Annotated in this window: 45 protein-coding genes, 1 tRNA gene, 1 other RNA gene and 1 riboswitch (1 of these 48 running past the window's edge); of the genes, 28 read left to right on the top strand and 19 right to left on the bottom strand. The window is 68.4% G+C overall.

The window, feature by feature from the left end; all coding sequences use genetic code 11:
- Both BMX96_RS17355 and BMX96_RS17350 read left to right on the top strand, forming a co-directional pair.
- A partial coding sequence (locus tag BMX96_RS17355; protein WP_456238458.1) for an EF-Tu C-terminal domain-related protein occupies positions 1 to 274 on the top strand: 274 nt, incomplete at its 5' end.
- A gap of 242 nt (positions 275 to 516) precedes the next feature.
- A complete protein-coding gene (locus tag BMX96_RS17350) occupies positions 517 to 1,485 on the top strand; it encodes a CorA family divalent cation transporter (protein ID WP_091846626.1) in 969 nt (322 codons plus the stop codon).
- A 19-nt stretch (positions 1,486 to 1,504) separates the two neighbouring features.
- On the opposite strand, the gene BMX96_RS17345 is transcribed toward BMX96_RS17350, so the two are convergent.
- Positions 1,505 to 1,771, bottom strand: a complete 267-nt coding sequence (locus BMX96_RS17345) for a hypothetical protein (protein WP_091846625.1) — start codon at positions 1,769 to 1,771, stop codon at positions 1,505 to 1,507.
- Between the two features lie 157 nt (positions 1,772 to 1,928).
- Positions 1,929 to 2,426: a ferritin-like domain-containing protein gene (locus BMX96_RS17340; RefSeq protein WP_091846624.1), complete on the bottom strand. Its 498-nt coding sequence runs from the start codon at positions 2,424 to 2,426 to the stop codon at positions 1,929 to 1,931.
- Positions 2,427 to 2,547: 121 nt separating this feature from the next.
- On the opposite strand from BMX96_RS17340, the gene BMX96_RS17335 reads away from it, so the two are divergent.
- Positions 2,548 to 2,623: transfer RNA gene (locus BMX96_RS17335), tRNA-Trp, on the top strand.
- A 23-nt stretch (positions 2,624 to 2,646) separates the two neighbouring features.
- Here BMX96_RS17335 and BMX96_RS17330 read toward each other — a convergent pair.
- Complete coding sequence (locus BMX96_RS17330; RefSeq protein ID WP_091846623.1) at positions 2,647 to 2,991, bottom strand: DUF3140 domain-containing protein; 345 nt, start codon at positions 2,989 to 2,991, stop codon at positions 2,647 to 2,649.
- A 122-nt stretch (positions 2,992 to 3,113) separates the two neighbouring features.
- Between BMX96_RS17330 and BMX96_RS17325 the strand changes: the two genes are divergently transcribed.
- Genes BMX96_RS17325 through BMX96_RS17315 form a run of 3 tightly spaced genes read left to right on the top strand, consistent with a single transcriptional unit; the run spans position 3,114 to position 5,737 of the window.
- Complete coding sequence (locus BMX96_RS17325; protein WP_091846622.1) at positions 3,114 to 4,667, top strand: AMP-binding protein; 1,554 nt, start codon at positions 3,114 to 3,116, stop codon at positions 4,665 to 4,667.
- 36 nt (positions 4,668 to 4,703) lie between these two features.
- Positions 4,704 to 4,904, top strand: a complete 201-nt coding sequence (locus BMX96_RS17320) for a DUF3253 domain-containing protein (RefSeq protein WP_236737120.1) — start codon at positions 4,704 to 4,706, stop codon at positions 4,902 to 4,904.
- Entirely contained in the window at positions 4,901 to 5,737 is an 837-nt protein-coding gene (locus BMX96_RS17315) for a DMT family transporter (RefSeq protein ID WP_091846620.1), read from the top strand. The genes BMX96_RS17320 and BMX96_RS17315 overlap by 4 nt, the downstream gene beginning before the upstream one ends.
- Before the next feature lie 7 nt (positions 5,738 to 5,744).
- Here BMX96_RS17315 and BMX96_RS17310 read toward each other — a convergent pair whose 3' ends face one another.
- Genes BMX96_RS17310 through nudC form a run of 3 tightly spaced genes read right to left on the bottom strand, consistent with a single transcriptional unit; the run spans position 5,745 to position 7,925 of the window.
- The gene (locus BMX96_RS17310; protein WP_073129812.1) at positions 5,745 to 6,440 is read right to left on the bottom strand and encodes a CDP-alcohol phosphatidyltransferase family protein; all 696 of its coding nucleotides are present in this window, start codon (positions 6,438 to 6,440) and stop codon (positions 5,745 to 5,747) included.
- 35 nt (positions 6,441 to 6,475) lie between these two features.
- Positions 6,476 to 6,937, bottom strand: coding sequence for an SRPBCC family protein (locus BMX96_RS17305; RefSeq protein ID WP_091846619.1), 462 nt, complete (start codon positions 6,935 to 6,937; stop codon positions 6,476 to 6,478).
- Positions 6,938 to 6,968: 31 nt separating this feature from the next.
- Positions 6,969 to 7,925 (bottom strand): NAD(+) diphosphatase, encoded by a 957-nt coding sequence (nudC, locus tag BMX96_RS17300; protein ID WP_091846618.1) that lies wholly within the window; start codon positions 7,923 to 7,925, stop codon positions 6,969 to 6,971.
- A gap of 75 nt (positions 7,926 to 8,000) precedes the next feature.
- Here nudC and BMX96_RS17295 point away from each other — a divergent pair, with 75 nt between their 5' ends.
- From BMX96_RS17295 to BMX96_RS17250, 10 genes are all read left to right on the top strand, one after another.
- Positions 8,001 to 9,920, top strand: coding sequence for a bifunctional metallophosphatase/5'-nucleotidase (locus tag BMX96_RS17295; RefSeq protein ID WP_214606868.1), 1,920 nt, complete (start codon positions 8,001 to 8,003; stop codon positions 9,918 to 9,920).
- Between the two features lie 32 nt (positions 9,921 to 9,952).
- Positions 9,953 to 10,049, top strand: an RNA gene (gene ffs, locus BMX96_RS17290) — signal recognition particle sRNA small type.
- A 160-nt stretch (positions 10,050 to 10,209) separates the two neighbouring features.
- A complete protein-coding gene (locus BMX96_RS17285) occupies positions 10,210 to 10,593 on the top strand; it encodes a YidH family protein (RefSeq protein WP_091846631.1) in 384 nt (127 codons plus the stop codon).
- 49 nt (positions 10,594 to 10,642) lie between these two features.
- Complete coding sequence (locus BMX96_RS17280; protein ID WP_091846616.1) at positions 10,643 to 12,397, top strand: DNA polymerase III subunit gamma/tau; 1,755 nt, start codon at positions 10,643 to 10,645, stop codon at positions 12,395 to 12,397.
- Between the two features lie 99 nt (positions 12,398 to 12,496).
- Positions 12,497 to 12,841, top strand: a complete 345-nt coding sequence (locus BMX96_RS17275; protein ID WP_073129825.1) for a YbaB/EbfC family nucleoid-associated protein — start codon at positions 12,497 to 12,499, stop codon at positions 12,839 to 12,841.
- Between the two features lie 4 nt (positions 12,842 to 12,845).
- A complete protein-coding gene (gene recR / locus BMX96_RS17270) occupies positions 12,846 to 13,445 on the top strand; it encodes a recombination mediator RecR (protein ID WP_091846615.1) in 600 nt (199 codons plus the stop codon).
- A 198-nt stretch (positions 13,446 to 13,643) separates the two neighbouring features.
- Complete coding sequence (locus tag BMX96_RS17265) at positions 13,644 to 14,147, top strand: type III secretion system chaperone family protein (protein WP_091846614.1); 504 nt, start codon at positions 13,644 to 13,646, stop codon at positions 14,145 to 14,147.
- A gap of 174 nt (positions 14,148 to 14,321) precedes the next feature.
- Positions 14,322 to 15,125 (top strand): pyrroline-5-carboxylate reductase, encoded by an 804-nt coding sequence (gene proC, locus BMX96_RS17260; RefSeq protein ID WP_091846613.1) that lies wholly within the window; start codon positions 14,322 to 14,324, stop codon positions 15,123 to 15,125.
- Positions 15,122 to 15,457: a tRNA-binding protein gene (locus BMX96_RS17255; RefSeq protein WP_091846612.1), complete on the top strand. Its 336-nt coding sequence runs from the start codon at positions 15,122 to 15,124 to the stop codon at positions 15,455 to 15,457. Before proC ends, BMX96_RS17255 begins: the two co-directional genes overlap by 4 nt.
- Positions 15,454 to 16,398, top strand: coding sequence for a 2-hydroxyacid dehydrogenase (locus BMX96_RS17250; protein ID WP_236737117.1), 945 nt, complete (start codon positions 15,454 to 15,456; stop codon positions 16,396 to 16,398). The genes BMX96_RS17255 and BMX96_RS17250 overlap by 4 nt, the downstream gene beginning before the upstream one ends.
- On the opposite strand, the gene BMX96_RS17245 is transcribed toward BMX96_RS17250, so the two are convergent.
- The 4 genes from BMX96_RS17245 to BMX96_RS17230 form a co-directional block, all read right to left on the bottom strand.
- The gene (locus tag BMX96_RS17245; RefSeq protein WP_091846611.1) at positions 16,395 to 16,985 is read right to left on the bottom strand and encodes a thymidine kinase; all 591 of its coding nucleotides are present in this window, start codon (positions 16,983 to 16,985) and stop codon (positions 16,395 to 16,397) included. The genes BMX96_RS17250 and BMX96_RS17245 overlap by 4 nt on opposite strands.
- An 86-nt stretch (positions 16,986 to 17,071) precedes the next feature.
- Entirely contained in the window at positions 17,072 to 20,365 is a 3,294-nt protein-coding gene (gene carB, locus BMX96_RS17240) for a carbamoyl-phosphate synthase large subunit (protein ID WP_091846610.1), read from the bottom strand.
- Between the two features lie 88 nt (positions 20,366 to 20,453).
- Positions 20,454 to 21,722: a glycosyltransferase family 87 protein gene (locus BMX96_RS17235; RefSeq protein WP_091846609.1), complete on the bottom strand. Its 1,269-nt coding sequence runs from the start codon at positions 21,720 to 21,722 to the stop codon at positions 20,454 to 20,456.
- A 91-nt stretch (positions 21,723 to 21,813) separates the two neighbouring features.
- Complete coding sequence (locus tag BMX96_RS17230; RefSeq protein WP_091846608.1) at positions 21,814 to 23,010, bottom strand: SAM-dependent methyltransferase; 1,197 nt, start codon at positions 23,008 to 23,010, stop codon at positions 21,814 to 21,816.
- Positions 23,011 to 23,178: 168 nt separating this feature from the next.
- On the opposite strand from BMX96_RS17230, the gene aspS reads away from it, so the two are divergent.
- Together aspS and BMX96_RS17220 are read left to right on the top strand one after the other, a co-directional pair.
- A complete protein-coding gene (aspS, locus tag BMX96_RS17225; RefSeq protein WP_091846607.1) occupies positions 23,179 to 24,954 on the top strand; it encodes an aspartate--tRNA ligase in 1,776 nt (591 codons plus the stop codon).
- A complete protein-coding gene (locus tag BMX96_RS17220) occupies positions 24,954 to 25,649 on the top strand; it encodes a GNAT family N-acetyltransferase (protein WP_091846606.1) in 696 nt (231 codons plus the stop codon). The genes aspS and BMX96_RS17220 overlap by 1 nt, the downstream gene beginning before the upstream one ends.
- A gap of 56 nt (positions 25,650 to 25,705) precedes the next feature.
- On the opposite strand, the gene BMX96_RS20100 is transcribed toward BMX96_RS17220, so the two are convergent.
- Positions 25,706 to 25,837: a hypothetical protein gene (locus BMX96_RS20100; RefSeq protein ID WP_269085828.1), complete on the bottom strand. Its 132-nt coding sequence runs from the start codon at positions 25,835 to 25,837 to the stop codon at positions 25,706 to 25,708.
- A gap of 143 nt (positions 25,838 to 25,980) precedes the next feature.
- Positions 25,981 to 26,703 carry a response regulator gene (locus BMX96_RS17215; protein ID WP_091846605.1) on the bottom strand — a complete coding sequence of 241 codons (723 nt, stop codon included), beginning with the start codon at positions 26,701 to 26,703 and terminating at the stop codon, positions 25,981 to 25,983.
- Positions 26,704 to 26,853: 150 nt separating this feature from the next.
- On the opposite strand from BMX96_RS17215, the gene mce reads away from it, so the two are divergent.
- Complete coding sequence (mce, locus tag BMX96_RS17210) at positions 26,854 to 27,258, top strand: methylmalonyl-CoA epimerase (protein WP_091846604.1); 405 nt, start codon at positions 26,854 to 26,856, stop codon at positions 27,256 to 27,258.
- Complete coding sequence (locus BMX96_RS17205) at positions 27,255 to 27,551, top strand: DUF1467 family protein (RefSeq protein WP_073129859.1); 297 nt, start codon at positions 27,255 to 27,257, stop codon at positions 27,549 to 27,551. The genes mce and BMX96_RS17205 overlap by 4 nt, the downstream gene beginning before the upstream one ends.
- Here BMX96_RS17205 and BMX96_RS17200 read toward each other — a convergent pair.
- From BMX96_RS17200 to purD, 3 genes are all read right to left on the bottom strand, one after another.
- A complete protein-coding gene (locus tag BMX96_RS17200; RefSeq protein ID WP_091846603.1) occupies positions 27,505 to 28,209 on the bottom strand; it encodes an EI24 domain-containing protein in 705 nt (234 codons plus the stop codon). The genes BMX96_RS17205 and BMX96_RS17200 overlap by 47 nt on opposite strands.
- Positions 28,206 to 28,784: a nitroreductase family protein gene (locus tag BMX96_RS17195; protein WP_091846602.1), complete on the bottom strand. Its 579-nt coding sequence runs from the start codon at positions 28,782 to 28,784 to the stop codon at positions 28,206 to 28,208. Before BMX96_RS17195 ends, BMX96_RS17200 begins: the two co-directional genes overlap by 4 nt.
- Before the next feature lie 92 nt (positions 28,785 to 28,876).
- Positions 28,877 to 30,145, bottom strand: a complete 1,269-nt coding sequence (purD, locus tag BMX96_RS17190) for a phosphoribosylamine--glycine ligase (RefSeq protein ID WP_091846601.1) — start codon at positions 30,143 to 30,145, stop codon at positions 28,877 to 28,879.
- A gap of 168 nt (positions 30,146 to 30,313) precedes the next feature.
- On the opposite strand from purD, the gene BMX96_RS17185 reads away from it, so the two are divergent.
- From BMX96_RS17185 to xseA, 3 genes are all read left to right on the top strand, one after another.
- A complete protein-coding gene (locus BMX96_RS17185) occupies positions 30,314 to 30,511 on the top strand; it encodes a hypothetical protein (protein ID WP_091846600.1) in 198 nt (65 codons plus the stop codon).
- Between the two features lie 74 nt (positions 30,512 to 30,585).
- Positions 30,586 to 30,789 (top strand): hypothetical protein, encoded by a 204-nt coding sequence (locus BMX96_RS17180; protein ID WP_091846599.1) that lies wholly within the window; start codon positions 30,586 to 30,588, stop codon positions 30,787 to 30,789.
- Between the two features lie 31 nt (positions 30,790 to 30,820).
- A complete protein-coding gene (xseA, locus tag BMX96_RS17175; RefSeq protein WP_091846598.1) occupies positions 30,821 to 32,368 on the top strand; it encodes an exodeoxyribonuclease VII large subunit in 1,548 nt (515 codons plus the stop codon).
- A gap of 7 nt (positions 32,369 to 32,375) precedes the next feature.
- Here the strand turns inward: xseA and BMX96_RS17170 are convergent, their stop codons facing one another.
- Entirely contained in the window at positions 32,376 to 32,774 is a 399-nt protein-coding gene (locus BMX96_RS17170) for a hypothetical protein (protein ID WP_073129876.1), read from the bottom strand.
- Entirely contained in the window at positions 32,771 to 33,853 is a 1,083-nt protein-coding gene (locus BMX96_RS17165; RefSeq protein WP_091846597.1) for an alkane 1-monooxygenase, read from the bottom strand. The genes BMX96_RS17170 and BMX96_RS17165 overlap by 4 nt, the downstream gene beginning before the upstream one ends.
- 183 nt (positions 33,854 to 34,036) lie before the next feature.
- Here BMX96_RS17165 and BMX96_RS17160 point away from each other — a divergent pair, with 183 nt between their 5' ends.
- Together BMX96_RS17160 and ftsY are read left to right on the top strand one after the other, a co-directional pair.
- Positions 34,037 to 35,719, top strand: coding sequence for an NAD(P)H-dependent oxidoreductase subunit E (locus tag BMX96_RS17160; RefSeq protein ID WP_091846596.1), 1,683 nt, complete (start codon positions 34,037 to 34,039; stop codon positions 35,717 to 35,719).
- Between the two features lie 87 nt (positions 35,720 to 35,806).
- Complete coding sequence (gene ftsY / locus BMX96_RS17155) at positions 35,807 to 37,255, top strand: signal recognition particle-docking protein FtsY (protein WP_091846595.1); 1,449 nt, start codon at positions 35,807 to 35,809, stop codon at positions 37,253 to 37,255.
- A gap of 10 nt (positions 37,256 to 37,265) precedes the next feature.
- On the opposite strand, the gene BMX96_RS17150 is transcribed toward ftsY, so the two are convergent.
- Positions 37,266 to 37,760 (bottom strand): MgtC/SapB family protein, encoded by a 495-nt coding sequence (locus BMX96_RS17150; protein WP_073129886.1) that lies wholly within the window; start codon positions 37,758 to 37,760, stop codon positions 37,266 to 37,268.
- Positions 37,761 to 37,829: 69 nt separating this feature from the next.
- On the opposite strand from BMX96_RS17150, the gene BMX96_RS17145 reads away from it, so the two are divergent.
- Both BMX96_RS17145 and BMX96_RS17140 read left to right on the top strand, forming a co-directional pair.
- Complete coding sequence (locus tag BMX96_RS17145; RefSeq protein WP_091846594.1) at positions 37,830 to 38,732, top strand: EamA family transporter; 903 nt, start codon at positions 37,830 to 37,832, stop codon at positions 38,730 to 38,732.
- Positions 38,733 to 38,739: 7 nt separating this feature from the next.
- Positions 38,740 to 39,336 carry an inner membrane-spanning protein YciB gene (locus tag BMX96_RS17140; protein ID WP_073129891.1) on the top strand — a complete coding sequence of 199 codons (597 nt, stop codon included), beginning with the start codon at positions 38,740 to 38,742 and terminating at the stop codon, positions 39,334 to 39,336.
- On the opposite strand, the gene BMX96_RS17135 is transcribed toward BMX96_RS17140, so the two are convergent.
- Positions 39,333 to 40,022, bottom strand: coding sequence for a glutathione S-transferase family protein (locus BMX96_RS17135; protein ID WP_091846593.1), 690 nt, complete (start codon positions 40,020 to 40,022; stop codon positions 39,333 to 39,335). The two genes, BMX96_RS17140 and BMX96_RS17135, sit on opposite strands and share 4 nt — an antisense overlap.
- A gap of 49 nt (positions 40,023 to 40,071) precedes the next feature.
- Positions 40,072 to 40,150, top strand: a riboswitch (SAM riboswitch).
- Positions 40,151 to 40,187: 37 nt separating this feature from the next.
- Between BMX96_RS17135 and metZ the strand changes: the two genes are divergently transcribed.
- Positions 40,188 to 40,526: the 5' portion of an O-succinylhomoserine sulfhydrylase gene (gene metZ, locus BMX96_RS17130; protein WP_091846629.1), read on the top strand. The gene runs 843 nt beyond the window's last position; 339 of the gene's 1,182 nt are visible here — the first part of the coding sequence; it begins with the start codon at positions 40,188 to 40,190; its stop codon lies off the right edge, out of view.

Below are 40,526 nucleotides of genomic sequence, written 5' to 3'. Positions count from 1 at the left end.
GTTCGAGGCCGAGGCCTACATCCTGACCAAGGAAGAGGGCGGCCGCCACACGCCGTTCTTCGCGAACTACCGCCCGCAGTTCTACTTCCGCACGACGGACGTGACCGGCACGGTGCAGCTGAACGAAGGCACCGAGATGGTCATGCCGGGCGACAACGTGCAGTTCGGCGTCGAGCTGATCGCGCCGATCGCCATGGAAGAGAAACTGCGCTTCGCCATCCGCGAAGGCGGCCGCACCGTCGGCGCCGGCGTGGTGTCGAAGATCATCGAGTAATCGGAACGCATCCCGGCGAAACACGCCGGGATGGCCCGAGACCGAAAACGCAAAGGCCCCGCGAGGGGCCTTTGTCGTGTTGCCCCTCCTGCATCTCGACGGGCGCGGTGTCGGAGCATCCTACGCCGTCCTGACGCGAAACGGCCCGCGACGGTGAACCTGCGCACCGCGCATATCGTTGCAAGCGCAGGGACCGCGCCGGTAGAGGGTACGGGCCCGCGCGACCGGAAAGGACCCCGCCCATGGATCGACACATCGTCCTTGCCCACCGACTGGCCGGTGACGGCACCGCGATCGACGCCGACGAGGACATTTCCGAGGCGCTGGCCGCCGATGGCTGCGCCTGGGTTCACCTGTCATTCGACCGCCCCGAAACCGCGATCTGGATCGAGCGGCATCTGGACTATCTCGACCCGTCGATCCGGGCCGCCCTGACCGAACCGATGAGCCGACCGCGCGCGCTGCGGATCGGCGCGGGCCTGCTGCTGATCCTGCGGGGCATCAACCTGAACGAAGGCGCCGACCCCGAGGACATGGTGTCGCTGCGCGTCTATATCGACCCGGCCCGGATCGTGTCGCTGTCGCGACGCAAGCTGCGATCCGTGGGTGAGCTGTCGGATCGCATCGCGCGCGGGCAGGGGCCCGAGGACGCGGGCGCGTTCCTGGCCGACCTGGTCGAGCTGCTGACCGACCGGATCGAGGCGCAGGTCGCCGACCTCGAGGCACGGAGCGAGGCGCTCGAGGCGGCGGTCATCCAGGATCCGATGCCCAACCACGCCGCCGAGACGACCGATCAGCGGCTCGAGGTGGCCGACCTGCGCCGCTTCCTTCCCGCGCAGCGCGACGCCGTGCGCGACTGCCTGCGGGCTGGACTGGACTGGGTCGACGATGCCGATCACGCGAAGCTGGGCGAACAGCTCGACCAGCTGACCCGCGTGACCGAGACGCTGGATGCCGTGCGCGAACAGCTGGCCACCATCCGCGCCGAGATCGACGGCGCCCGCGACGAGCGGCTCAACCGCAATCTCTACGTGTTGTCGGTGATCTCGGCCGTGTTCCTGCCTTTGGGCTTCATGACGGGCCTGATGGGAATCAACCTCGCGGGCATGCCGGGCGCGTCATGGCCGCCCGCCTTCTGGGTGTTCAGCGGGTCGATGGTGGTCATGGCCGTGGCGGTGCTGGCGGTCCTGCGGCTGTTCCGCGTGCTTTGACGCGTCGCCGGCGCCCGGCCTAGTCGCCGCCGTCGCCATCCCCGCACGCCCCCCAGTCGCCACCGTCGAAACTGTCACCCGGTCTTTGGCCCAGGCCCGGATGCGTGTGCGATCTTAGCGTGCGGCCCATCGGGGTTTTCCAGCTATAGACGGGGCTGCCCAGGGGTGTCCTTGTCCGGCGAAGCGTGCGCACCTGCACCACGTGCGCGAGCCCCCGCCAGGCGAGGCCGCCCACCAGCAAGGCCACCAGCAGCCATGCCAGCCATTCGAGATCGAGCGTGAGCAACCGACTCTCCCTTCTGCACCGGGCCAGTCTGGCACGCGATTGGGGCAGGAGATTGGCCGGACGGACCGGGCTTTCGCGCCATACGAAAACACCCCCGCAGAGAACTGCGGGGGTGTGTCGGGCGCGGCGGGTCAGGCCGCGCAGGAAAGATCGGGGATCAGGCCGCGGCGGCGTTCACGCCGCCCTTGGTGGCGATCTCGGTCATGTGCCGGTCGCCATCGTAGGTCTGGTCGAGGCATTCCTGCAGGATCGCCGCGTCGCCGTCCAGCTTCAGCCGGTTGGCGAAGGCCACGAGGCAGCCATAGCCGGCCAGCGCATAATGCACCATCCGCTGGTACTGGGTGATGATCATGGCATCGCGCACGTCGCTATCGCCGAACTCTTCGTCGAGCGCGTGGGCATGCACTTCCTTCACGAGGCCTTCCATGCCCTTGCAGAATTCGCCATCGGGGTTCACGCCGTGATCCGAGCAGATCTGCTCGAGCTTTTGCATGCCGTCGGCAATGCCGGCGCTGCCCGCGGCCATGGCTTCGCCGAGTTCCTTGTCCTCGGTGGCCTGACCAAGGGCGGTCGTCGCCTCGATCGACTGTTTGCAGGCGCTGTAGAGGTCCTGGATCTGGTCAATATAGACGTCTTTAAGGCTGTTCATCGCCATGGTGTTATCTCCTTCCGTCGAAGTAAGCATTCGTTACGAAAACAACATTCGCAGCGGCCCATTGTTCCACACGATCCGGCCTTGACGGGGGCCCGCGCCTGCCATACGCAACACGCGGCCTAGGGGTATAGCTCAGCTGGTAGAGCGACGGTCTCCAAAACCGTAGGTCGCGGGTTCGAGCCCTGCTGCCCCTGCCAATCCATCCAAAGACCCGCGAACGTCACGACGCGCAGCCGTCGTCCTTCAGCGGGTCGTGCCCCCAGTTCATCAGCGAATAGCGCCACGTGCTGTCCTCGACATCGCCGTCGGGCACCTGCGCGCAGTGCCGATTGATGTAGCCCACCACCTTTTGCATGTGGTCCCACTGGGCGTCGCTCAGGTCGTCCTTGTTGGTGCGCTTGATCTTCACGATCTTCCGGCCCGACTGGTGCCCCGTGGACTCGCCGCCATCGTCATCGCCCACCGACTTGCTTTCGTCGGTCTCCAGCCAGTCCTCGAGCTCTTGCGGCGCCATGTTCACGCGGTCGCGCCATTCGTCCCAGATCTCGTCTTTCGATTTTGCCATTGCGAGTATCCTTTCGTTGCAGCGGCAATCGACCGGGTGTCCGTCGGGTTCCGCGCGGGCTCTGGTCATTGGCGTCGGCTTGGTTAGGGTCGGACGGATCAACGCCGTTTGGGAGGACGCGCATGGCCATCATCACAAGCCCGCACGACACGATCGCCATCCCCGAGATGTCGATCACGGAACGCCTGTTCGCCGGCCTGAAGGGGCAGGGCGACGCCGTCGTTCTCACCGATGGTCCCACGGGGCGCTGCTTGACCGCGGCGGGGTTAGAGGATGCGGTCCGCCGGCTCGCTGGCGGCTTGATCGAACGGGGGCTGAAGCGCGGTGACGTGCTGGCGCTGATGGCGCCCAACGTGCCGGAATACGCCGTGGTCTTCCACGGCACGGCCTTCGCGGGCGGCACCGTGACCACGGTCAACCCGACCTACACCGCCCACGAGGTGCGCAAGCAACTGACAGACTCGGGCGCCACCTGGCTGGTGACGGTGCCCATGTTCCTCGACACCGCGCGCGCGGCGGCAGAAGGCACGCAGGTCCGCAAGATCGCGGTGATCGGCGAGGCGCCCGAGGCGACGCCGCTGACCGCGCTCATGGGCGACCCGCTGGAGGCGCAGGTGGCGGTGGACCTGGAGCGGGACATCGTGGTGCTGCCCTATTCCTCGGGCACCACGGGCCTGCCGAAGGGCGTCATGCTCAGCCATCGCAACATGGTCGCCAACGTGGACCAGACGCTGTCGGCCCTGCCCATCGAGAAGGGCGAAAGCACGGTCGCCTTCCTGCCGTTTTTCCACATCTACGGGATGAACGTGTTGATGAACGCCTTCTTGGCGGGGGGCGGCGCCCTGGTGACCATGCCGCGATTCGAACTGGAGCTGTTCCTGCAGCTCATCCCGCGGCACGGTGTGAAGAAGCTATACCTCGTGCCGCCCGTGGTGCTCGCGCTGGCCAAGCACCCGATGGTGGACGAGCATGACCTGTCGTCGGTCAAGCAGCTCATCAGCGGGGCGGCGCCGCTGGGTGGCGACGTGGCCGACGCGGCGGCCAAGCGGCTGGGCGCGGTGACCACGCAGGCCTACGGCATGACCGAACTGTCGCCCGTCAGCCACGCAACGCCCCTGGCGCGGCCCAAGTCGGGCGCCTCGGGCGTGGCGATCGCCAATACCGAATGCCGGATCGTCGATCTCGAAACGGGCGAGGATTGCGCCCCGGGCGGCGAGGGCGAGCTGTGGGTGCGCGGGCCGCAGGTGATGGTGGGCTACCTGAACAACGCCGAGGCGACCGCCGCCACCATCACCGAGGATGGCTGGCTGCGCACCGGCGACCTGGCCGTTGCGGATGAGGATGGCTATTTCTTCATGCGCGAGCGGGTGAAGGAGTTGATCAAGGTCAAGGGCTTCCAGGTCGCGCCCGCCGAGCTCGAGGCCGAGTTGCTGGCCCACGACGCGATCACCGACTGCGCCGTGCTGGGCAAGCCCGACGACGAGTCGGGCGAGGTGCCGGTCGCCTTCGTCGTCGCGCAGGACGGTGCAGGGCTGTCGGCCGAGGACGTCACCGCCTTTCTGGCCGGGCGGCTGTCGTCCTACAAGGTGCCGCGGGACGTGCGGCTGGTGGACGAGATCCCGAAATCCGCCTCGGGCAAGATCCTGCGCCGGGTGCTGCGGGACGGGCTGGCCTGACAGGTGGCATCGGACGACGAGGTGGCAGAGGTGTTGATGGCGCTGGCCCGCAGCCGCGGGCCCGAGAAAACCTTCTGCCCGTCCGAGGCCGCGCGCCGGCTTGCGGATGACTGGCGGCCACTGATGGACGACGTGCGCCGCGTCGCCGCCACGCTACCGCTGCGGGCGACCCAGCGGGGCCGTCCGGTCGATCCGGTGGCAGCACGCGGCCCGATCCGTTTGCAGATCACGGAATGAGCGCCGGTATCTTCGCCGCCGTGATGGCGGCGGCCTTCCTGCACGCGGCGTGGAACAGCCTGATCAAGTTCGGCGCGTCCAAGATCACCGGCATGCTGATCCTCACCATCGTGCAGGGCTTGGCCGGGCTGGTGATCCTGCTCACGCGGGACCTGCCGGGGCTCGAGGTGGTGCCGTGGCTGGCCGCCAGCGGGCTGTTTCACGCGGGATACAAGCTGTTCCTGGCCCTGGCCTACGAGCAGGGGGACCTCAGCCGGGTCTACCCCATCGCGCGCGGCACCGCGCCGCTGATCGTCATGGCGCTGAGCGGGCTGGTCCTGACCGATGCGCTGACGGGTTGGGAATACGCGGGCATCGCCGTGCTGGGCGCGGGGATCCTCGGCATGGCGCGGGGCGTGTTCTCGGGCGGCGAGGCGGTGCGCCTGCTGCCCTTCGCCTTGGGCTCGGCAGCCATGACGGCGGGCTATTCCATCGTCGACGGGCTGGGCGCGCGGGTGTCGGGCGATGCGGTGACCTTCGTCGCATGGCTGTTCTTTCTCGACATGGTGCTGTTCACGCCGGTCTGCCTGGCGCTGCGGGGGCGGGGCGTGTTGCGGGCCGACAGGCGGGCCTGGGGCCTGGGGGCGCTGGCCGCGGCGGCATCCTACGGCGCCTATGCCATCGCGGTCTGGGCCATGACCGTGGCGCCCATTGCGCTGGTGGCAGCGCTGCGGGAAAGCTCGATCCTTTTCGCGGTGCTGATCGGCTGGCTGGTGTTGGGCGAACGGATGCACCGGGGCAAGGCGCTGTCGGCCCTGCTGATCGTGGCGGGCGTCGCGCTGACCCGGCTCTGACCCAGGGTCAGAGCTTTTCGCGGTAGATCCACTGCTGCGCGATCCCGGCGAAGACCAGGTAGATCGACAGGACGATCAGCGCCAGGTGCAGCGCATCGGAGGTCTGGAAGTTCTGCCACGCCGCGACGCCCGCCAGGACCGTCCACGCCAGTGCGGCCGGCAGCGTCAGCACGCGCCAGCGTTGCGTGCGGGTCGGGTGCACGAATTTCAGCGGCAGGAACATCGCCGCGGCCAGAAGGACCGTGATGATGAGGATCGTCCACCATTCCGGCTGGACCGCGAAGAAGACCAGCACCGCCATGTTCCAGCAGCCCGGGAAGCCCTGGAACGAGTAGTCCCGCGTCTTCATCCGCGTGTCGGCGAAGTAGATGACCGAGGTGTAGGTGATGACGATGATGGCGATCCAGCCCGTCCAGCCCGGTAGAAGGTCCGACCGGAACAGCGCGTAGGCCGGGATGAAAACGTAGGTCAGGTAGTCGATGATCAGGTCCATCAACACCCCGTCGAGCTGCGGCGCGTTCGTTCCCACGTCGTAGCGTCGGGCCAGCGGGCCATCGATGCCGTCGACGAAGAAGGCCACCACAAGCCACAGCCACATGATGTCCCATTTCTGGTCCACCGCGGCCAGCATCGCCAGCATGGCGAAGACGGCGCCGCTGGCGGTCAGCAGGTGGACGAAAAGGGCCTTGATGCGCAGGGTCATGGCTGCCTCCTGCCGGATGGTGCGGCCAAGTGCAATCAGATGCCGCCGGCCGGGCGGCGTTCGATCTCGCGCGCGAACTGGTCCAGCCGACGATCCAGCCGCCGCGTCATCGACGTCTTGGCCAGCTTCAGGGACTGCACCAGCAGGCGGCCCTTCATGGTGGTGGGACGGATATCGAGCGATACGAACATCCGCGCGCAGTTGGGCGCGACCTCCATCACCTCGACATTGAACAGGGTGTGTATGCCATCCAGCTCGGCCTTGATCGCCAGCTGGGTATCGGGGTCGTAGGTGACCACGCGCAGGTCCGCCTTTCGGGACCGGCCGCGATAGTCGAACCGAACGCGCCAGGCCGCCATGGCGCGGCTTTCGCCGTTGGTCCGTTCGACCTGCGCGCCGGCGGCCCGCGCCTTCTGTTCGAAGTGCGTGAAATCGGTCAGTGCGGCAAAGACCCGGTCCGGGGCCACATCCACATCGCGGCGGGTGGAAATCTTCATGGCGCGTTTGTTGCCCAGCCCGCGCGGCGCGTCAATCCAGCGTATCGGCCAACCAGTGACGGATCAGGAAATGCGCGATGGCGCCGGGCCGCGCGGGCGCGATGTCGGGATGCTCGCCCGAGACGGCGCGCATCAGCTCTTCGCGCGAGACCCACAGCGCGTCCTCGATCTCGGCCGGATCGATGCGGATCTCGCGGCTGGTTGCCGTGCCGTGGCATCCAAGCATCAGCGATGCCGGGAAGGGCCAGGGCTGGCTGGCGAGATAGCGCACGGGTCCGACGCGTATGCCGGCCTCCTCGAAGGTCTCGCGCCGCACGGCGGCCTCGATGGTCTCGCCCGGCTCGACGAACCCCGCCAGCAGCGAATACATCCGCTCCGGCCAGCCCGGCGAGCGGCCCAGCAGCAGGTCGTTGCCGTGGGTGATCAGCATGATCGCCACAGGGTCGCAGCGCGGGAAATGATGCGCCCCGCAGGCGGGGCAGTCGCGCTGCCAGCCGGCTTGCGCCATTTCGCTTTCGGCCCCGCAACGCGCGCAGAAACGGTGGATGCGGTGCCATTCGAATAGCCCGCGCGCCGTCGCCGCCAGTTCGGCCTCGCGCGGGGTGAGCCGCGTCATCAGGGCGCGCAGTTCGTGGAAGCCGTGATCATCGGGCAGGGCCGGGTGGCGCTGCACCGACGGGTCCAGGAATGCGTTGAGGCTCTCGGGGATCTCGTCCGGCTGCCAGCGGTCCAGCGACGCGGCGAGAATCGGGCCTTTCTCATCGACCCCCAGCAGGATCAGCTGCCCCGCGTCATTCAGTGCAGCGGCATCGGGCCGGATTTCGGCCAGCCCTGGCGCTTCGGCGTTGCCGCGGACCAACGGTTTGCCCCGCCAGAAGGTCAGCACGCGCGCACCGGCGGCCGTGCGCAGCGCGGCGACGTCCTTGCGCAGATGCGCTGCGCGATCCAGTCGTGATCCGCCAAATGTCACCCGTTCGGCATGTTTCATGGCTGCCACCTTCCCCGCGACGCTACGTCGCCCTCTTCGCCAAGCATGAGGAGGATTGCAAGTGTGTCAGAAAGGTTGCACACTTCAACCTCAGGAGGAAGGATCCGCGTTGTGGATCAACGCACTACGCGGTTTGAAGGGGATTTTTCGAGTTCCATGTACCGGTCTTCGCAGGGTCATGCGTTTTCCACAGATAATTCGTCGCGACAGAAGGGTGGGGGGGCCACAAAGCTCCGGATTCTGGCCACCACCGACCTGCACGGCCATTTGCGGGCGTTCGACTATATCGCCGGACGGGCGAAAGAGTCCGGCGGGCTCACGTCCCTGGCACCCGTGATTGCTTCGATGCGCGAGGGTCCGTGGCCCAGCATCCTGGTCGATGCGGGCGATTTCCTGACCGGAACGTTCCTGGCCGATCTGGCGATGGAGCAAACGGGCGAATACGAAAATCCCGTCATCGCCGCGATGAACGCGTTGCAATATGACGCGGTCGCCCTGGGAAATCACGACATGGACTTCGGCTTGAGGCGCCTTCGGACCGCGCTGCGGGAGGCCGATTTTCCGGTGCTCGGAACCAACCTGATCGCAGATGAACCTGGCGCGTCAGTTGTTCGCTCGGCGATGGTGACCAGGACGATGCACGAGGGCGGCGAGGGGATGCGGCCCCTGCGGATCGGGATCCTGTCTGCCCTTCCGCCCCACACCGTGGCCGAGCTGCGGCATGCCCACACGGACATGGCGGATCTTCTCATGGAGCAGCCGATCGAGGCGCTGAAGCAGGGCTTGGACGATCTCAGATCCATGGAGGCCGATATTTGCCTGGTCCTGTGTCACGAAGGCCCCTCCCACGGCACGTCCAACCGGTCGGATCTGGTCGAGGACATCGCTGCGCTGGACGGTGTGGACGCCATCGTCATGGGGCACCGGCACGCCGTCTTTCCGGCGGAGGAGGCTCCGTCGGATGGGGATATCGGCGGGGTCCCCGCGATCATGCCGGGGTGCTACGGTCGGCATCTGGGCTGCATAGATCTGTCGCTGGAATTCGAGGGGAACGGCTGGCGCGTGCTGGGGCACCGATCCCGGGTGTACGCAGCCCGTGGCGCCTTCGATACCGACGTGTCGCACGCATTGCGCGTTCACGCCGCAACCGCCGACGCTCACGCCCGGGCCGAAGCCTCGGCCGGTCGTATCCTCGGTCGGATGCCTCGGCCGGCCACGTCCTACTTTGCTCGCCTCGGGCGCGATCCGGGCACCATGCTCGTGGCGCGCGTCATGCGCGACGTGGTGGCCGAAGCTTTGCCCGATCTGGACCCGGAATACCTGATCGGGCTGGCGGGGCCGCCCCACACTGGCTGGCAGGGGGGACGTGATTCCTGGACAAACCTGCCGGCGGGCGACGTGCGGTTGGCCCACATGGCCCGACTTCATCCCTATGCGGAACGGATTTGCGCCGTGACGCTCAGCGGTGATGACCTGCGCGCGATCTTGGTGCGCAGTGCGGCGGGGTTCCGGTTCCTGCCGGATCATGCCGACGGACGGGAAATCGTGAATGACCGGGTCCCGGGGCTCGAGCTGAGCTTGAGCCCCGATATCGGTGTGACCTTCGACCTTTCCTGCGAGCGTCCCAAGGAACGGGTCCGTGATATTCGCGTGCACGGGCGCGCGCTGGACCCAGACGGGCTCTATACTGTTGCCATGTCGTTTTTTCGCGCCTGCGGCGGGCGGGCGTGGCCCGGCTGCGGCCAGCAGAAGATCCGCTACGGCACACTCGACACCGTGCAGTCCGCGCTGGTCGAACGCGGGCTGGATCTGGTGGACGAATCCCTGTGGCAGCCGTGCTTCACGCTGCGCTGGCCCGCCACGGTGAGGCCCGTGTTTACGACCGCGCCCGAGGCCGCGCACGTCCTGAACATTATCGAAGATCTCGGTCCCGTGACACAGGTCGATGGCGCGGGCCCGATGATCCGGTTCCGCCTGGGCGCCGGCGCCGGTTGAATTCCCCCGCGCACACGGTTATCTGCGGGATCGAGAGGCTGGCGCGGGCAGGCGCCTCGCCAACCCGGTCAGATCCGGAAGGAAGCAGCCGCAACGAGCCCCGCTTGGGTCGCTGTCCAGCCTCTCACCCACCTCTCTTGACTGTGTGCGCCGGGCGGGCCGTTCTTTTGGCCCTTGATCCAATCGGTTGACCCGTCTTGCCGAGAAGATCGGCAGGCTTCGCGCCGCGGTGTCGCGCAGGTCGCCGATCCGCATGGCGTCGGGTCCAAACGGCGCTATCTTCATCCCGATGAGCGAAAAGAACCAGATGGCGCGAGATCGGACCCAATGGGCCGAGGACCGGACGGATTGGGCCGAGGATCGGACTGTTCTGGCAGCCGAGCGGACCTATGCCGGCTGGGTGCGCACCGGGCTGACGACCATGGTCGTGGCCATCGCATTGCAGGGGGTGTTCGGCCCGGCCGAGCCTACCTGGCTGCCGAAAGCGGTCGCGTCGGTTTTCATCTTCGCGGCGCTTTGCATCTTCCTGGCAGGATGGTCCGAAGCCCGGATCAACCACGACAACTTCACGACCCGCGATGCCCGTTGCCAGCCGGTGTGGCGCCTGCACCTCCTGACCGTCGTCCTCTGCGCCGGGACGGTTTTCACATGCGTCGTGCTCTGGCTGCTCTAGGCCAAGGGCGCTAGGCTGGCGGCTCACATCCCGACTCGACCGAGAGCTCATGACCGACCAGTCCGCCTACCAGGTGCTTGCCCGCAAATACCGCCCCCAGACCTTCGCCGACCTGATCGGGCAGGATGCGATGGTGCGCACGCTGGAGAACGCGTTCAAGGCGGACCGCATCGCGCAGGCCTTCATGATGACGGGCATCCGCGGCACCGGGAAGACGACCACCGCGCGGATCATCGCCAAGGGCATGAACTGCATCGGTCCCGAGGGGCAGGGCGGGCCGACCACCACCCCTTGTGGCCAATGCGAGCCCTGCATCGCCATCGCGAAGGGCACCCACGTGGACGTGATGGAGATGGACGGCGCGTCGCAGACCGGCATCAACGACATCCGCGACAACGTGCTGAACTCGGTGCAGTACGCGCCCGCCTCGGCGCGCTACAAGATCTACATCATCGACGAGGTTCACATGCTGTCGAACAGCGCGTTCAACGCGCTGCTGAAGACGCTGGAAGAGCCGCCCGCCCACGTGAAGTTCATCTTCGCCACGACCGAGATCCGCAAGGTCCCGGTCACCGTCCTGTCGCGCTGTCAGCGGTTCGACCTGCGCCGGATCGAGCCAGAGGTCATGCTGGCCCACCTGCGCGGCATCGCCGACCGTGAGGGGGCCGAGATCGGCGCCGATGCGCTGGGCCTGATCGTGCGCGCCGCCGAAGGGTCGGTGCGCGATGCGCTGTCGCTGATGGACCAGGCGATCTCCCACGGGGCGGGCGAGACCACCGCCGAGGCGGTGCGCGCGATGCTGGGGCTGGCCGACAGGGGCCGGGTGCTCGACCTCTTCGACACGATCATGCGCGGCGACGCGGCCGGTGCGCTGGCCGAGATCGCGGGGCAATACGCCGACGGGGCCGACCCGCTGGCCGTGCTGCGCGACCTGGCCGAGATCACCCATTGGCTCAGCGTCATCAAGATCACGCCGGACGCGGCCGAGGACCCGACCGTGGGCCCCGACGAGCGTGACCGCGGCCGCCGCATGGCCGAAGCCCTGTCCATGCGGGTGCTCACCCGCAGCTGGCAGATGCTGCTGAAGGCGCTGGAAGAGGTCGCGGCCGCCCCCAACGCCATGATGGCGGCCGAGATGGCGATCATTCGCCTGACCCACGTGTCCGACCTGCCGCCGCCCGAGGACCTGCTGAAGAAGTTGCAGGACGGCCCGCCCGCCGGTGCGCCGGCACCGGGACCCGCAGCGCCCGCGCCGGCCCCCGCCGGGCCCTCGGCGTCGGCGCCGCACGCGACTGGCGGATCGGCGCCGCGCGGCGGTGGCGGGTCCGGCGGCGCCGTCACGGCGCTGGCCGCCGACACGGACGCGCTGGCGCGGTTCGCCACGTTCGAACAGGTCGTCGCGCTGATCCGTTTCAACCGCGACGCCAAACTGCTGATCGACGTCGAAACCGGCGTGAGGCTGGTCCGCTACAGCCCCGGCCGGATCGAGTTCGCGCCGACCGACGCCGCGCCGCGAGACCTGGCCGCGCGGCTGTCGCAACGCCTGCAAACCTGGACCGGCGCGCGTTGGGCGGTGTCGGTCGTCGCCGAAGGCGGGGCGCCGACCATCGCCGAGGAGCGCGACCGCGAGCGGCTGGAGCTCGAGGCCAGGGCCGAGGCGCACCCCTTGATGCAGGCCGTGCGGGCGCGCTTTCCCGAGGCCAAAATACTCGAGATCCGGTCGGCCGCACAGATCGCGGCCGAGGCCGCCGCCGAGGCCCTGCCCGAGGTCGAGGACGAATGGGATCCCTTCGCCGAGGATTGAGCGGCCGCGCGCCCGCTTTCGCGCGGCGCATGCCTTGCGATGCGGCAAGACGCTTCGTATCTGTGTCTGAACGCAAGATCCCGAGGCAGGAGTGACAGGATGTTCAAAGGCATGGGCGGATTGGGCGACATGGCCAAGATGATGGCCGCCGCCAAGGATATGCAGGGCAAGATGGAAAACCTGCAGGAAGAGCTTCGCACCATCACCATCACCGGTGAATCCGGCGCGGGCCTCGTCAAGGCGACCGCGACCGCCAAGGGCGAGCTGACGGCGCTGGACATCGACCCGTCGATCTTCAATCCCGACGAGAAAGAGGTCGTCGAGGACCTGATCCTCGCCGCCATCAAGGACGCGCAGCTGAAAGCCTCCGAGCGCAGCCAGCAGGAAATGCAGAAGCTGACCGAAGGCCTGGGCCTGCCGCCGGGCATGAAGCTGCCCTTCTGATCGCGTGGCGGGCGCGGGCGAGGATGTTCAGGCGCTGATCGACCTGATGGCGCGGCTGCCGGGACTTGGGCCACGCTCGGCCCGGCGCGCGGTGCTCCACCTCCTCAAGAAGCGTGGCCAGCTCATGCGCCCGCTGGCACAAAGCATGGCCGAGGTCGCCGACCGCGTGCGGCCCTGCATCAACTGCGGCAATATCGGCACCGAAGAACTTTGCGCGATCTGCCAGTCCGAGAAGCGGACCACCGGCGAAATCTGCGTGGTCGAGGACGTGGCCGATCTTTGGGCGATGGAGCGGGGCGGGGCCTTTCGCGGCCGATATCACGTCCTTGGCGGTACCCTATCGGCGCTGGATGCCGTGGGGCCCGAGGATCTGCGCATTCCCCATCTTATGGACCGCATCGCGGCGGATGGCGTGACCGAGGTCATCCTGGCGCTGAACGCCACGGTCGACGGGCAGACGACTGCCCATTACATCGCGGACCAGTTGCAAGGACGCGATGTTACCGTCACGTCGCTGGCCCAGGGCGTGCCCATCGGCGGCGAGCTGGACTACCTCGACGACGGCACGATTGGCGCGGCTCTGCGCGCGCGGAAGCAAATCTAGCGAAATTCGGCCATATCTTGGTGAATCTCCCCGCCTATCCACAAGAACCGTGGAATCAGGCCCCAGTTAGTCCTTTACAGGTGACGGCCCTTCCCACACCATGTTGTCAAGGACAGGTAAAAAAATCCACCGTCCTTGCACAGGCACCAGCCAAAGCGGCCCGCAAGAGGCCCGCGGCATAAAAACCATGAGGGCGCCATGGCACTGAGCGAGCAGTATTTCCAGACCGACGAGCTGGATCCGATCGATATCGTCGAACATCTTGCCGAATATCACGAGTGGGAATTCGACCGCGTGGCCGATGACCAGATCGCGATGATGGTACAGGGGCAATGGCGCAGCTATTCGCTGACGCTGGCCTGGTCGCCGCAGGACGAGACGCTGCGCCTGATCTGCACCTTCGAGATGGAGCCGCCCGAGGATCGCCTGCCGGCCATCTACGAGGTGCTGAATGGCGCCAACGACAACATCTGGGCGGGCGCCTTCACCTACTGGCGCGAACCGCGCCTCATGGTCTTCCGGTACGGCCTGGTCCTGTCGGGCGGGCAATCGGCCACGCCCGAGCAGATCGACCGCATGATCGGCGCCGCCGTCGCCGCCTCCGAGCGGTTCTACCCGGCGTTCCAGCTGGTGGGCTGGGGCGGTCGCGCGCCCGACGACGCGCTGCAGATCGCCATCGCCGAGGCGTTCGGCCGGGCCTGATCCGCCAACACGGGCGGGCGCCGGGGCCGGCGCCGCGCCCGTTCCGACCTGACTGTTCCCCGAATCGACAGCCCCGCCGTTGCCCCGACCGGGCGCGCGGGGTTGATTGCGCTGCCCGTCGCGGCATGTTCTGTCACGCAATGACAGAATGCCGCAGACAGGAAAGGGGCCGCCATGAATCTGGACGATCTGAAGAAACGGGGACTGGTTCTGCTGGGCTGCGGCAAGATGGGGTCGGCCATGCTGGAAGGCTGGCTGGCGGGCAGCCTGTCGCCCTCGGATGTCTGGGTGATCGACCCCAAGCCGTCGGACTGGTTGCAATCGCTGGACGGGCTGCACCTGAACGAGGATCTTCCCGATGCGCCCGCGATGGTCCTGGTCGCGGTGAAGCCGCAGATGATGGGCGACGCCCTGCCGCAGATGCGCGCGCTGGGCGACGGTGAAACCGTTTTCCTGTCGGTGGCGGCGGGCACCCCGATTAGCGCGTTCGAGGATGCGCTGGGTGGCGCGACGCCGGTGATCCGCGCCATGCCGAACACCCCCGCCGCCGTGGGCCGCGGGATCACGGCGCTGGTCGCCAACGACCGGGGAGATCCCTCGTTGGCGCTGGCCGAGGATCTGTTGCAGGCGGTGGGCCAGACCGTCCGGCTCGACAGCGAAGACCAGATGGATGCCGTGACCGGCGTGTCCGGCTCCGGCCCGGCCTACGTGTTCCACATGATCGAAAGCCTCGCCAAGGCGGGCGAGGCACAGGGCCTGTCGCCCGACCTGGCCATGGCGCTGGCCAAGGCGACTGTCGGCGGCGCAGGGCACCTGGCCGAGAACAGCCCCAAGGACCCCGGCCAGCTGCGCGTCGACGTGACCTCGCCCAACGGGACCACGCAGGCGGGTCTGGACGTGCTGATGGGCGAGCTGCCCGACCTGATGGAGCGCACGGTGAAGGCGGCCGCCGACCGGTCGCGCGAGCTGAAGGGATGACCGAGGCGAGCTTCGCCGATTTCCAGAAGCTCGACATCCGGGTGGGCCGTATCACCCGGGCCGAGCCGTTCCCCGAAGCGCGGAAGCCCGCGATCAAGCTTTGGGTCGATTTCGGCGCGTTGGGCGAACGCAAGAGCTCGGCGCAGCTTACCCGCCACTATACGCCCGAGGGCCTCGTCGGTCGGCAGGTGATGGCAGTCGTGAACTTCCCGCCGCGCCAGATCGGACCCGTCATGTCCGAGATCCTGGTGCTGGGTGTGCCGGATGAAGACGGCGAGGTCGTGTTGCTGGCCCCGGATCGGGGTGTGCCACTGGGAGGGCGGATGTTTTGAAAAAACTGTTCATTAGCAGATGGCTGCCGGACGAAACGCATGCAAAGCTTGAAGCCCTGTTCGACGTCACCCACGTGGACCGGCCGCTGACGCCCGAGGCCGCGCGCGAGCGGATGGCCGAGTTCGACGCCATGCTGTGCTGTATCGGCGACGACCTTTCCGAGGCGGCGTTCGAGGGCGATCCCCGCTGCCGGCTGATCGCGAATTACGGCGTCGGCTTCAACCACATCGCGGTCGAGGCGGCGCGTGCGAAGGGCATCACCGTCACGAATACGCCCGGCGCCGTCACGGACGGCACGGCAGATATCGCCATGACCCTGATCCTGATGACCCGCCGTCGCGCGGGCGAGGGCGAGCGGCTGCTTCGTCGCGGCGAGTGGGAGGGCTGGCACCCCGGCGCGCTGCTGGGCGAGAAAGCCACCGGCGCGCATCTGGGCATCGTTGGGATGGGCCGCATCGGCAAGGCCATCGCCGCACGCTGTCACCACGGCTTCGGGATGGAGGTTTCGTTCTACAACCGCTCGCGCGTCGACGATCCCGGGGTTCCCGCCACGCAGGTCGAGGACCTGAGGGACCTGGCGCGCCGCGTCGACATTCTCGTGCTGGCCGTGCCCGCGTCACCGCAGACGCATCACCTGATAGATGCCGAGGTGCTGGGCGCCATGCGCCCCGACGCCTGCCTCGTAAACATCGCCCGTGGCGACGTGGTGGAAGAGTCCGCCCTGGTCGAGGTGTTGGAACGCGGCGGCATCGCCGGTGCGGGGCTGGATGTCTACGAGCACGAACCGCACGTGCCGGACGCGCTGAAGGCCATGGAGCGGGTCACCCTGCTGCCGCACATGGGAACCTCGGTGATGGACGTGCGGCTGATCATGGGCGAGGTGATCCTCGAGGACCTGCGCGCCTTCGCGGAAGGGCGCGAGCCGCCCCACGCGCTCTAGAGCGGGCTGGTCTCGCCCGTCGCCTCGCGCCAGTGGCGACGGCAGAGCGACAGGTAGGTTTCGTTCCCGCCGACCTGCACCTGCGCGCCTTCGGTCAGAACGCGGCCCTCGGCGTCCTTGCGGACCACCATGGTCGCCTTGCGTCCGCAATGGCAGATGGTGCGCACTTCGCGCATGTCGTCGGCCCAGGCCAGGAGCGCGGCCGAGGCCGGGAAGAGCCGCCCCTGGAAATCCACGCGCAACCCGTAGCACATGACCGGCACGCCCAAGTCATCGGCCACGCAGGCCAGCTGCCAGACCTGTTCGGGCGTCAGGAACTGCGCCTCGTCCACGAAGATGCAGGCAATCTCGGCCTCCGACAGCCAGGCTTCGGCGCGCGCGAACAGGTCGTCGTCCGGCCCGCAGGTCTCGGCCGCGGCCGAAATGCCGATCCGGCTGCCGATCCGGCCAAGGCCCGCCCTGGTGTCGGTGCCGGTGGTCAGCAGCCGCGTCTCCATCCCCCGCTCGCGGTAGTTGTGTGCGGCTTGCAAGAGCAGCGTCGACTTGCCCGCGTTCATGGTCGAGTAGTTGAAGTATAGCTTGGCCAAATCCCCTCCATCCCGCGGTCAGATGATCTCGGATCATCTGCAAGCGACGATCCAAGATCGTCTGGTTGAGATCATCCCGGATGATCTCAGCCCTGCAGGCTGCGCACCTCGATATCGCCCGCGACCCGGGCGCGCATGGCCTGCGCCGCCGCGTGGCACCCCGCCAGCGTGGTGAAATACGGAATGCGATCCATCAGGGCGACATTGCGCATGGACCGGCTGTCCTCGACGGCCTGCGCGCCCTCGGTCGTGTTCATGACCAGCGCGATGTCGCCGTCCTTCATCACGTCCACGATCGTACGCCCGCCCTCGTAGACCTTGTTCACGGTCTTCGACGCGATTCCGTTCTCATCCAGGAACGAGGCGGTGCCGCGCGTGGCGACGATGGTCAGCCCGAGCTCCGTCAGGATGCGCGCCGTGTCGATCAACTGTTCGGTCTTGTCCGTGTCCTTGATCGACAGGAATACCGCGCCTTCGGTCGGCAGGTGCACGCCCGCGCCCATCTGCGCCTTGAGGAAGGCGGTGGGGAAGTCGCGGTCCCAGCCCATGACCTCGCCGGTCGAGCGCATCTCGGGTCCGAGCAGCGTGTCGACGCCGGGGAACCGTGCGAAGGGCAGCACAGATTCCTTGACCGAGAACCACGGCATCGCCGGATCGGCCAGCGTCAGCGGATCGGCGATGGGCACGGTCTCGCCCGGTTGCACGCCATCGGGGTAGGGGTCGCGCATGGGGAAGCTCGCCAGCTTTTCACCGGCCATCAGCCGTGCCGCGATCGACGCGATGGCACTGTCGGTCGCCTTCGCCACGAAGGGGACCGTGCGCGACGCGCGCGGGTTGACCTCGAGCACGTAGATATCGTCGTCCTTGATCGCGAATTGAACATTCATCAGGCCCACAACGCCCAGTTTCAGGGCCATCGCCTTCGTCTGACGTTCCAATTCTGCAATCGTGTCGTCGCTCAGGGTGTAGGGCGGCAGCGAACAGGCGCTGTCGCCCGAATGCACGCCCGCCTCCTCGATATGCTGCATGACGCCGGCCACGTGCACATCGGTGCCGTCGCTCAGGCAGTCCACGTCGACTTCGACCGCGCCGCTCAGATAACTGTCCAGCAGGACCGGGTTCTTGCCCGACACGTCCACCGCGTCGCGGATGTAGCGCGCCAGGTGGGCGTCGTCGCGCACGATCTCCATCGCGCGGCCGCCCAGCACGTAGGAGGGGCGGATCACCAGCGGGTAGCCGACCTCGGCCGCCATCGCCATCGCCTCTTCGTCCGAACGGGCAAGGCCGTTCTTGGGCTGGCGCAGGCCCAGCTCGTTCAGCATCGCCTGGAACCGCTCGCGGTCCTCGGCCAGGTCGATGGCGTCGGGCGAGGTGCCGAGGATGGGGATGCCGGCCTCTTGCAAGGCGTTGGCCAGCTTGAGCGGCGTCTGGCCGCCGTATTGCACGATCACACCCGCCAGCGTGCCGTTCGACTGCTCGACGCGCAGGATCTCCATCACGTGTTCCAGCGTCAGCGGCTCGAAATACAGCCGGTCGGAGGTGTCGTAGTCGGTGCTGACGGTCTCGGGGTTGCAGTTGATCATGATGGTCTCGAACCCGGCATCGGTCAGCGCGAAACAGGCGTGACAGCAGCAGTAGTCGAACTCGATCCCCTGGCCGATCCGGTTGGGGCCACCGCCGAGGATCACCACCTTCTTGGCGTCGGTCGGGCGGCTTTCGCATTCGACCTCACCCATGACCGGGTACTCGTAGGTGGAATACATGTAGGGCGTCTGCGCCTCGAACTCGGCCGCGCAGGTGTCGATCCGCTTGAAGACGGCAGTGACGCCAAGGTTGTGGCGGGCGCGGCGCACGTTGCCCTCGTCCCGGCCGGTCAGCTTGGCCAGCCGCGCGTCGGTGAAGCCCATCATCTTCAGGGCGCGCAGGCCATCCTCGTCGGTCGGCAGGCCGTTGGAGCGCACGCGTTCCTCGGCGTCGATGATCTCGCGGATGCGGGCCAGGAACCACGGGTCGAACTTGGTCACGGCCTGGATCTCGTCGTCGCTCAGCCCCAGGCGCATGGCCTGGGCGATGACGCGGATGCGGTCGGGCGTCTGCTGGCTGAGCGCGGCGGTGATACTGGCGCGGTCGGGGGCGCCGTCGATGGCGATCTCGTCGAGGCCGGTCAGCCCCGACTCCATCGAGGCCAGCGCCTTCTGCAGCGACTCGTGGAAGCTCCGGCCGATGGCCATGGCCTCGCCCACCGACTTCATGGCGGTGGTCAGGTCCGGGGTGGCGCCCGGGAACTTCTCGAAGGCGAATTTCGGGATCTTGGTGACGACGTAGTCGATCGACGGCTCGAACGATGCGGGCGTGACGCCTGTGATGTCGTTGTCGAGCTCGTCGAGCGTGTAGCCCACGGCGAGCTTGGCCGCGATCTTGGCGATGGGGAAGCCGGTGGCCTTCGACGCCAGCGCCGACGAGCGCGAGACGCGGGGGTTCATCTCGATCACCACCATGCGGCCGTCCTCGGGGTTCACGGCCCATTGAACGTTCGACCCGCCGGTTTCGACCCCGATCTCGCGCAGCACGGCGATGCTGGCCGAGCGCATGATCTGGTATTCCTTGTCGGTGAGCGTCAGCGCGGGGGCCACGGTGATCGAGTCGCCGGTGTGCACCCCCATCGGGTCCACGTTCTCGATGGCGCAGACGATGATGGCGTTGTCGGCGCGGTCGCGCACGACTTCCATCTCGTATTCCTTCCAGCCCAGCAGGCTTTCGTCGATCAGGATCTGGCTGACGGGCGAGGCGTCGAGCCCGCCCTTGCAGATGCGCACGTAGTCGTCGCGGTTATAGGCCACGCCGCCGCCGGTGCCGCCCAGCGTGTAGGCGGGGCGGATGATGGCGGGCAGGCCCACATGCTCGAGCGCGGCCATGCATTCGTCCATGTTCGACGCGATGGTGGCCGCGGGGTTTTCCAGGCCGATCCGCTCCATCGCCTCGCGGAACAGCTTGCGGTCCTCGGCCATCTCGATGGCTTCGCGCCGGGCGCCGATCATCTCGACACCGTGTTCGGCCAGCACGCCCATCTCCTCCAGTTTCAGCGCGGTGTTAAGGCCGGTCTGCCCGCCCATGGTGGGCAGCAGGGCGTCGGGCTTTTCCTTGGCGATGATCTTGGCCACGATCTCGGGCGTGATCGGCTCGATATAGGTGGCGTCGGCCAGGCCCGGGTCGGTCATGATCGTCGCCGGGTTCGAGTTCACCAGGATGACGCGATAGCCTTCCTCTCGTAGCGCCTTGCAGGCTTGCGCGCCAGAATAGTCGAATTCGCAGGCCTGTCCGATGATGATCGGTCCTGCCCCGATGATCATGATGGACTGGATGTCGGTTCTTTTCGGCATGGCTGTCCCCTGGCGCGTGTCGCGGTCGGGGCAGATCCCGGCGCGCAAATCGTCCGGGGTTATAGTCGCGGGGCCGTTACGTGCAAGGTCAAAGGACGGCCGACCCCGAGCGTGGCGCGGAGCGCCGCGCGGCCGGGCGCACGACGCAGCCCAGCGCGAAGAGCGCCATGATCGCGGCCCCCAGAACCGGCAGGGCCCGCAAGAGCGGTTCTGCCAGCGGTTCGATGCGCAACAGCCCGACCGTCAGCGGCACGAACAGCCCCATCACCGGCAGCGCGCCCCAGCGCGGCATGAGCGCAGGCGCAAAGGCCAGCGCCGCAAGGAAGTGATAACCCCAGGCCAGCGGAGACACGAGCGACACGCCGGCGATCATCGCGGGCCAAATCAGTACGTCTTCCTTCCAACGGCGGAACGCCAGCGCCGAGACCGCCAGCACCGCCAGAAGCGCCATCTGGCTGAGCAGGGACCAGAGCGGGGTCTTTTCGGCGATGCCGGTGGCGCCAAGGCCCGTGTCGAGGCCCGTCGTGCCGAGTTTCGGGATCGACTGACCCAACCCAAAGACCTGGGCGATGGCCGAATCCAGCGAGAAGTTCAGCGGCAAGGCGATGACCGTGTTCGACACCGCCGCGACCTGCGCCAGGAAATTCGCGTGCAGCGCCGGTCCGCCCAGCATGATCGACAGGCCGCCAAGCGCGCCGCCGGTGATGGCGAAGCTCAGCAGCGCGCGCCAGTCGCCCCGCGCCACGAAGGCCACCGCGAAAACGGCCGGCGTCAGTTTCAGCGCGGCGGCCAGGGCCAGCGCGGCGCCGGCGCTGGCTTGCCGGCCGGCGCCCAGCCGTTCGATCGCCAGGACCGTCAGGAAGGCCACCCATATCTGGGGCTGCCCCACCGACACCGCCACGGCCCCGGCGAAGGTCAGGTGGATGATGCCAACGCCCGCCGCCAGGAACACGGGCAGCGGCACGACCCGGCCGGTGGCCCGCCAGGCCAGCCAGACCGTCGCGCCGATCATTGCAACGTGGACCCCGTGAAGGATCGTGGAGAACGCGGCGAAAGACATCGCCTGGGTGATTGGTGCCATCAGGACGGCCCAGAGCGGGGGGTAGAGGTAGGGGAAGACCGGCCCCGAATATCCCGCGGCGAGGGCCATGTCGGCCCATTCGAGATCCGGGCGCAGCGTGAACACTGCGCCATCCGCGTAGACCAACTGCGGCGCCCCCTCGGCCACGGCGGTCGCGGCAAGCCAGAGCGCCAGCAGGTCCTCGCCGGTCGGCGGCATCATGAGGGCCGACACGCACAACCATGCCACCCCGGCGAGCAGGACGAGATGAATCGCGGTGTGCGTGCGGTCCGCCATGATGCGCCTCCCTGCATACGAGGATGGCCGATGGCAGTGGCGACAGAATGGCGGCGCGCGGCCCCGATTGGGGCCATTTCGCGGACAATCGTCAGCCGGTGTAGAGATAGTCGCGCGTGATCGGCACGGCGTCCTTCCGGTGGGCCAGTTGCGCCTGGAAGACGACCTGCTGCCCGTGCACGAAGGTCAGCTCGGACGCGATCAGGTAATAGCGCCACATCCGGCAGAACCGCTCGTCGTAAAGCGACTTCGCCTTGTCCATGCCGGCCACGAAGCGCTGATCCCAGTGATTGAGCGTTTTCGCGTAGTGATAGCGCCAGATCTCGAGATCGGTCAGCTCAAGCCGCTGACGCTCGAAGGCGGATGACATCTCGGACAGGGCGGGGACATAGCCACCCGGGAAGATGTACTTCGCGATGAAGGGCGACGTGGCGCCGGGCGGGCTGGTCCGCCCGATGGTGTGGATCAGGGCCACGCCATCGGGCCGCAGCATCTGGTTCACATGGCGGAAATACTCGTCGTAATGGGGCACGCCCACATGTTCGAACATGCCGACCGACACGATCCGGTCGAAGGTCCGGTCCAGCGTGCGGTAATCGCGCAGCTCGAACGTCACACGGTCGTCCAACCCGTCCTCGGCCGCGCGGCGGGTGGCGTAGGCGTGCTGTTCCTCGGACAGGGTCACACCGTGGACCCGCGCGCCGAACTCCCGCGCGAGGGTCAGCGCCATGCCGCCCCAACCGCAGCCGATGTCGAGGATCTCCATCCCGGGTTCGATCAGCAGCTTGGCGGCGATGTGGCGTTTCTTCTGAAGCTGGGCCTGTTCCAGCGTATCGGACGGGTCGCGGAAATAGGCACAGCTGTATTGCCGGTCGTCGTCCAGGAAGATGTCGTATAGATCGGACGACAGGTCATAGTGGTGGGCCACGTTCTTGCGCGCACGGTCCATGGGGTTCCATTGCCCCAGGCTGCGCGAGTGGCGGCGCAGTCGGTTGTGCAGGTCGAGCACGCGCGACCGGTTGCCTTGTGCGAAGTTGCGCAGGGTCATGTCCAGCAGGCCGCGGATGTCGTCGTTCTCGATCACCAGCCCGCCATCCATGTAGCCCTCGCCAAGGCCCAGGTCGGGGTTCAGCACCAGGCGGCGGGGTAGGGTGGGATCGGTCAGGGTCACCGCGATCTCGGGGGCGCCCGATCCGGCGGTAAAACGCCGGCCCCCCGGCAGCGTCACGCGCAGCGTGCCGTCATGAAAGATCTCACGAACCGTCCGTTCAAGCAGCGTTTCCCACATGCCCTCGTCCCGTTAATCCACCGTTCACCAAGGGAAAAATCTGCGACAATCTGTCCGGGCGTCAACCCCCCGCTCGGGGATCGGGGGTTCGCTGTCCCTTGACTTCCGCCCGGGGGGCAGGTGTATCGCGCGCAGTTTCACCAAGACAGTCTTCCCGGGGGACACCTCATGCACGCCTATCGCAGCCACACCTGCGCCGATCTCGACAAAAGCCACGTGGGCACCGAAGCCCGGCTTGCCGGCTGGGTACACCGCGTGCGCGACCATGGCGGCGTGCTGTTCATCGACCTGCGCGACCACTACGGCATCACCCAGGTGATCTGCGACCCAGACTCGGCCGCGTTCGCCGAGATGGAAAAGGTCCGCGCCGAGTGGTGCATCCGCATCGACGGCAGCGTGAAGGCCCGCGACGCCGCGCTGGTGAACCCCAAGATCCCCACGGGCGAGATCGAGGTCTATGCCCGCGGGATCGAGATCCTGGGCCGCGCGGGCGAGCTGCCGCTGCCGGTTTTCGGCGAGCAGGACTACCCCGAGGAGACGCGCCTGAAATACCGCTTCCTCGACCTGCGGCGCCAGGGCCTGCACGACAACATGGTGCTGCGCTCGGACGTGGTGCGCGACCTGCGTGAACGTATGTGGGGGCAGGGCTTCAACGAGTACCAGACGCCGATCATCACCGCCTCCAGCCCCGAGGGGGCGCGCGACTTCCTCGTGCCCTCGCGCCTGCATCCGGGCAAGTTCTACGCGCTGCCGCAGGCGCCGCAGCAGTTCAAGCAGCTGATCATGGTGTCGGGCTTCGACAAGTATTTCCAGATCGCGCCCTGCTTCCGCGACGAGGACCCGCGCGCCGACCGCTCGCCAACCGATTTCTACCAGCTCGACATGGAGATGAGCTTCGTCGAGCAGGAGGACGTGTTCGCCACGATCGAACCGGTGATCCGCGGCTGTTTCGAGCGGTTCGGCGGTGGCCGCAAGGTCGACGAGGCCTTCCCGCGCATCAGCTTCCGCGACGCGGCGCTGTGGTATGGCACCGACAAGCCCGACCTGCGCAACCCGATCAAGATGCAGGTGGTCAGCGGCCATTTCCGCGGCTCGGGCTTCGCCATCTTCGCCAAGCTGCTCGAGAACGAGGGCACCGAGATCCGCGCCATCCCCGCGCCGGGCGGCGGGTCGCGCAAGTTCTGCGATCGCATGAACAAGTTCGCGCAGGAGCAGGGTCTGCCGGGCATGGGCTATATCTTCTGGCGCGACGGCAGCGACGGCATGGAAGCCGCCGGTCCGCTGGCCAAGAACATCGGACCCGAGCGGACCGAGGCCATCCGCCAGCAGCTGGGCCTCGGCACCGGGGACGCGGCGTTCTTCCTGGGCGGCAAGCCGTCCGAGTTCGAAGGTGTCGCGGGTCGGGCGCGCACCGTTATCGGCGACGAGCTGGCCCTGACCGACAAGGACCGCTTCGCGTTCTGCTGGATCGTCGATTTCCCGATGTACGAGCGGGACGACGAGGGCAAGATCGACTTCAGCCACAACCCGTTCTCGATGCCGCAGGGCGGGATGGACGCGCTGGACGGCGATCCGCTCGAGGTCATGGGCTACCAGTACGACCTGGCCTGCAACGGCTACGAACTGGTGTCCGGCGCCATCCGGAACCACCGCCCCGAGATCATGTTCAAGGCCTTCGAGATCGCGGGCTACGACGAATCCGAGGTGCGCAATCGCTTCGGCGGCATGGTCAACGCGTTCCAGTACGGCGCGCCGCCCCACGGGGGCTGTGCCGCCGGGATCGACCGCATGGTCATGCTGCTGGCGGACGAGCAGAACATCCGCGAGGTCATCATGTTCCCGATGAACCAGCAGGCGCAGGACCTGATGATGGGCGCCCCGTCCGAGCCGACGGCGGCCCAGCTGCGGGAACTGCGGCTGCGGGTGCTGCCGCCCGAGAGCTGATGGGACCGCTCGCGGGCTGGCGACCGCCGCAGTTGCCGTCCCGCCTGCCGCTGGACGGTCGCTATGTCCGGCTCGAGCCCTTCGCGCCGGGCCACGAGAGCGGGCTGTTCGACGCCTTTGCCGAGGACGCGGGCGGTGCCATGTGGCGGTACCTGCCGGTCGGGCCGTTCCCATCCGTGGACGACTACCTGCCGTGGTTCGACGCCGCACGCATCGCCCATGATCCGCTGCATTTCGCCGTGCGGGGCGAGGACGGGCGGCTGGGCGGGTCGCTTTCGCTGCTGCGGATCGATCCGGGTGCGGGCAGCGTCGAGACCGGCTGGCTGACCTTCGCACCACGTCTGCAACGCACCCGCGCGGCCAGCGAGGCGGTGATCCTGCTGGCGCGCTGGGCGTTCGGCGCCGGGTATCGCCGGTTCGAGTGGAAATGCAACGCCGCCAACATGGCGTCGCGGCGTGCGGCCCAGCGATTCGGGTTCGGCTTCGAAGGGGTGTTTCGGCAGGCGGGCGTCGTGAAGGGCGCGAACCGCGATACTGCTTGGTTCGCGATCACAGATGGCGACGCGGCCACGCTCGACACGGCGTGGTCCACCTGGCTCGATCCCGCGAATTTCGACGCGGACGGACGGCAGAAGCAGCGGTTGTCGGACCTGACGCGGCCGTGTCTCGCGGCCATCGATCCCGCGCTGGGCTAGGCTGTTCGGCGACCTTGGGGGCCGCCAGCAGACCGTCCGTCCCCGCGTTGCGGCGATCAGGTGTAGAGCAGAACCGTCCCCGCCAGCGACAAGGTGATCGAAAAGGCGCCAAGCGCCAGCACGGCTCGGTCCAGGAACGGGGTCTCGTGCTCCAGCCGCAGAACGCGGTCCACAAGTCGGTCCATCATGGCGTGCTCCTTCCCATTGCGGGGCGCTGTCGGGGCGGATCCCCGGCAGCGTGCTGTATCGCGTGCGATTGCGGCGGCAGAGTGCCTTCAATCGTGAAGTTTCGCGGCGCGCGTGGGTCCGCGCGGCGGATCCTTTGCTTGCCTCAGACGGCGATGGCGCCCCGGGCCAGCCGGCTCTGGACGAGACCGGCAAGATGCGCGAGCGATCCACGATGGCCCCGGCCGTCGGTCACGTCCTCGCGCAGCGCGGTCACGGCCGCGTCCAGCGCCCCGTCTTCCAGATTGCGCGCCAGGTTCGCGCCGAAATTGATGGCATAGAGCAAATCCTCGGGCCCCTGGGGCGAGTCGAGCAGATCGAGGATCAGCGCGTAGTCGTCGCCCAGCGCGCCCGCATCGGCATGGACCACCTCGTCGCTCAGGGGGCGCGGCCCCCGCGGTTGCGCCTCGGCCGGAAGATGGGCGAGGATCTTGCCTTGAAAGCCGGCGACCGAGCCGAAGGGTTTCGAGATGAAGCCGTTCGCCCCGGCGTTCAACGCCGCCTCTTCGAGCGCGGGATCACCCGAGAGGGCCAGCAGCACGGGCACACGGGGCACCGCGTCGTCCAGCTGCCGGATCAGGTCCAGCCCCGAGCCGTCGGGCAGACCCAGATCCACCAGGATGACCGACGGGCGGTATGTCGACAGGTGCCGCGCCGCCGCGCGCAGGCTGTCGGCCCGGCGGATGCGCGCGCCGCCGCGCAGGCACATGAGGCGAATGGTCTCGCCCGCGAAGCGACTGTCTTCGACCACCAGCACCGTCTGCCCCAGCAGCGGGCGTTCGGCCGTCGGGCGCCGGGGATACAGGAAATCGTCGAGAATGTCGGTCATGGCGGCTCTCCGAATCTGGTGTCTCCAGTAGGGACCGACGATCCTAAAGTAGGGTTAACACCACCGCGCCGCGACCACGGCGCGGCTTGCGTGCCCTTCGCCTCGGGCCTATCTCGGCTCCCGGACACCAGAAGGACAAGGACAAACAGCGTGATCGGACGCCTGAACCACATCGCAATCGCCGTGCCCGACCTCGAGGCCGCGTCGGCGCAGTACCGCGACATGCTGGGCGCCGAAGTTGGCGCGCCGCAGGACGAACCCGACCACGGGGTCACGGTCGTGTTCATCACGCTGCCCAACACCAAGGTCGAGCTGCTCTATCCGCTGGGCGAGGGCTCGCCCATCGCCGGCTTTCTCGACAAGAACCCGTCCGGCGGCATCCACCACATGTGCTACGAGGTCGACGATATCCTCGCCGCCCGCGACCGCCTGGTCGATCAGGGCGCCCGCATCCTCGGCAGTGGCGAGCCCAAGATCGGTGCCCACGGCAAGCCGGTCCTGTTCCTGCATCCCAAGGATTTCAACGGCTGCCTGATCGAGCTGGAGGAGACATGAGCATCACCTCGGCCATCGTCCTGTTCGCCGTGATCTGGTTCATGGTGCTGTTCATCCTGCTGCCCGTGGGCCTGCGCACGCAGGGCGACGAGGGCGAGATCGTGCCGGGCACCCACGCCGGCAGCCCCGCGCGCACCGACATGTGGCGCAAGGCGCGCACGGTGACCTGGGTGTCGGCGATCCTGTGGGCGCTGATCGCCGGCTTCATCCTGTTCTCGGGCTACGGCGTGCGCGACATCGACTGGTTCAACCGGATGGATCCGGTTTCGGAAGCCGGTGAAACAGATGGGTGAAGGTGGCCGCGCCCAGCACCGGCACCACTAGGCCCAGCAGAGGCACCACCAGCGGGACCGCCATCAGGCAACCCGCGATCCAGATGCGCATGCCGTGCCGGCGCCGCATCCGCCGCGCGCCCTTGGGCCCCAGCCGCCGGGCCGCGATCAGCTGGAAATACTCGCGCCCGAGCAGGAAGCCGTTCAGCCCGAAGAAGATCAGCGGCGCGAAGGGCGGCACCATCAGGTAGAGCGCGAAGGCCGCGATATTGGCCCCCGCGATCACGCCCAGGAATTTCAGCGAATCGCTCAGCCCCCTCCCGAAGGACAGCCGCGGTGCCGGGGGCAGGGCGGGGTAGTGCCGCGCCTCGACCGCGTCGGTCACGTCGTCCAGGAACAGCGACGTGAAGGCCGAGGCCACCGGCACCATCAGGAAGGTCGACAGGAACAGCAGCACGGGCACCGACGACCAGGAAACCGCGTCGTCCACCCAGCTTATGTCGCCCACGAACGGCAGGGACAGCGTGTCGGGTATGAGCCAGCCCAGCCCCCACACGACCAGGCCAATGAAACCGGCCAGCAGCGCCAGCGTCAGCCCCACGCCTTTCAGCAGCGTTCCGCGAAAGGCCGGGTCGCCCATCTGGCCGATGGCCCGGGACGCGTCGCCGATGACGGTCATGCGCCCAGCCAGCTGACTTTCGCCGCGAGGTCGGGGCGGGGCCGCTCGGGCGGGGCCGAGGTCTCGGTGCCGATATGGATGAGCCCGGCGATCCATTCGCCCTCGGCCAGGTCCAGACCCTGCCGCGCGAAGTCCGCGTCATGCGAGGCCCATCCGCTCAGCCAGTTGGCCCCCCAGCCCGCCGCCAGCGCCGCGTTCAGCAGTTGCAGGCAGACGGCGCCGGCGGAAAGGGTCTGTTCCATCTGCGGGATTTTGGGGCTCTCGACGGGGCTCGCGATCACCGCGACGGCCAGGTCTGCGTCGGCGTATTGCGCCGTCTGCTTGGCGATGTCCTCGGGCGGGCGCGACAGACGGTCTCCACAGGCGGGGACCAGCCCCGCCAGCCGTTCCAGCGCCGCGCGCTCCAGCACGACCAGGCGCCACGGTTCCAGCTTGCCGTGATCCGGCGTGCGCAGCGCGGCGCGCAGGATCGGCTCAAGCTGGCTGCGATCCGGCACCGGCTGGCCGAGGGTCTTGGCGGGCCGCGATCGGCGGCTCAGGAGGAAATCCAGCGCGGCTGGGTTGGGATCGGGCATCGTGGCTCCTTGAGGGGTAGGCAGGCGTTCTCCATGTCGGCGCGGCGCGTCGGGCCGTCAAGGGCGGACGCCGAGCCACCGGGAAGTACGGCTCAGTCGCCCAGGGCGCGCCAGCCGATATCGCTGCGAAAGAAGCCCTCGGGCCAATCCACCGCCTCGCACATGGCATAGGCGCGCGACCGGGCCTGCAGCAGATCGTCGCCCCGCGCCGTCACCGACAGCACCCGCCCGCCATTGGCGACAAGCTGCCCGTCGACCAGCGCGGTGCCCGCGTGAAACACCATCTGGGACGAGGTCCCGGTCAGCGCCTCGAGCCCGCGGATGGCGCTGCCCTTTTCGTAGCTGCCGGGATAGCCTTCGGCGGCCATCACCACGGTCAGCGCGTGGTCGTCGGCCCAGTTCACCCGCGCGTCCGCCAACCGGCCCTCGGCGCAGGCGAGCATCAGGTCCAGCGCCTGCGCCCCCAGCCGCATCATCAGCACCTGGCATTCCGGATCGCCGAACCGGGCGTTGAATTCCACGAGTCGGGGCTGCCCGACTTCGATCATCAGGCCCACGTACAGCACGCCTGAATAGGGCGTGCCGCGGCGGGCGAGCTCGGCCACCACGGGGCGCACGATCCGCGTCAGCGCGGCCTCGGTCACCGCATCGGTCATCACGGGGGCGGGGGAATAGGCGCCCATGCCGCCGGTATTGGGGCCGGTATCGCCGTCGCCCACGCGCTTGTGGTCCTGCGCCGTCCCGATGGGCAACACGTCCTCGCCGTCGACCAGCACGAAGAACGATGCTTCTTCGCCGGTCATGAATTCCTCGATCACCACCGACGCGCCCGCCGCGCCAAAGGCGCCGCCCAGCATGTCGTCGATGGCCGCGTGCGCCTGGGCCACGGTCTCGGCCACGACGACGCCCTTGCCTGCCGCCAGGCCGTCGGCCTTGACCACGATGGGCGCGCCGGTGGCCCCGACATGGGCGCGCGCGGCCCCGGCATCCTCGAACCGCGCCCAGCCGGCGGTCGGGGCCCCGGCGGCGTCGCAGATCTCCTTGGTGAAGGTCTTCGAGGTCTCCAGCATTGCCGCGGCGCGGTTCGGCCCGAACACGAGGAGACCCGCGTCCCGCAACCGGTCGGCCACCCCGGCGGCCAGCGGGGCCTCGGGGCCGATGATGACCAGGTCCACCGCGTTCTCGCCCGCGAACTGGGCCACGGCGGCGCCGTCCTCGATATCCAGCCGCGCGGTCTCGGCGATGCCCGCGATGCCGGCATTGCCGGGCGCCACGATCAGCCGGTCGCAGCGCGGGTTCTGCAGCGCGGCCCAGGCCAGGGCATGTTCGCGCCCGCCGCCGCCCAGGATCAGGATGTTCATCGCGTGGCCCCCTTGTCCGGTCGCGCAACCGCATACAACCGCGCCTGCCGGATGGGAAGTGCGCCCGCCCCCGGCTTCATCTTTCCACAAATACCTCAGGTGCCCGGCCCATCGCGGGCGAAACCCCTGCGGTGGCGCGCGCGTTCTCGGGCGAAAGAGGAGACCCGCATGAAATACTACGCCAATACCGAGGCACGCGACGACGGCACCCACGTGATGCATGCCGAGACCTGCCAGTTCCTGCCCAATGCCGACAAGCGCAAGGCCCTGGGGGACTACGCCAATTGCGATACAGGGCTGAAGCACGCACGGGACGCGTTCGACACCGTCACGCCCTGCAACACCTGCTGTTCCGACTGTTCCTGATGACACCTGGCGGGGGTCACGGCCCTGTCACACAAAGCTGCCATACAAGCGGTCATGGAACCGAAGGACATAGCATGCTTGGACTGTCACTGACCCGCCTGGGCGAAATCCGGCTGTCCCGGCCCCGGCTTTTGCGCGGGCGCGACGACCCGTTCAGCCCTCCGACCGGTGCGCAGGCCCGGCTGGAGGACGCCGCAAGGCGCGCGCTGGTGCTCGACGAGGCGGGCCCATCGCCGGACGACCCCGAGGCCGCTCCCGCACCGCGCTTCCCCGGTTGAGCCCGCCCCGGCGCCGCAGTAGCGTCGCGCCATGGACCTGATCGACGATCCGCAGCCGGGCGAGAACGCCCACGAATACACCGTCTCCGAGATCTCGGGCGCGGTGAAACGCGTGCTCGAGGGCGAGTTCGGCCGCGTCCGCGTCAAGGGCGAGGTGGGGCGCGTCTTCGTGGCGCGCTCGGGGCATCTCTATTTCGACATCAAGGACGACCGTGCCGTGCTGGCCTCGGTCGCGTGGAAGGGGCAAGTGGCCGCGCTTGCCACCCGGCCGGAGGAGGGGATGGAGGTCGTCGCAACCGGTCGGCTGACCACCTTCGGCTCGCAATCGAAATACCAGCTGAACGTGGATGACCTGCGCCCGGCCGGCGTCGGCGCCCTGATGGCGATGCTGGAGAAGCGCAAGAAGGCGCTCGAGGCCGAGGGGCTTTTCGACCCCGCGCGCAAGCGGCCCACGCCGTTCCTGCCCGAGGTCATCGGCGTCGTCACCTCGCCCTCGGGCGCCGTGATCCGCGACATCCTGCACCGTCTGCGCGACCGCTTCCCGCGCAAGGTGCTGGTCTGGCCCGTGGCGGTGCAGGGCCGGGATTGCGCGCCGCAGGTGGCCCGCGCGATCGAGGGCTTCAACGCGCTGACGCCCGGCGGGGCCCTGCCGCGTCCGGACCTGTTGATCGTCGCCCGCGGCGGCGGGTCGATCGAGGATCTGTGGGGCTTCAACGAAGAGATCGTCGCCCGCGCGGCGGCCGCCAGCGGCATCCCCCTGATCTCGGCCGTGGGACACGAGACCGACACCACGCTGATCGACTACGTCTCGGACCGCCGCGCGCCGACGCCCACCGCCGCCGCCGAGATGGCCGTGCCGGTGCGGTTGGAGCTTCAGGCCATGTTGGACGACCAGGGCGCGCGGCTGTCGCGGGCCCTGCATCGCGGCGTCAGCGACCGGCGGCGGCGGCTGGACGACCTCGGCCGCGCCCTGCCGCGACCCGATTCGCTCCTGTCGCCGGCGCGGCAGCGGCTCGACCTGGCCGAAACCCGGCTGGACGCCGCGCTCGCCGCACGGGTGTCGCGCGCCCGCGCCCGGCTGGTCGAGGCGGCGGCCGACCTGCGGCCCGGCAACCTGCGCCGCGCCATCGAAAACCGCCGCGCGCGGATCGACCTGCTGGCGGGACGGCTGGCGCCCGCGCTGGCGCGCTCGGTGCGGCAGGGGCAGGGGCGGCTGGACCAGGTGTCTGCACGCTTGCCGTCGCTTGCGCCGCCGCGCGACGCGGCGGGTCTGCGCCGCAAGCTCGACGACCTGGGCGCGCGCATGGCGCGCGGTTGGACGGCCCGACAGCGCACCGATCGCGATCGGCTCGCCGCGCTCGAACGCCTGCGCCAGTCGCTGGGCTACGAGGCCACGCTGGCGCGCGGCTATGCCGTGGTGCGCGGTGGCGGTGCGGTCGTGACCACGGCCAAGGCCGCCCGCGCGGCGCCGGACCTGGAGATCGAGTTCCGGGACGGCCGGATGAAACCCCTCGCCAAGCCGGCGCGCGGCTCGAAGAAGCCCAAGGACGATCCGCCCGAGCAGGGCAGCCTGCTCTGACGGCCGATCAGACGCCCAGGTTGGGCGCGGGGCATTTCAGCGGCTCGTCGCTCGCGCGCGTCTCGTAAAGCTCGGATCCCGGCGGGTCGCCCGCGAAGCGCGCCGTCAGGCCGCTCGACGTCAGGAAGAAGGTCCAGCATTGCGGGCCTGTCCCGTCGGTGTACTCGAAACAGATCTGCTCGCCTTGGGGATACCAGAAGCCCTCCTTGCATTCGTCATCGAGGAACGACCAACTGACCGTGCGGCCCGGATGATATTCCTCGATCCCGTAGGAGATCCCGTTCGACGCGTAGTAGAGCGTGCGGCCCTCGGTATAGGCCTCGAATTCCTCGGCGGTCATGGGCGTCTGGGCCAGGGCCGGACCGATGGAAGCGAGCAGGGCGAGGGTGGCGGCGATGCGTTTCATGCGGCCCCTTCTGCCACGGGTCGCGCGGCGTCGCCAGCGGCAGACTGTCGCCACGCGCGGGCGCGCGGATCCATCAGCCGACGCCAGAGCGGCGGCACGCAGGCCACCGCCGCCATGATCGGCAGCGACCGGGGCAGGCGCGGCGCCGTGTCGGCGTCGGGCAGGCGCAGCTGCGGAAACGGGCGCGCGGGGTGCGCGTGGTGGTCGGAGTGGCGCGGCGCCTGCAACATCATCGCGCCCGAATACGCCTGCGGCGCGTTCCAGCTGTGGGCCGGTCCGACCGGCGCATAGCGGCCCGGCGCGATCTCGTCCCGGGTCAGACCATAGTGCTGCACGTAGTCCGACAGCAGGATCTGCGCCTGCGCGCCGACGCAGATCAGCACGTACCACGCCACGCCAGCGAGACCGCCGATGGCGGCGGCGAGCGCGAGGCAGGCGATGGCCCCGCCGACATAGACGAGATAGGGGTCATGCCGACGCCACGCGTCGCGGTGGCGCGCGCGCAGCATCCGCGCCTCGGCCGCGTGGCCCGCGCGAAAGCCGCCCCACCAGGCGCGTGGCGCGTAGGCGAAGAACGTCTCGCCCAGCCGCGCGGTGGCCGGGTCCAGCGGCGTCGCGACCCAGCGGTGATGCACCTTCGGATGGGCCGAGGCATGGTGTCCGTACAGCAGTGCGATGAAGGCCGCGCGTCCCAGCCAGGCCAGCGCGCGGCGGGGCCGGTGGATCAGCTCGTGCGCGTTGGCATTGCCGATCTGGCCCAGCCACAGGATCGCGGCATAGGCCGACAGTGCCTTCTCGCCCGAGCTCAGCGCCGGGCCGGACAGCGCCGCCACCAGCAGCGGCACCAGCGCCAGGTGCGCCACCGCCAGGGCCACCGACAGGCCCGTTTCGACCGGGAATTCCTGCGCAGCGTCGTCCGGCATCTCTAGCTCGGCGATCATGCGGTCGAACAGGAAGACCACGCCGGTCATGCTCAGGACGGCAACCAGCGTCCAGAGACCGCCCAGCGCCAGCCCCGCCAGCAGGCAAGCCAGCGGCCCCAGCGTGGCCGCGAAGAACAGCGTGCGTGCGCCCGTCATGGGCTTCCTCCTTGGTGGTGGCCCCAGTGTCGGGGCGGCATGGTCCGAGTAAAATCATAAGCGCGTGATCCGGTCACGGCGGGCCGTGGGCGAAATCACGCCTTTTGTGACCCGAAAGGCGTCGCTTTTGGCTTGGGCGCGCGCGCGGCGCCGGGCTAGGACGGGCGGGCAGGAGGGGCGCACATGCTGGATCAACGCGACGGTATCGGGAAGGCCCGGAAGGGCCGGGGACGGGCCACGCCGAAAGGGCGTCAGCTGGACGATGCGGCATTGGCCGAGGTGCAGCGTCTGCTGGGTGACAGGCCCCGGCGCCGCGACCTTCTGATCGAGCATCTGCACCTGATCCAGGACGCCCACGGCCACCTGTCCGCCGCCCACATGCGCGCGCTGGCCCACGAGATGCGCCTGTCGCAGGCCGAGATCTGGGAAGTGGCGAGCTTCTACGCCCATTTCGACCTGGTGAAGGAAGGCGAGACGCCGCCGCCCGCGCTGACCGTGCGGGTCTGCGACTCGCTCGCCTGCGAACTGGCGGGCGCGCAAGCGCTGAAGCAGGCGCTGGAGGACGGCATGGACCCGGCGGCGGTGCGCGTCGTGCGCGCCCCCTGCATGGGCCGCTGCGACACCGCCCCGGTGGTCGAGCTGGGGCACAACCATATCGACTTCGCCACGCCCGAGATGATCCGCGACGCTATCAATACCGGCGACACGGAAGTGCACATTCCCGACTACCAAGGGCTCGAATTCTACCGCGAGGGCGGTGGTTACAGCACTTTTGCGACATTGCGTGATGGCGGCGACTGGGAAGAGGTGCAGCAGACCGTGCTCGACGCCGGGGTCCGGGGCCTGGGCGGTGCCGGTTTCCCGTCGGGCAAGAAGTGGGGCTTCGTGCGCGCCAACGAGGGTCCGCGCTATCTTGCGGTGAACGCTGACGAGGGCGAGCCGGGGACCTTCAAGGACCGTGCGCTGATGGAGACGTCGCCGCACCTCATGCTGGAAGGCATGCTGATCGCCGCCTGGGCCGTCGAGGCCGAGCGCTGCTTCATCTACATGCGCGACGAGTATCCGGCGTCCCTGGAAATCCTGCGGCGCGAGATCGCGGCGTTGGAAGACGCTGGTTTCATCGCCCCTGGATATGTCGATCTGCGCCGCGGCGCGGGGGCCTATATCTGCGGCGAAGAGTCGGCGATGCTGGAATCCATCGAGGGCAAGCGCGGCATCCCGCGTCACCGCCCGCCCTACGTGGCGCAGGTGGGGCTGTGGGGGCGGCCCACGCTGGTCCACAATGTCGAAACCCTGGCCTGGATCACCCGCGTGCTGCGCGAAGGTCCCGAGATCCTCACATCGGTGGAACGCAATGGCCGCAAGGGGTTGCGCAGCTACTCGGTCTCGGGCCGGGTCGCCGCGCCGGGCGTCTACCTGCTGCCCGCCGGGTCGACCATCGCCGACATCATCGAGGCCGCCGGCGGCATGGCCGAGGGCCACGTGTTCAAGGCCTACCAGCCGGGCGGGCCGTCCTCGGGGCTGCTGCCCGCATCGATGGACGACATCCCCATGGATTTCGACATGTTGCAGGAACACGGCAGCTTCATCGGCTCGGGCGCCGTGGTCGTCCTGTCCGACCGGGACAGCGCCCGGGCGGCGGCGCTGAACATGATGCGGTTCTTCGAAGACGAAAGCTGCGGCCAATGCACCCCGTGCCGGGTGGGCTGCGAGAAGGCGGTCAAGCTGATGCAGGCCGACGCGTGGGACCGCGACCTGCTTGGCGATCTCTGCACCGTCATGGCCGACGCGTCGATCTGCGGGCTGGGGCAGGCCGCGCAGAACCCCATCAAGCTGGTGCTGAAGCATTTCCCCGACGAGGTCTGACCACGTCCCGGCGCGGTCGCCTGACCTTTCAAATCACGCGGATCCGGCCTAGGTGAAGGGAAGTGCACCACAGGCGGGGACCCATACGTGTCGTTCTTCAACAAGCTGAAATCCAAGCTCTTCAAGTCGTCCTCGAAGCTGGACGAGGGGATCGACGCGATCGTCGAGGATGGCGGCGAGGTGGCCGAGGCCGAGCCGCGACCCCCTGTCGAGGATGTCGCCAGCTCGCCCCTGCAAACGGCGACCGAGCCCGCGCCGGAGCCGTCCGAGCCCGAGGAGACGCCCGAGCTTGAGCCCGTGCCGGACCATCCGCCCGCGGCGGTGCCCGACCCGGTTCCCGACACTGCGCCCGAGCCGGAGCCCGAGCCCGAGCCGACGCCCGAATTCGAGCCGACGCCAGAACCTGCGCCGCAGCCCGACCCCCAGCCGGAGCCGGAACCGCAGCCTGAACCCGTGCCGGAGCCCGAGCTGGCCCCGCGCCCCGAGCCCACGCCGCCGCCCGCGCCGGACCCATTCCCGCGGCCGCAGGACCCGCGCCCCGCCGATGCGCCGCCCGAAGTGCCCGCGCCGCAAGCCCCGCCCGAGGCCCCGGCGCAGCCGACCCCGATCGAGATCCCCGATGACACGCCGTCGCGCGCCGAGGGCGGCCAGTCCGGCCTGCTGGGTCGCCTGTTCGGGCGCCGCGACGCGGCCCCCGTCATGCGCCGTCCGCTGGACGACGACATGCTGGAGCAGCTGGAAGACCTGTTGATCACCGCCGATATGGGCGTCGAGACCGCCGCACGCGTGACGTCCAACATGGCCGAGGGGCGGTTCGGCAAGCGGTTGTCCACCGCCGAGATCAAGACCCTGCTGGCGCAGGAGATCGCGCGCATCATGGAGCCGGTGGCCAAGCCCCTGCCGATCTATTCCAAGCGCCCGCAGGTGGTTCTGGTCGTGGGCGTGAACGGGTCTGGCAAGACCACGACCATCGGCAAGCTCGCCTCGCAGTTTCGCGCCGCCGGGAAGAAGGTCGTGATCGCCGCCGGCGACACCTTCAGGGCCGCGGCGGTCGAGCAGCTCCAGGTCTGGGGTGATCGCGCGGGCGTTCCGGTGATGACGGCGCCACAGGGCAGCGATCCAGCCAGCCTGGCCTTCGACGCCATGACCAAGGCCGAGGCCGACGGCGCCGATCTGCTGATGATCGACACCGCCGGGCGGCTTCAGAACCGGGCCGACCTCATGGAAGAGCTGGCCAAGATCGTCCGCGTCATCCGCAAGAAGGACCCCGAGGCGCCGCACAATACGGTGCTGGTGCTGGATGCGACCACCGGCCAGAACGCGCTGAGCCAGGTCGAGATTTTCCAGAAGCTCGCCGATGTCTCGGGGCTAGTGATGACCAAGCTGGACGGGACGGCGCGCGGCGGCGTGCTGGTGGCGCTGGCCGACCGGTTCGGCCTGCCGATCCACGCCATCGGTGTGGGCGAGCAACTCGACGACCTGGCGCCGTTCGACCCCGAGGAATTCGCCGCCGCCCTCACCGGGGCGGATGCGTGAGCACCGCCGGTCAGTCCGATGACCGAGCGTCCTCGATCCGGCCGATGACCCCCACCACGACAGACACGATGACCGTCGCCATGGCGGCGAGCGGGATCTGCCCCGCGCCGCAGGCAAGCCCGATGGCGCCGCACAGCCACAGCGACGCGCCGGTGGTGATGTTTCGAACCTGTCCGCCCGACGTGAAGATGATGCCCGCGGCCAGGAACGCGACGCCGGCGGTGACCGCCTCGATCAGGCGCAGCGGATCGACCCGCAACTCGCCGTCGCCGCCGCCCGCCGACAGGAAATCGATGGTCGACAGCTGCGCGCCGACGACGATGAACAGGCACGCGGCGATGGACACCAGCATGTGGGTGCGCAGGCCGGCGGGCTTGTCGCTGCGCTCGCGCTCCCAACCGACGATGCCGCCAAGGATCGCCGCCAGCATCAGGCGGATGAAGGCGACGACCGGCGGCACGGTGCTGAAGGATCCGTTCAGCTCATCGACGATGGTGGCCCACATGGTCCGCTCCTCCGGCTTGCTCTCGGGTCACAACGATGCGGCGCGGCGCCCGTTCCGGCGGAGCCCTGCATGGACGCACTGACAGGGCTTGAAGGGACCGACGCCGGGCACAGTCTTGCGCTGGTCCTCGCGCTGACGGCCGCATTGCTGCACGCGATCTTCGGCGCGCTTCAGAAGGGACGGCATGACCCGTGGCTGAGCCGCATGGTCATCGACGCGAGCTACGGCCTCATGGCGCTGCCCATCGCGCTGTTCCTGGTGCCGTGGCCCGAGCCGCATATGTGGCCGATCTTCGCCGGCGCCTTCGTCATCCACGGGACCTACAAGCTGCTGCAGGGGCTGTGCTACACCAAGGGGGCCTATACGGTGGTCTATCCGGTGGTGCGCGGCACCGGGCCGCTTTTCGCCGTGATCGGCGCCAGCATCGTCTTCGGCGAGCGGTTCACGGCGCTGCAATGGGCCGGTGTGGCGACCCTGCTGGCGGGGATCTACGGGCTGGCTGCCTACAACCTGCGGCACTGGACGGTGGACCGCGAGACGATGCCGCTGGCGCTAGGCCTTGCCGTGGTCACGGGGCTGTTCGTCGCGCTCTACACGACCTACGACGCCTACGGCATCCGCGCGACGGCGAACCCGTTCACCTTCCTTGCCTGGTTCTTCCTGATCGACGGGCTGGGCTTCGCGCCGCTGGTCGCGTGGTTCCACCGCCGCAAGGTGGCCGAGGTGACCGACTGGGCCAGCCTGGCCCGGCGCGGCGTGATCGGCGGACTGGTGGCCTTCGGCAGCTTCGGGTCGATCATGCTGGCCACGAGGCTCGACAAGGTGGGCGAGGCGGCGGTGCTGCGCGAGACCTCGACCGTTTTTGCCGCATTGATCGGCTGGCTGATGCTGGGTGAAAAAACCGGGCCGCGGCGGCTGGCGCTCATGGCGCTGATCGCGATAGGTGCGGTCATCGTGGAATTCAGCGGATAGGGAAACCATGGCGGAAGATTCGAAAAAGGGCTTGGTGACGGCGCTGGAGCTGGGTCCCGTGGCCCTGTTCTTCGTGGGCTACCTGCTGCTGCGCGACCGGACGTTCACGGTGTTGGGGCAGGAATACACCGGCTTCATCCTCATGACCGCGCTCTTCATCCCGATCCTGATCGTGTCCATGGCGCTGATCCGTCGGATCACCGGGCATCTGTCGAAAATGCAGGTGATGACGCTGGTTCTGGTGGTGGTCTTCGGCGGGCTGACCGTGTGGCTGAACGACGAGCGGTTCTTCAAGATGAAGCCCACGCTCATCTACTTGATCTTCGGGGTGATCCTGCTGGTGGGCCTCCTGCGCGGCCAGAGCTACCTGCGGATGCTGATGGAGGGCATGGTGCCGCTGGACGATACCGGCTGGATGATCCTGACCCGCCGGTTCTGCGCCTTCTTCTTCGCGCTCGCCGTGGCGAACGAGCTGGTCTGGCGGCTCATGTCGACGGATGCCTGGGTGAACTTCAAGACCTTCGGGCTGACGGGCGCGATCTTCGTGTTCTTCATCTTCCAGGGGAAGCTGTTCCAGGAACACGGGACGGGCGAGGGCGACTAGCCCTTGCGCTGAAACAGCCGGTCCTGCGCGTCCGCGTCCTTCTGGAACGCCTTCCGCTTGTCCAGATGCAGCCCCGTCCCGGTCTTGACCGCCGGGCGGGCGGCGACCGTTTCAAGCCAGCGGGCAAGGTGGGGCTTGTCGTCCAGCGTCTGCTCCTGCCCCTCCCACAGCGATGCCCAGGGATAGATCGCCATGTCGGCGATGGTGTAGTCGTCGCCGGCCACAAAAGCGCGATCCGCCAGCCGCCGGTCGAGCACGCCGTAAAGCCGCGCGACCTCGCCGCGATAGCGGTCCTTGGCGTAAGCGATATCCTCGGGCGCGTATTTCAGGAAATGGTGCGCCTGGCCCGCCATGGGGCCCACGCCGCCCATCTGCCACATGAGCCACTGGTCCACCTCGGTCCGCGCCCGCTCGGTCGCGCCGCCGAAGCTGCCCGTTTTGCGGGCGAGGTATTGCAGGATGGCGCCCGACTCGAAGATCGAGATGGGCTGCCCGTCCGGGCCGTCGGGGTCGGTGATCGCGGGGATGCGCCCGTTGGGCGACACCGCCAGGTAGGCGTCGGTCCGCTGGTCGCCCGCGCCGATGTCGATAAGCTCGACCCGGTAGGGCAGGCCGAATTCCTCCAGCGCGATGGAGGTTTTCCAGCCATTCGGCGTGGGCCAGTAATACAGCGTGATCTCGGACATGGCGTGCTTTCCCCTCGGCCGTCTTGACCGTTCCCCGGCGCCGCAGTATCGGGTGCAGCGTGGCGATTTGTACACCGGATTGCGGGCCACGTTAAACATGCCGCTAAAGAGGTCGGGATGTTTCCCCGCTTCGTGATCGGTGGGGCAAACGTCGAAAGGGACCCCATGAGTGACAGTTGGAACCACCGGACCCGCGCGGTCCATGCAGGCACGCGCCGCAGCCAGTACGGCGAGGTGAGCGAGGCGATCTTCCTCACCCAGGGCTTCGTCTATGACAGCGCCGAGGCCGCCGCCCAGCGGTTCGAGAGCCTGGGCGAGGACGAATTCATCTACGCCCGCTACGGCAACCCGACCGTGGCCATGTTCGAGGAACGCATCGCCTCCATCGAGGGCGCCGAGGATGCCTTCGCCACCGCCAGCGGCATGGCGGCGGTGAACGGCGCGATGATGTCGATGCTGAAGGCGGGCGACCACGTGGTGTCGTCGCGCGCGCTGTTCGGGTCG

Source organism: Palleronia pelagia (genome assembly GCF_900110115.1).
Lineage (GTDB): Bacteria > Pseudomonadota > Alphaproteobacteria > Rhodobacterales > Rhodobacteraceae > Palleronia > Palleronia pelagia.
Note: the sequence above shows the minus strand (reverse complement) of the source record. Positions and strands in the feature narration are given on the sequence as shown.

Excerpts from the sequence above, each read along its gene's own strand:
- BMX96_RS17350 (WP_091846626.1), top strand. The coding sequence starts at position 517 with ATGGATCGACACATCGTCCTTGCCCACCGACTGGCCGGTGACGGCACC.
- BMX96_RS17340 (WP_091846624.1), bottom strand. The coding sequence starts at position 2,426 with ATGGCGATGAACAGCCTTAAAGACGTCTATATTGACCAGATCCAGGAC.
- BMX96_RS17330 (WP_091846623.1), bottom strand. The coding sequence starts at position 2,991 with ATGGCAAAATCGAAAGACGAGATCTGGGACGAATGGCGCGACCGCGTG.
- BMX96_RS17325 (WP_091846622.1), top strand. The coding sequence starts at position 3,114 with ATGGCCATCATCACAAGCCCGCACGACACGATCGCCATCCCCGAGATG.
- BMX96_RS17320 (WP_236737120.1), top strand. The coding sequence starts at position 4,704 with ATGGCGCTGGCCCGCAGCCGCGGGCCCGAGAAAACCTTCTGCCCGTCC.
- BMX96_RS17315 (WP_091846620.1), top strand. The coding sequence starts at position 4,901 with ATGAGCGCCGGTATCTTCGCCGCCGTGATGGCGGCGGCCTTCCTGCAC.
- BMX96_RS17310 (WP_073129812.1), bottom strand. The coding sequence starts at position 6,440 with ATGACCCTGCGCATCAAGGCCCTTTTCGTCCACCTGCTGACCGCCAGC.
- BMX96_RS17305 (WP_091846619.1), bottom strand. The coding sequence starts at position 6,937 with ATGAAGATTTCCACCCGCCGCGATGTGGATGTGGCCCCGGACCGGGTC.
- nudC (WP_091846618.1), bottom strand. The coding sequence starts at position 7,925 with ATGAAACATGCCGAACGGGTGACATTTGGCGGATCACGACTGGATCGC.
- BMX96_RS17285 (WP_091846631.1), top strand. The coding sequence starts at position 10,210 with ATGAGCGAAAAGAACCAGATGGCGCGAGATCGGACCCAATGGGCCGAG.
- BMX96_RS17280 (WP_091846616.1), top strand. The coding sequence starts at position 10,643 with ATGACCGACCAGTCCGCCTACCAGGTGCTTGCCCGCAAATACCGCCCC.
- BMX96_RS17275 (WP_073129825.1), top strand. The coding sequence starts at position 12,497 with ATGTTCAAAGGCATGGGCGGATTGGGCGACATGGCCAAGATGATGGCC.
- BMX96_RS17265 (WP_091846614.1), top strand. The coding sequence starts at position 13,644 with ATGGCACTGAGCGAGCAGTATTTCCAGACCGACGAGCTGGATCCGATC.
- proC (WP_091846613.1), top strand. The coding sequence starts at position 14,322 with ATGAATCTGGACGATCTGAAGAAACGGGGACTGGTTCTGCTGGGCTGC.
- BMX96_RS17255 (WP_091846612.1), top strand. The coding sequence starts at position 15,122 with ATGACCGAGGCGAGCTTCGCCGATTTCCAGAAGCTCGACATCCGGGTG.
- carB (WP_091846610.1), bottom strand. The coding sequence starts at position 20,365 with ATGCCGAAAAGAACCGACATCCAGTCCATCATGATCATCGGGGCAGGA.
- BMX96_RS17235 (WP_091846609.1), bottom strand. The coding sequence starts at position 21,722 with ATGGCGGACCGCACGCACACCGCGATTCATCTCGTCCTGCTCGCCGGG.
- BMX96_RS17230 (WP_091846608.1), bottom strand. The coding sequence starts at position 23,010 with ATGTGGGAAACGCTGCTTGAACGGACGGTTCGTGAGATCTTTCATGAC.
- aspS (WP_091846607.1), top strand. The coding sequence starts at position 23,179 with ATGCACGCCTATCGCAGCCACACCTGCGCCGATCTCGACAAAAGCCAC.
- BMX96_RS17220 (WP_091846606.1), top strand. The coding sequence starts at position 24,954 with ATGGGACCGCTCGCGGGCTGGCGACCGCCGCAGTTGCCGTCCCGCCTG.
- BMX96_RS20100 (WP_269085828.1), bottom strand. The coding sequence starts at position 25,837 with ATGATGGACCGACTTGTGGACCGCGTTCTGCGGCTGGAGCACGAGACC.
- BMX96_RS17215 (WP_091846605.1), bottom strand. The coding sequence starts at position 26,703 with ATGACCGACATTCTCGACGATTTCCTGTATCCCCGGCGCCCGACGGCC.
- BMX96_RS17205 (WP_073129859.1), top strand. The coding sequence starts at position 27,255 with ATGAGCATCACCTCGGCCATCGTCCTGTTCGCCGTGATCTGGTTCATG.
- BMX96_RS17200 (WP_091846603.1), bottom strand. The coding sequence starts at position 28,209 with ATGACCGTCATCGGCGACGCGTCCCGGGCCATCGGCCAGATGGGCGAC.
- BMX96_RS17195 (WP_091846602.1), bottom strand. The coding sequence starts at position 28,784 with ATGCCCGATCCCAACCCAGCCGCGCTGGATTTCCTCCTGAGCCGCCGA.
- purD (WP_091846601.1), bottom strand. The coding sequence starts at position 30,145 with ATGAACATCCTGATCCTGGGCGGCGGCGGGCGCGAACATGCCCTGGCC.
- BMX96_RS17185 (WP_091846600.1), top strand. The coding sequence starts at position 30,314 with ATGAAATACTACGCCAATACCGAGGCACGCGACGACGGCACCCACGTG.
- BMX96_RS17180 (WP_091846599.1), top strand. The coding sequence starts at position 30,586 with ATGCTTGGACTGTCACTGACCCGCCTGGGCGAAATCCGGCTGTCCCGG.
- xseA (WP_091846598.1), top strand. The coding sequence starts at position 30,821 with ATGGACCTGATCGACGATCCGCAGCCGGGCGAGAACGCCCACGAATAC.
- BMX96_RS17170 (WP_073129876.1), bottom strand. The coding sequence starts at position 32,774 with ATGAAACGCATCGCCGCCACCCTCGCCCTGCTCGCTTCCATCGGTCCG.
- BMX96_RS17165 (WP_091846597.1), bottom strand. The coding sequence starts at position 33,853 with ATGACGGGCGCACGCACGCTGTTCTTCGCGGCCACGCTGGGGCCGCTG.
- BMX96_RS17160 (WP_091846596.1), top strand. The coding sequence starts at position 34,037 with ATGCTGGATCAACGCGACGGTATCGGGAAGGCCCGGAAGGGCCGGGGA.
- BMX96_RS17150 (WP_073129886.1), bottom strand. The coding sequence starts at position 37,760 with ATGTGGGCCACCATCGTCGATGAGCTGAACGGATCCTTCAGCACCGTG.
- BMX96_RS17145 (WP_091846594.1), top strand. The coding sequence starts at position 37,830 with ATGGACGCACTGACAGGGCTTGAAGGGACCGACGCCGGGCACAGTCTT.
- BMX96_RS17140 (WP_073129891.1), top strand. The coding sequence starts at position 38,740 with ATGGCGGAAGATTCGAAAAAGGGCTTGGTGACGGCGCTGGAGCTGGGT.
- BMX96_RS17135 (WP_091846593.1), bottom strand. The coding sequence starts at position 40,022 with ATGTCCGAGATCACGCTGTATTACTGGCCCACGCCGAATGGCTGGAAA.